The sequence below is a fragment of the Ruegeria halocynthiae genome (genome assembly GCF_000743705.1).
In the GTDB taxonomy this organism is placed as follows: Bacteria; Pseudomonadota; Alphaproteobacteria; order Rhodobacterales; family Rhodobacteraceae; genus Ruegeria; species Ruegeria halocynthiae_B.
This window is the reverse complement of the sequence record NZ_JQEZ01000008.1, coordinates 1-57,671: the sequence shown is the minus strand read 5'-3', so window position 1 is coordinate 57,671 and position 57,671 is coordinate 1. Positions and strand designations below refer to the sequence as shown.

Below are 57,671 nucleotides of genomic sequence, written 5' to 3'. Positions count from 1 at the left end.
TGCCCGATCAATCCGCTGCTCGAACCCGAACATATTGCATCGATCCTCAAATCGTCAGGGGCAGAAACGGTGGTCACGCTGGCGCCCTTCGTCAAAACCGACATGTTCGAACGCGTGTCTCAGGCGGTTGCCGATGCACCGAGTGTGAGGCGCATCCTGACCGTGGACATGATCCGCTACGTGCCAAAAGGCCCAAAACGCATGTTGGCAGACTTGATGCGCAAAAGACCCAAGCCGCCGCGAGCAGATGTCAAGGTCCTCGACTTCAACACTCTGATCGAGCGTCAAAGGTCCAGCGGGTTGGACTTCGAACGAACGATCACCCCGGACACGATTGCGAGCCTCTTTCACACGGGTGGGACGACTGGCCTGCCGAAACTGGCGCAACATACCCACCGCAACGAGGCTTTCGCTAGCTGGATGGTGCCCTATTTCGGGGCGATCAAGACGGGGCAGGTTATCCTTTGCGGTCTGCCACTCTTTCACGTGAACGGTGCTACGATTACGGGGCTCGCCTCCTTCAGTACCGGGTCCCATGTGATCCTTGCCACGCCCCAAGGCTACCGGAACAAGGCGCTGACGGCGGGCTTCTGGAAGATCATCGAAAAGTACAAGGTGAACGCCTTTTCCGGCGTGCCCACGCTCTATGCCGCACTTCTCGACAATCCGCCCACCACAGAAGACATCACTAGCCTGGACTACGGTTACTGCGGCGCAGCGCCTATGTCCGCTGGCCTGTTCAAACGGGTTGAAGAGGTGCTGGGACTGAAACTTTTGGAAGCTTACGGCATGACCGAAGCCTCCTGCGTGTCCACGATCAATCCGTTCTTCGGCGACCGCAAAGTCGGCTCGGTGGGCCTGCGGTTGCCGTACCAGGAGCTTAGAATTGCAGAAGTCTCCGAAGATGGCAAAATCGCACGGTTTTGCAATACGGGCGAAACCGGCAGCGTGATTGTCAAAGGGCCGAACACCTTCCCGGGCTATACAGATGTCAGCAAAAATCAGGGAGTTCTGATCGAGGATGGATGGCTGGCCACCGGCGATCTGGGGCGGTTGGATGAAGATGAATACCTTTGGCTTACCGGCCGTTCCAAGGACCTGATCATTCGAGGCGGGCATAATATCGACCCCGCGGTGATTGAGGACGCCCTGCTCGAACACCCTTCCGTCGCCCATGCCGCCGCCATCGGTCAGCCGGATGCCTATGCGGGGGAACTTCCCGCGGCCTATGTCGCCCTCAGACAGGGGGACACGACTACAGAAAAGGATCTAAAGGAACTGCTGGACAACAGAATTTCTGAACGAGCGGCACGGCCTGTTCATCTGGAAATTCTCGAGGACATGCCCGTCACGGCGGTCGGCAAAGTCTTCAAACCCGAATTGCGGAAATCAGCTATCTCTCGGGTGTTTTCGGCGGCCTTGTCCGAAGGCGGTCTTGGCTGCGCCGAAATCGACATCCGCCAAGACGCAAAAAACGGGTTGCTCACGACAGTGCGCGTGACCTCAGACGCCAAGGCCGTCCGTGCGCAAAGCATACTGGAAGCCATGCCCATCGAGTTTGATGTTGTTACGGGAGGCACAGATGCACGTTGAAACTGCAATGCAGCCCGCCAAGTCCAGCGATGCCAGATTGATCGTCTACGATGCGCCGGGCTCCCCTTGTGCTCGTCGCGTCAAGATTTCACTGATCGAAAAAGGTCTTCAGTTTCAGAGAATTGCGGTGAACCTGACCGCGATGGAGCAAAAACGCTCCGACTATTTGGCACTGAACCCAAATGGTGTTGTACCGACCCTATCCCACGGGTCGCGGATTCTGTTCGAGGCTAACGTTATCACTCGGTACCTGGATGAAGCCTTTCCCGAGACCAAGCGGCTTTACCCCACAAGTCTTGTGGAAACGGCAGAGGTCTTTCGCTGGCAAGAGGCCGAACTGGAGATGGCCAAAAAATTCCGCCCGCTGCTTTATCAGCGCGCCGTTGGCCCCGTCATCCGTATGACCAAGACCTTAGAGGAAGCATTGGCAACCGCCCGCGCCAACGGCGCACAGCACGAAAATCTCGCCTGGGAGACACGCGTTTGGTCCTTGGATGTCGTGACGCCCGAAGAAGAGGTAGACTTGGTTGACTGGCACAAGAATTGGCTAAGGGATCTTGAGGCAGCGCTTGCGCACCGCCGTTTCTTACTGGGGGATAGTCTTTCCATGGCCGATATCTCTGTTGCTCCGCGCGTCGCGCTCTATCCGACCATCGCAATCAGTCTGACGAAAGAATTCCCTAAGGTTGCGAATTGGTTGCGGGAACTGACAACGCGGCCCTCATTCGCGTCAACCGTCTCTGACGAGGAACAGAAACTTGCAGAGTTGGCTACCTCTCCGATCCTTCCGGCCGCCCGCAGACAGTTCGGCAAAGACCGCCTCTCAAAGGCCACGGATCGTCTTTTGGTAGGTATGGCTGCGCCGCTTCTCAAGAAACTGGTCAAAAAATCCGCAGCGGCCAACGCGCCGCTATCGATCCCAGATTACAGCGACAAGGCATTGCCATCGGTCGGCGCCTTCGAAAACGAAGGCTTCATGCTGACAGGGCGGATCAAACTCGCCATCGGTCCCAAAGATCCCGCGCATCAGGCTGTGGCCCTGGTTGCACGGACCAACTGTTCAAATATTGATGTACAGGCTGCGCAGGCATTTTTACTCAAATGCGATGACGTCGAAATCCGTGCACCGAATTTCGCTCTCGAAGTGTTATCGAGACAAGCGAATGCCGAATTTGCTTTCCCAGGCTCCGTCGAAGAAGCGGCACAGGTGCGATGCTGGCTCGCTTTTGCAGCGGGTGCGGAGCGTGAATTCAGGCCATTGGTTGCGCACCGCCAGACAAGCGGCAGCGTGCCCGGCTTCACGACCGACAAGAGCATGGCGAAGCTCGAAGTTGCGCGTCGATGCAAGGTCTTGGATGAACATCTTGCAACGAACACCTGGTTGGTTGGCCATTCCCCAACCGTGGCCGATGTCAGGTGGGGTTTCGAACTCGATGCGCTTGAAAGGGCCGATGTCGAGGTCTCTGGCGCTAACGTCGCCCGCTGGCGCAAGATTTTGACGCTTTGAATTCTTCTCGACTAGGGGCTTCGCCCAACGCGTCAGCAATCGCTAGTTTCGGGGCGTCAATCGCGTTGTTTTAGTTGTGTTGGCTCTGATGATGTAGACGCCCCCGCTGGCCTCGGTGTGCCATTGTGGGTTTGCAAACAACCTGAATGGAAGCATCTATGGAAGAGATTGGCTTGGATCTGGCGAAGAATGTGTTTCAGATTCATGGTTCGGATGAGATGGGCCACGCGATTTTGCGTCGGAGGCTCCGTCGAAATCAGGTTCTCGAGTTCTTTGACCAGCTGCCTCGCTGTGTGGTTGCAATGGAAGCTTGCTCCAGCGCGCATTACTGGGGGCGGGAAATTGGTCGCCTGGGTCACGAAATCAGACTTATTCCACCAGCGTATGTGGAACCGTTTGTGAAGCGACAGAAAAACGATGCCGCTGATGGGGTTTGTTCCGATAGAGGGCAGGATAGTACGTTAAGCTGATCGGTTATCGTTTTGGCAACCAGTATTCGCCCGTCAGCAGGGTATGCGCCCATCCGAGTGGTGAGATATGCGATAGAAGCTCTAGCGGACAATCTCGCTCGTCTTGCAATCTTGCCGAGACCGCGCGTCCGAGATGATCAGTGTTCCAATAGGTGATGACCGCGGCCAGTAGATTTAGACCTGCCATCCTATAATGCTGACCTTCAGCCGTTCGGTCCCGGATTTCACCTTGCCTGCCAATCCACAGAGCGTTCTTCAAAGCGTGATGCGCTTCACCTTTGTTCAAGCCAATCTGGGCACGGCGCTGCATGTCGGTGTCCAGCAACCATTCGACAATAAACAGGGTGCGCTCGATGCGGCCGACCTCCCGCAGAGCAACTGCCAGCTCATGCTGACGCGGGTACGATGCGAACTTCTTCAGCAGTTGGCTGGGCGGCATGATCCCTGCCGCCATTGTCGCAACAGTGTGCAGGATGTCCGGCCAATTCTGGGCAATCAGGTTTTCCCGAATCTTGCCGCCAGCCAAGCCGCGCAACTCCTTGGGGGCTGTTGAGGGCTCGAATACATACAAGCGTTTGGATGGCAGATCCCGGATACGCGGGATGAATCGATAGCCCAGCAGGGCCGAAACGGCAAAGACATGATCTGTGAATCCACCGGTGTCGGAATATTGCTCTTTGATCCGCTTGCCGGTTTCATTCATGAGCAGGCCATCGAGGATGTAGGGCGCTTCGCTCAGGCCGCTGCAGAGCTTGATCGCAGTGTGAATGAAAAAGGGATCTGTTGCAAAGATTTGAGCATTGACGCTCTCGCGGTTAACGAGTGAATGGCCGACATTGTTAACCCATTGAAAGTCTGCTCATGATTTCCTTCAAAGGCGCGCAGTATCCGAAGGATGTAATCCTCTTCGCTGTGTTCTTCTATGTTCGCTATGGCGTGTCATACCGGGATCTGGAAGAAATCATGGCTGAACGCGGTGTATCGGTTGATCATACGACACTGAACCGTTGGGTGACACGGTATTCTGGCGCAATCGCTGAAGCAGCGTGTCGTCGCAAGGGAGCGTGCGACCGTTCCTGGCGCATGGATGAAACGTATATCAAAGTGAAAGGCGAGTGGGTCTATCTCTATCGAGCCGTCGACAAACACGGCAAGACTCTTGATTTCATGTTGTCCGAGCGGCGAAACAAGTCGGCCGCCACAAAGTTCTTTGCCAGAATGCTGGAGGTCAATGGTCTTCCACGCAAGATAGTTATCGATAAAAGTGGTGCTAACACTGCGGGAATCAACGCCGTCAACAAGATGCTGAAAGGCTTTGGCTGCCCGATCCCAATCGAGATGGTGAGGAGGAAATACTTGAACAATATCGTCGAACAGGACCACCGTTTCATCAAGCGGCGAACTCGGCACATGTGCGGTTTCAAGTCGTTTGTTTCAGCGTCCGCAACCCTCGCTGGAATCGAAGTGGCGCATATGATCCGCAAAGGTCAACTCACGCCCGGACTCTGCCCATTTCGTCAATTCGCAGAACTGGCCGCTTAAAACGCAAACACGCTGTGATCTCTTCGTTCAGCAAAAAACTTCGCAACAGAACCTTTCTGAGACGCGCGTTACCAACAGGCAAGACAGAAAAAGACTGACCGGAGACAGTGAGTGATGGCAGTTTTGTCCCGCGTCTACCAGTTCAGGCAAGGTGCCGCGAAAGGCTAATTTTAAACACATCCCTTTTGGCAATTGGGAATCTAGCCTTACCCCTCATTGCGCGCAAAATCTGGATATTTTGCACGTTACCTTCACAGATTGGATTCTTTCGCATCGTACCCGATAAGTATCCCTTATCAAGGATGATTGATTTTTTCCAGAAATGAGCTCAGAATGGGCACATGAAGCCGCCTGCCCCATATCTCCCCGCCGCTGCCCCTGCCCTCTCGGACACGGATCAGGAGGCGCTCACCGACCTCTATGTGCGCGGCACACCGGAAAACACGTTGCGTGCCTATGAACGGGATTTGATCTATGTCACCGCCTGGAAATCCGCACGCTTTGGCACGGCGCTGGACTGGCCGGAATCCGAGGCCACCGCCCTCGCCTTCATTCTCGATCACGCGCGTGACCTGAATGACGCACTGGAAACGGATATGGCGCGCGAGGCTGCCGAAGCCCTGGTCGCACAAAGGTTGCGCAAGTCCCTCGCCTGCCCTGCCCCATCAACGCTGGATCGGCGCATCGCCTCCTGGCTGGCGTTTCATCGGATGAAGAACCTGAACAGCCCCTTCGGCGCGCCCCAGGTGAAACAGGCCCGCGCCAAGGCCCGCCGCGCCGCAGCCCGGGCCCCTGCCCCGAAATCGGCCCATCCGATCACCCGCGATGTGCTCGAGCAGTTGCTGGCCACCTGTCGGGGGTCCCGGCGGGATTGCCGCGACCGCGCCATCCTGATGCTGGGCTGGGCTTCCGGCGGGCGACGGCGCTCCGAGATCACCGGGCTGATGCGCGAGGACGTGTCGCTGAAGGAATTCGAAGAGAAAGGCCGGATCTGGATCTCGCTGCTGGAAACCAAGACCACGGCCAAGGGTGAAACCCCACGGCTGGTGCTGAAGGGCCGCGCGGCGCAGGCGCTGGTGCACTGGATCGAAGTGGGACAGATCACGGATGGTCCTCTGTTCAGGCCCATCTCCAAGGCCGACCGCGTACTGAAACGCCGCCTCTCCCCGGATGCGATCTATCAGATTGTCAAACATCGTCTGAAACTGGCCGGGTTGCCTGAAGGCTTCGCTTCACCGCACGGGCTGCGCTCCGGCTTCCTGACCCAGGCGGCGCTGGACGGCGCCCCGATCCAAGCCGCCATGCGCCTGTCGCTGCACCGCTCCATGGCACAGGCGCAGAAGTATTATGACGATGTGGACATTGCGGAAAACCCGGCCACAGATCTGCTGGGGTGAGCATTCACCCAATCAGCTCTACTAACCCCCCTACCCTTCCCTGATACCCTTCTTAAAATGCACTTCGCTCATTCATGACCTCAGCTATCGGCAGGACAGGCTCCACTCAAAGTGGAGCATACAGAGAGGCTTCACGCGAATGCCTACTTGATTTGCGGAAGATCCACCTCTGATTTGAGAGCCCACAACTCTCTTCTACTGGGTTTACAACTGTAAACCACCCTGCTCTGATACAAAGCGCATGTAGTCTACCGGTCCGCATAGCCCACAATATAAGCGAAAATTCTTGACTTAGGGTAGTGAATCACGGCTGTTTGTCTCAAGTGGCGCGAAAATGACCACATTCTTTAATTTGAGGCAACTACATGATTCCCGTGACACCACTTACGGCAGATCGACCATCGGCACTCGCCACGGAAATTTCCGAGAGATTGAACTCGGCTATCCGAGAGCATCTTCTTGCTGCCTTTGCACCTGACAACACAAAATCACTACGCACATTCGCAGCACCAGAAGCGGCCGAACTTTTGGGCGTCTCAGGTCAATTCATGCGCAAGGTCCACTCAGAAGGTACAATTCCTGAACCAAAAGACGTGCGAAGCGGTCGACGTTACTATACCGCCCAAGAGCTTTGGGAGGCACGCGAAACGCTTGAGAAGACCTCGCGTAAACAAGGACGCTACATCCCTCGCCGGACGGAAGGAGAGAAACTTCAAGTCTGGCAGTTGATGAACTTCAAAGGTGGCAGCAGCAAAAGCACTACAACAATTCATCTGGCTCATTTTTTCGCGCTTCGCGGATATCGTGTGCTGGCCGTTGACCTAGACCCCCAAGGCTCGCTTACATCCATGTGCGGCATCAGCCCTGAAATCGAGTTCGATGGGCTAACGATATACGATGCCATTCGCTATGAAGACCCGGTTAATATGGCAGATGTCGTGCTTCCGACATACTTCCCCGGATTGTCTGTGGCACCGTCACGGCTTGTTCTTTCTGAATTTGAGACGGAATCCGCCGTCCACTCCAACCCTGACCATCCGTTTTTTACGAGAATACGGAATGCTCTGGCCCAAGTGGAAGACGATTTTGACCTTGTTCTTATTGATAGCCCACCTCAACTCGGATTCCTGACCATCGCGGGGATGGCGGCCGCCAGTTCTTTGCTCGTACCATTAACACCTTCCATGTTGGACGTGTCTTCGACAGCTCAGTTTCTCGAACTTGCTGGTGCTTATATGGCTGTCATTGAAGACGCCGGCGCCACTCTCGAATACGACAGCTTCAAGTTCCTGATAACACGTGACGAACCAACAGACGTTCCATCTCAACAGCTGGCTTCGTTCATGCGAGCACTGTTTCAGGACCGCGTTATGTCGGCAACGGCTCTGAAGAGCACTGCAATCAGTGACGCCACAATGCTCAAGCAGTCGATCTACGAGGTTGTGCGTTCGGAAATGACACGCGCAACCTATGACCGGGCAAAGAACTCAATGGATGCGATCGGCTCTGAGGTAGAGCAAATGATCCACCAAGCATGGGGACGTAGCTAATGGCTAGAAAATCGCTTCAAGAAATGTCGGGTATTGCGAGCACAATTGCGCGTTCCGGATCCAAAACCGCGGACAAACCGGTAAAAGCCAACGCCCCTGCCCTCGGTGCGCTTCAAGGATCCCTTGCCGCAATTAGAGAAATTGACCCGGCTCTCATAGACGATTGGGGGCCGATTGATCGGCTTGGTGAGTTTACAGCTGTAAACCCTGATGAAGATGACGACAGCTTTGAGAGTTTGAAATCAAGCATCCAAGACGGTGGTCAACAGGTGCCCATCCTCGTTAGGAGGTCGAAATCTGACGGTCGTTACGAGGCGATTTATGGGAGGAGAAGGCTCAAAGCATGTCGTGAGCTCAATATCAAAGTTCGCGCCAATGTCCAAGATATCGACGATGCGTCGGCTCTTCTGGCCAAAGGCCTCGAAAACGCAGCCAGGCGCAACCTGTCCTTCTACGAAAAAGCTCGCTTTGCGGAAGCAATTCAGACCGCTGGGCATGAAACTGCCACGGTGAAACGAGTTCTGAACCTGTCAGCATCAGGATTATCCCACCTTACTAAGGTCACGCAAAACGTTCCTTCTGAGGTCGGAGAATTGATCGGCGCAGCTCCAAAGTCTGGCCGCCCGAAATGGACGGCACTTGCCGAGCACTTCTTGGCAGGCAAACTAGCAAGAGATGACGCAATTAGGCTGCTTCAAGCCGTTGAGCCATCGGTTTCATCGGATGACCGGCTGGAAACCCTGCTTAAAGCGGCAGCAAAACGTGGTGCCCGACACAAGGACGGCGTTGCGGAAATCAGCCCCGTTGAAGGTGTGACCATCAAATCTGGCAGCGGATCTCTTACATTGTCAGTTAAAAAGACAGGTTCGAACGCTGGTTTTGCAGATTGGTTGGATAAAAATCTGACCGAAATCATCAAGCGATCACACGCCGAGTTTACAGCTGTAAACAACAAGCAAAATAACTGAGGACGAGCAGAAAGGAGGAAGGCGAGCAAAGAATAACCCCCGAAACCGGAGCTTCGAGGGCTGCTGCGCTAAGCGCAATTCTTAGATTAGACACCTAGAATCTAGCAGTCCCCGAATCGCCATACAAGAAAAATCGCTCCTGAGCGAACGGGTATTTTTTGTCTGCTGACATAAACTCATGAAAACAGTCACAGCAATGGCTCCAACTGGAGCAACCTTGTCGGGAACGGCAGGGCAGGGGGCTTGTATGCCTAAGAAATGGATACTTCTTCGAGCCGTTGAAGAAGCTAGGGTACCGCTTGGCTTGAAGTCCACGTCCCTCAACGTCCTGAGAACACTGATTTCCTTTATGAAGGGAGATCAGATTTCCACCGATCAGGATGATCACCATATCTGCTATGCATCCAACGCAGCGATCGCCAAACGAACCCACGTCAGTGTTCAGACTGTTGAACGTCATATCTCGACGCTGGCTAAACTTGGACTTGTCCGGCGCAACTTGAGTGCAAATGGTAAACGTTGGGCACGCAGAGACCCACAGGGCAGGGTGGTCACAGCGACCGGTCTATCCCTGATGCCATTGTCTGAAAGGCATGCTGAGTTCATCCAGGAAGCTCAGAAGCATGCTGACCGGGTTCTGGAATTCACGGTACTCCGCGATAAGGTATCGGTCGCTCTGGCTCGCCTGAAGGAGCTTGTGGCAGATGATGGCTCTATCACAGATTTGATGGCCGCAGTGCGCAATGCTCTGCGCCGTAAACCAGACGCAACCGTACTACGGGAACTTTTGTCTGCTATCTCTGTGGAAATCTCAGAAATAGCACCAGCCAGAACTGACAATTTGAGGGGCAGTGACAGTGAAATTGAGGGGCACAAAGAGGACTCTTTGAATCCTATAGTTAAGAAAGAAAACCCTTCTCAGATTCAAGTTTCTCCAGATCAAATGGAACGCAGCTTTCCTCGTTTGTGCTCAGAATTACGCTTTGCGAAAGATCAGGCACATTGTGATCGGCTTATGGACTCCATTGCAGACCAACTTCGACTTGGAGAGACCTGGTATGCTATGAAAACTACACATGGCCCAGCTTTGCGGTTCATGGTCCTGGGGTACATTACGCAACGAGCCGAGACGATACGGTCCCATCGTGCATATCTGATTTCGCTGGTAGCCATGATCGATCGAGGAGATATGCAACCAACCGCTCTGTTGGTAGATAAATCAAAAAACCGCAGAAATCAGGGCAATACCTGTAAAATCTCACGATGCTCTTGAGTTTCGAACAGCAGGTGCAGTTCATGCCATTGTTCTATTGTGAACTGAATGCCAATGTATTACTTTGTACTACGATGCATAAATAGGTGACTGAGATGAGTACCAGCCCATATTCAATCCGTCTCGATGAAGATTTGAGAAAATCCCTGGAACGGGAAGCTGCGATGGAAGATCGACCGCCTGCACAACTCGCCGTACGGGCAATTCGAATGATGTTGGAATCCAAGGCCGCAAAACGTGCAGCCATTGATGCGGCTGTTGAAAAAGCAGACCAAGGCAAGTTCATCACGGCAGACGAAATGAATGCCTGGATAGACAGCTGGGATACCGAGAGTGAACTTCCGGCTCCGGTAGCAAAAGGGCAATCCGACAGCCAATGAAAATTATATTTCTCGAAGACACGGTTCGGGACATCCAATGGTTCCGTTACTACTACACATCGGTTTTTCCTGAAGGCAGCAAAAAGGCACAGGCTCAAATCAAAGCAACCCAGCTTACGCTCGCAGCCAACCCTTATGCAGGTCACTCCAGTGACACGCGCAGTGACGTACGAGAGCTTTCAGTGCCGCGAACCCCATTCACACTGATCTATCGCGTAATGCCTACCCAGATTGAAGTACTGCGTCTCTGGGACACCAGGCAGGGCGCGGATTACTGAAACCAGGAGTATAAGATTGGTGGCGCCCAACGGGCAGGGTAGGGGGCAAGCAACCGAACCCACTTTTTTGTTCGACCACTTGGTCCTCAAAATCGGCGGTTCGCTGCAAGAAACGGGCTTCCTGACTACTGAACTGGAAGCGGAAATTCAGTTCAATTCGAAACCTGTCCAATTATTGCGTGGGCTTTGGGCAAGTCACTGCCCATCAATTCAAACGTTGCTGTGCAACCGATTGTCAGAGTAAATGTTTCGGGGTTGGAATAACCTCCAGACATTCTGCCAATTTCGGATGTGTCGCAAACTCTTAGGCCCGGTTGACGACTAAATCTAGACATGACGGGCAGGGGGATAGATCACTCCAATAACCCAACAGCGTGAGCCATAGAATTGACTTCTATAGCTCATAATGTCTTTATATTCGAGTTATAGGGAAGGTTTCTATGCCTCATGCCTTGGAATTGGCAGATACCAGATTGGCCGGAATTCCGGTATGACGCGTCAAAGATCGCACCGCTAGAGGAGAAGTTTCTGCTCTCTTCCGGTGAAATTCTTGGTGCCGTGCTTCATGTCAGTCCCACCGAGCGGGAACAACTCCGTATCGACTTGCTCAGCGATGAGGCCATGAAAACCAGCGCCATTGAAGGTGAAATGCTGGACCGGCGCAGCGTCCAGTCCTCGCTTCGTCGCCAACTTGGATTGTCACCCGACAGCTATCCAGCAAAACCCCGGGAGCAAGGCGTAGCTGAGATGATGGTCGATGTGTACTCAAACTATGCTGAAGTGCTAACGCACGAGACCCTGTTCCGATGGCACAGAATGTTGCTGTCCCATGATCGGAATCTGGACTCAATTGGCGCTTACCGGCGGCACGAGGACGCGATGCAAATCGTTTCTGGCCGCTACGATCGCCCGACCATACATTTCGAAGCGCCCCCGTCTGCGCGCATTCCAGACGAGATGGACCACTTTGTGGATTGGTTCAACACGACATCTCCCGAAGCTGAACAGCCACTTCCGGCATTGACGCGCGCCGGCCTCAGCCACCTCTACTTTGAAAGCATCCACCCTTTTGAGGACGGCAATGGTCGCCTTGGCCGTGCCTTGGCCGAGAAATCACTGGCGCAAAACATCGGGCAGCCAAGCCTGATTGCACTTGCTTTCACTATCGAGCGGGAGAGGAAGCTCTACTACGACCAGCTGGAACGCCATCAGAAGACACTGGATGTCACAACCTGGCTTGAGTGGTTCGCTGAAACGGTTTTGTCAGCGCAGCACGTGACGCTGGAGCGTGTCGGTTTCTTTATCGCGAAGGCTCACTTCTATGACCGTCATCGTGGACAGTTTAATGAGCGGCAAGCCAAGGTTATCGAGCGGATATTTCGAGAAGGACCCGACGGTTTCAAAGGTGGTCTGAGCGCTGAAAACTACCTGGCGATCACCAGAACCTCGAGAGCGACCGCAACACGGGATCTGCAGGAGCTGGTAGAACGGGGCGCATTGTCTCGCACCGGGGTGCGTCGCTACACACGATATTGGTTGAATCTGGGGCAGTCATCCGGTGGTTGACGCTGACAGATTGGGCGGAAAGCTGGCTTTCGCTGCAACCAAGTAACTCATCTTGTGAAGGATGCAAAGCAGACATCTGCGAAGCGGCTTCAAGTGTAGAAACAGTCTCTTGGCGAGTTGCCTAGAGGATTTCTTCCTAGATCAGAAAGCTGTTCGCGTTCCACTGCGACGGAAGTAAAACACGCGGCCGCGCCTAGCTCTTCGCCTTAGATCGAATGCCAAGAAAAGCCCGATGCTTAGTCAAGGAGTGGTGGCATTGCCTAATACGCAGCACGTCAATGACCATCCAGATAAATCGTCGCCAGAGAAGTTGCCAGGGAGACGAAACGCGCGTTTCGGGCGTACGTTGGGGAGTAGAGATCAGTCGCGATCTGCTCGGCACAGGACCGCGCTCCCCGCGAGGTGGGGCGCCCAACGCTTATGTGAACACTGAAGCCTTACTCACTCCTTCGATATGGAGACGTTGTACGGCTTGCCGGACCGGGAGCAGTTGGAGGATACGGGTATGGGATGGACGCTGTATTAGCTTGAGACGGCCCGCTTGTGTGCGGCCCTAGAGCTTCTGGTCGCAGCGGATGTATCTCGCGAAGTGATTCAAGAAATCAATATCACAATTTGACAAATCGAGATTCGACTAAGTACGCTTTCCAAATTGAATAAGAGAATTTCAGGGGGAAATATTGTCTTCGGACGAGGAAGGTGACTCGGGTTCTGTTATCTCCCGAGTAGCATCAATTAATTTTACTCGGCGTGGATTTATTGGCGCCACCGCCGCGGTTCCTTTTGCGGCGCATGCTGAGTTTATTCTCGAAGATAGCTTGCTGGAACCCGAGCACGTCGATCTGAATTTTTCCATCACGGACGGGCTGCTGAAGGTCGCGATCGAGAAAGGACAATCGCGCGAGCGGCGGGCCTTCTGGTCGCGACTTGGTGTCAATAATCTGCGACGTACCATTCAGGAAGACGATGTCGTTGAGAACGAGGGTGCCGAGGTTGAGCAGCTGACCGGCCCTGTGTGGAGCATTGAGACGGCTCGGTTCGGGCCAGAAACAAAAGTTCGATTTCGCAACCAACGGACGCCAAAAGGGCGGCGGCGCTACACGGTAACGCTGCACGACGTGTCTTACGGACGCGTCTCCGGGCGGACAGTGCGGTTCTTCTTCGACGAGCGCCTTGAAGTCGATACCGAAGGTCGACAACTCTTCGAAGACATGAAGCGGAACCCGGATGCCGTGGGCCGGGTGATCAAGGCAAGGCTGGAGAAGCTGACAGTTGATGACGTGCCAATGCGGCGGGTCTACACAATCCGCGCGTCGACCGATGTCTGGTCTCTCAGGTCTGCGCCGACATCGAAGCGTTGGTTCGAAATGGAGCCCGCCGCGGCGTTTGATGCAGAGGCGCAGATTGATGGCGCATTGCGGCTTGACGCTTGGATTGCGCAGGCACCGAAGCGTGGAACCGACAAAGAGACACCCTTCCGGTTTTCGCTCCTGGTCGATGCTGGCCGGATCACGTCGACGTTGCAACTCGTCTTCAACGGCCAGGTTGGCTATGCCGACAGGGATGCAGGGCGCAATGTTCTGCTGTCATTCGATCAGTCCGGGACGTGGCGGGTTGCTCAGAGCGGTGTTTTCCTGAATGCATTGGCACCCGAGCTTGAGCTTGCGGACCTTATGATGCGGTGGCAACCGGTTGGCGGAGAGCCTTTGGAAGAGGCGCCGGAACCCGCGAATGCCGCTCCTCCAGAAGAAGATGACGACGCACTGAAGGCTGTTCCGGATGTCAAAGAGCGCTCTGGCCCGTCGGCGGCCACCGGGGCCTTTGAGTTGGTGGCCCAATCGCGTGTAGCGCCAGGCGATGCGCCATTGGTTTTCAAAGCCAGAGGGCTGGCACCGGGTTTGACCCTGTATATGGACCCGGATGCGAGAGAGAGCAGCCGGGTGCTCTTTCGCATTCTGGAGCCGACAGAGATCAGTCCGGGCAAGGTGGCGCCGGGACAATTGCGCTCAGAGGCGTCGCTTCTTACCGATTGGATCCGAATGGAAGTGACCGGCAATTCGAAGGCGGCCGCCGGACCGTTTGAGATCTTGCGCGGGCGGCTGTTGGAACGTGTCGATGCACCGGCGCAGATGAACGACTTCGACTATGCGCAATTCGCGGGCAGTATCAGTTTCGGTGGTAACTTCAAGGCGGCGGCCAGCCGTCACTGGCGCATTGACAGCCCGATCGGTCCGATGGGTTTTCGAGGACCCGCACCGGAAGATAAGACCGAAGACCGGACGGTGGAAGATCCGTTTCGGCAGCGCCATGGCGATCAGATTCAGGCGGTTTTCTTCTGGGGGCGACAGGAGAAAGGCGCGTATGTCCCGCGAAATCGTCCGAGGACGGACTGGATTGAGGTGAACGGCGTGCTGCGCGAGGCTGCCGTTGAGCTGGAGGAGGCGGACTTTAATCGTCTGACATTTGCGCCAACGTCGTTGACGTTGCTCTATACGCCAAACGACCTGCCACCGCCGCAGAAGAGCTACATCCGGCTTGCCGCTCCGAAGGGTTCTGAAGAGATTGGACAGTTGGATCTGTCCGACGCAGCCCTTGTGGCTTCGCGATCGGACAACCTGCTTGGGCTGACGTTCCGGTTTGCCGATATGGCCTTGTCGATCCAGCGGGACCGGGCAGAGCTTGTGCGGCGGAACGCGTCTTGCCGGATCACAACGGACCGGGAGCTGGATGGAAGCCACGACGTGCGCGATAGTCGCCCGGTGCTTGTGGTCGAATTTCCGGGACAGCACCTGTTCGAGGAGGCTTTCTTCCGGCCGGGTCTTCAGGAACTGCCCGATGTGATCTTTGAAGGACCGACGGTCGAAGCGAAGAATCCCGAAATGATCGTGACGACAAGTGGGGCCTCGGAGGGCGTGACCTTTGTCCCTGATCGAGTGTTCCTCACGCGGCTTCCGGAGGAAGAGGGTAAGGGGTGGCGGCTGGATCCGAACGATCGACAACAGGTTGTCGATCTTATCGGACTGTTACGCAGCGAAAATGCGAAGGCGGCATTCCGCACCGCCTTGAAGGACGCGAAGGAGATGTTCGAAGACGCGGAAGCAACGGCAATTGACGACAAGGCCAAAGCGGCAAAGGCGGCGGGTGCGCCCGACCCGGAGCCTGTCCCTCGCCCCTTTGCGGAGCTCGCCGAGCGCTTTGAAAAAGGCTTCACCAATTCAAACGGCGTGCCAAAGGATCAAAAGGTTTACATCGGACCCTACGCACTTGATCCCGACGTGATGCGCGTCGCGATGAAAATTTGGCGGCAGACCTTCGAGGCAAAGCTCACTCAGTCGGCCAATCGCCTTCTCGCCAAAGTCGCGCAGGCCGCAAGAGCCTTGCATGACGATGCCGGAAAGCTCGGCCCAGCGTCACTGACCGAGGAAATGCGGCGTATTGCACAGGCGGATGCATCCTTCGAAGGTGCGCTTGCGCTTGAACAACGGCTGGAAACGCAGTTCCCGTCCTACCAACTCTTCCGGTCTGTCTATCGCGACCTGGCTTTGGACATTGCGTTGGAGAGGATGGGCAAAGATCCGCAGGCAGCAGCTGAAGGGAACACTACACCCTTTGGCAAATTCGCCGGGATTGCTGACGTCGCGCCGGAGTTCATTGAAGCCACCCACGCCGATGCGTTTGAGAGGACACCTGCGTGGATGGCGCAGATTGGCCTCACTGACGCGATGATTCAGGCCGTTCGCGAACGCGCTAAGGCAGACTTCGTCGAAGCACTGAAGGGCAAAGAGCCTCTTGACATGCCTGCGCGTGGGCGGATCGCAAATCCGTCGCGGTTGGCGTTTCGCGTCCGGTGCCGGGACGGCATCTCGGTGGCCCGGAACAGGGTCGCGACACTCGACACTCCGTCGGATGCGCGTGCCGAGGAAGTGCGGGATCGGCTGCCTTTTTCGCTGTCGAGCCTGACCCGGTTCTCCGACTTCGACCTTTCGGTTGTCCGCCGGGCCCAGGCCATCTACCGCCCCAGTGAGACGGGGCGGATCGATGTCTCATCGCGCCGCCGCCTTGATCTTTCGCAGGGCGCTCGGCTCGATCTGCTTAACTTTACCTCCGGTCCGTTCGTGACGTCAGGCACGCGTCTTGGCGAGATCGCCAGATCACTGACCGATCCCCCGCATTTACAGGAGACGGCCATCGAGATACCGGCGCGCCTCACCCTGTCGCCGGATCAGAATGCTGTTGTTGTGGTCAACTCCCGTGCGATTCCGGACGGCATCTTTTGCGCACCGGGGGAGACCGGTGGAAACGACAAGAACAATGGGTGTCGCGGCGTACCGTTTCTTGAGAAGAAGCCCTATGTGCCGCTTTGGTCAGTTGAGTTTCTGGCAGGTGACGTTGATCCCAATCTGAGGGCCATTCACTCGCCTGATCTGCGCCCCGACGTATTCACGGCGCGCACCCAAAGGAAGCTCTTTCCGGCATTCGATGCATCGGTGGATAACCCGCCGTATCCGGCAGAGGCCGCTCGGAAACGGTTCCCCGGCGCAAGCGCGCCGCCGCGCGGGCCGATGGCGCCCTGGCACATTGGCGAACACGAAACCCAAACCCGCGCAATGGGCGTCCAGGACGTCAAGGACACGGCTCCCACGCAACCCGCCCTGTCGCGGCTCTTTGCCTATCTTGCGGGAGAAAAAGAGCGCCGCGCCGGAATTGATGCACGCGATATGAAGTTTCGGGCCGCGATCGATGCTTATGCGCGGCACGAACTGGTTCTGTTGAGCTCGGGTTGGGGGCTGCCTGTTTTGGGGCGACGCAAGCCTAACGGTCAGCTTGTCGCCGATTCCGGTCAGTCCGAGCCGGAGCAGCGTTATCGCCTGGCCGACGTTGAGGACGGCAGTGCACTTTACGAGCCACGCACGCTTCAGACCATCGAGTTGTCGCTGACTCCGATCGGCGGCACGCTTCGACACGCCAGTAGTTTCGAACCCTTTGCGGCTGCCTTTGACAGCCATGGTGATGCGCTCTTTGATGCCGTGTCGGTGGAGAGTTGGCAGCAATGGACGAACCTCGGGCGGGATGTGCATTGCGAAATTGTTTATAAGGGATTCCTCTGGCCGATTGGGCAGCGGGCGTCGCTGGTTCAGGTCACAGAGCGCGAATTTTTCGTTGATCCGTCGACGGGTGCTATCCACGCTGCGCTGCGACAGCGGTTATTCATTCGTGTCGGCAAAGCGGAGAAGCTGTTTCCGGCGCTGAAACAGCCCGCACAAGGGCGGCGGTTCCCGGTTGAGCGGCTGAGAAATCTCACAACACAGACACCTGACATTGTCGATCCGTCTGATGACGAACTCCGGCAGACGCAGGAGGCCCTGGCTCTTCCTGGCGGACGCATTCAATTGGGACAGGCCGCCAAAGGCTTAGTTTTCTGGCCTCGAACGGCGAAGTTGCCCGACGCCAACGTGCGCTTCGAGTTGGACCTTGATGGAACGGTTTCGGACATGCCGCTGCTGTTTGTCGACAATGTTGCAGCGAATGATCCGGGGACGCTGCGAGACCTTGCTGCGTACTACAACGATTTGCCTACGCCGGACCCTTTGACCTCCCAGGAAGGGCAAGAAGATTTTGATCCGGTTTCACATTTGCGAACCCTCGACATGGGCGGCGGCAAGCGGCGGTATGCAGCCGAGAAGGAAGCCGGGAGCGCGAGTGCGGAAACCCAGCTTTGGACGCTTTGTGCGACCGGTCTGTCGAGCACCAGATCGCGACCCGAGGATAACACGGAAAAGCTCACCTGGAAGCGCCAGGAGACCGTCTTCCGAAGTGACCCGGTTTTGCAGGGGGCGGATCAGCCGCCGTTCTATCCGGCCGTCGAGTGTTGTCGCATCCGAGTACGGCAAGCGGAGCGACTGATCGGTAGGCCGCTGTCTGGCGCGGCGGAGAAACAGGTGAAAGACGCGCGTTTCCTGCGTGCGATGCCGGATGCGCATTACGTCGAGTATGGCCTTCCGGCGACGTCGGGTGGAGATGGTCCTGTGGACTACGCCATCGAAGGAAACGTAGCCGAGACGTACCTTGCAATGGTCGATCAGCTTCAATTGACGATGGGTGACAAAGGCGACAACGCCGGTGGTGTTTATCGGCCTTCGGGTCGCGTTGTCGGATTGTCGCGCAGTCGTGGTGTTCTGACGTGGAACACCGAATTGGACGTCCAAAAACCATTGGCTTGTGACCTTCTGTTGTCGGTGGCCGGAAAGTTCGAGATTGGCAGGGCTCCAGAAACGCAGGCCAGCAGCGGCGCGGGCGCCGAGGTGGAAAACCTGCCGTCGCTCTGTTCGGAAGCGCCACCAGTCGTCATCGACCCGAACATTCAGCAAACAATAAAAGAAGCGCAGAAACTCTATAGCGATATTGTGGATGGCGACGCCAAGATCCTTGGCCTTGTCAGCATCAAGCAATTGTTCGAGTTCATTCAGAAGCTTGACCCGCCGTCGACCGGGATGCCCGAGTTGGCGGAACAGGCGAAGTATGGTGCGAAAGAAGTTCAGTCGGCCATTGGTCAGGTAGACGACGCGGTCGGTGACGCGTTGTCGGCGCTCGATGAGACCGTCGATCTCGTGCGCACGACGGTCATCGTGCCACTTGCGGAGGCTGTTCACGATATCCGCGAGAGCTGGGACGAACTGGACCGCGACATCGAGCGCTATGCGGACAAAGTCCCGGCAAACCTGCTTGGCAATATATCGTTTGCCAAAATTTTCCCGGACCTGCACTGCACACTGGTGGCCTTTGACGCGGCGCTGGCCCGCTCAATCGGCGCGGCAGACGCCATTGCGTTCACGCTTGTGGTCAGTGAGGTTTTTGCAGCGGGCCGCCGATTCCTCGACGCTCTGTTCCGCGCAGCTTCTGATCCGGGACGCAGGATTGAGGCGGGCTTGCGTGGCGGGATCGAGGGAATCCTGGAACTGATCCATGTGCTGGAGGAGCGGCGCGCGGAATTGGTTCTGGAGCTTGCGAGCCGGTACCTCGAAGAAGACGCGAAACTAATAAAGACCTTTGCCGACATCGCGCTCTATGTCTCTGGTCAGTCCGAAACGCTCCCGTTCGAAGTCGATGCGTTCGCCGACAAGATCGTAACAGCGCTCATCCCCGAGGACGGGGGGCCAGCGTTTCTGCCGGTATTCTCGGTTCCACCGGTGCCGGATCCGAGTTTTGGCGACACATGGAGTAAGCTTCAACCGACAGCCGCCGAGGCGCGCGACCTTCTGCGCTTGATGATCATTCTGCAGATCACAACGCGCGGTCGTCTGCCGCTTGAAGAGCTACTGGAGCAAACCCGTTCGGATTTCACAAGGCGACTAGAAGGTTTCGGGCAACGCTTAATTGACCGGGTTTCCAACTTGTGGACGGGCAGTATTACGCTCGCCGAGCAGATCAAGACTATCGCACTTGAGCGTCTTGCTAAGGTTGAGGACGAAGTTGACGCGCTTGCTGACTCGGACGCCAAGAAGTTCGCGCAAGCCGCTTTGGCAGAGTATCGGGCGCTGCTGGAAAGCTTCGAAAACGTATCCCAAGCGGATGCAGAGGCGGCGCTCAAGAGGTGGATCAAGACCGGCTTCAGCGACGAATGGAACCTCTTCCGGGACACAGAGCGCTATGTGCGCGAGGCGGTCGCAGGGATTCAGGTCGGAGATTTCGAACAGGCGTTCAACGCAATTGTTCGGTTGGCGGAGTTGCACTTCGGCCCGATGACCGGGTTCGAAACGCTCTGCAAGCAGACGCTCGAGCCGTTCCAGGAGGTCGCGAATGCGATCTATCCGGGGAGGAACGGTATCCACGCGCAGATCGCCGAGAAGCTTGGCGGGCATAACAGCGCAGTCAACGAGCTCAAAGCGCAGGTGGACGACGCTAGCAATGAGATCGATGGGGCCCTAAAGCAGCTTGATGCGGTAGCGCCTGAAGTCGATAAGCTGGGTGCGGATGCACAGCAAGCACTGCAACAGGCGAGACGTGTTATCGTTGCACAGTTGGGGCATGTCGGAGCCGCAAAAGGAGAACTCGACGCAGTCTCCGGCGCGCTAGAAGCCACTGTTGCGGATGTTAACGCTGATAGGGCACGGATGGTGCGGTTTGCCGGGAAGTTTGAGCTTCTTGCAAACTTCGAGTGCACTTTGGACAGTTTTGGCAATCTTGGCGAACTCGACGGTATTCACCGTGATTTCCGCGAGATGATTGTCGAGCGGCGCGCTTTGATGCAGCGGGTTGTTGAGCGAACGGCTGTGATTGCCACGTCTGTTGAGAAGCTGGTGAATAATGAGGCCGTTCAGGTGGGGGTGGCAGGAGGCGTTGCGTCAAGAGGCGTTGCGGGAGCGGCCGCGAGCGAACTCGAAGCGATTATGGGACGCGGCGACTTCACTGAGGAGCTCGAAACGTCAGCACAAAATTTGGTGGCCGACCTGGAGAACCGTCAGGTGGCATTGCAGGAACGTGCCAATGCCTATGTTGATCAGGCCGTTACGCTACTCCTGACCTACACTGAGGAGCTTCGAAAGCTTCTCGAAAGCGCCAAGATTATGCTGCGCCGCGGTGCGGGGGAGGCAAAGCCCGCCCTTGTGACCCAGCTGGAAACGCTCCTTGGCACAAGTCTTGAGCAGTTCACGTCTGAGATCCTCGTCTCACTCGACGAATACACCAATTGGCTTGCCAAGGTACGTTTCGAACTTGAGAAGGTTCAGTCAGCGGCGCCCAACGCTCGGGCGAAGGCCCTTGCCGATGCGAAAATTGCGCCACCCGAAAGACCCGAAATCAACCTGCTGGAGTTTCTGAAGAGTCCGCCGACACCAGGTATCGCCAAGCTTGATCTGGTCAACGAGATCGAAAGACGTCTGCTTGAGACGCTTGAGGGACTTGCCGATCAGGGCGCGGTTCTGTTCACGGAGGTCAGCAGTCAGGTCGTCGACTTTGCCAACAATGCGATTGCCCGTGTTTTGAATGCGAAACTTGGGATCCAGTTCCCGTCTCTTGATTTCGATTTCCCGCCCCCGTCCAACGGCGAAGACGTAAAACGCAAATTCTCGGGGAAAAATGGCCCCGAAAGCCTGTTGGAGGTCTACCAACAGTTCTGCGACTTCAGAAACGGGATTGCCGGTCTCGAAGCGGTTCAGGCTTTTGGCGTGAGCGACGTGCTCTTTGTCGAGCCTGATGGACGTCCTTCAGTGCCTGACACATACGTGCCCGCTGGCGGCGATAATCTGAGCGGCACCAATGACCGCCTTGCGGGCGATGTTGCTTGGCTGGAAGAACTGGCCTCTGAAGATGGGCTCAAACTTACCACAAACAAATCCGACGACGTCTATACCTTCCTTCAGGCGTTCCTTAACGAGTGGCGGGTTCTACGTCCAACACCGGTCGAGATCGGCAGCAATATCGAGGATATCGTCGCTGAGTTCCTCAAGGGGGATTTGTTTGCGGCAATTGATTTCACCGATCTGCGGGATCAGGTCGAGGATTACATTCTGAGTCTCGTACCGACGCAGATCGACATGAGTTATGGCTATGGCGTCGAACTGGGCGACAAGGTGCGGCAGGCGACCGGGGGCATTTTTGCGCCAGGGTCCGGGTCAAAGCTGACCATCGAAGCTGGAATCAAGATTGATCTCGGGTTCGACAAAGCGGCGGTTCATGCTAAGACGGTTGGGCGGCTGGATGCTTTTGACGTTAAGCTCGTCGGCGATGCTTTTGACGCGCTGACGCTGAAGTTCAACGGCGCGACCTTTACGGCCGAAACCGGCAAGAAAATGCAGTTCGAGATCTCGTATTCCGATTATGAGATCGGGCCGATGCTGGAGTTTGTCCAGCAGTTCCAGAGCTTCCTCACCCCGAAAGGCAACTCGGGTTTCTATCTTGAGCCGCAGTTCTCGCCGCTTGGCGTCGAGGCGGGCTACATTCTCAATCTCGGAGACTTCTCTGTTGGCGCAATGGCGATTTCGAATGTCGGCCTTGCGACATCAGCGATTCTGCCGTTCGAGGACAAGGATGCGCGGTTCAAAGCGTCGCTCTCAACGCGGTTGAGCCCGTTCACGATCACGTACACGCCTTACGGTGGGAGCGGATTTTTCGGAATCGAGGCAAACGCCAACGGTATTCTGGGCTTTGAGGCGAGCTTTGAGTTTGGTGGCTCCGCGGTCTTCGCTTTTGGGCCGCTGACGGGGCAGGGACGGTTGATGGCGGGGTTCTATATTCGCCAGTCGATTGCGGACAACGGTCAGAAGCTCACGGAACTCAGTGCCACGTTCTTTGTAGGGGGAACGGCCCAGATCTGGGTGTTCTCCTTTGCGGCGTCACTCTCGGTCCGACTTGGAATGGTCAACGGCGATATGAGCGGCGAGGCCATTTTCTCGTTCTCGTTCTCGATGGGGCTCGCGGATTTCGAGTACTCGGTCGTGATGTTCAAGAAGGAAGGGAAGGGCTTTGGCGGTCAACAGCAAGCCAGCCTTCGCGACATGCCGTTCGGACGGAGCGGCATTCGCTTTGCTGACCTTGGACTGAGCGCGGAAGGGCTGGAGCAGCTCGACGACACTGTGCCGCGCATTGATACTCGCACCGCCTGTCAAGCGCGGGAGTGGAGCAGCTATACTGATTATTTCACCGACGATGCCGCCGAGGACTTGTTCAAATGATTACCGATCTGAGCCCCGAGGAATACGAAAAGCTGAACATGCCACGGGTGCGCATACATGCGAGGATCGTTCCGAACGGCGCAGCAAAAAGGCCGTCGAGTGACGATAGCTGCCCGGTTGACGAATGCAACGATACCAAGCTCCGCGCTACGCTACTTCTGACACCCTATTTCGACGAGGCCAACAGTGCGGACGGGGTTGCGTTCGATCGGTGGCCGGAGGAAATCCACGCGCTTTTGACCGGTCCGATCAAGGGCCTGATCGCGACGGTGCCGAAAGGCATAGGCTCGGGCAGCGTTTGTGACGGGTTTCAGCAGGAAGTGACGTTTGCCGCGCCGGGGCTGGCAGGCCTTAGCGATGAAGACCTTGAAACGCTGTGCGACACCTGGGTCGGTTCGATCTGGAAATACGATCTGGCGGACAAAGACGGGATCATCAAAGGCGCAAAGATTGAGGCGAGTGATTGGGGGGATCTCGGAACGCGGATCAAGCGGTCGCTCGATGGGGGCGCGGTGTCGTCGTCAAGTATGGGTTCCGGCGATGGCAAGAGCACGCCTCCTGAGGCTTCGCTCTATGGACCCGACGGTCAGGTCGCTCCGACCGAGGAGGCCGGTCGGGCCAAGATGAATGTTGTCGCGGCGCTTGACATACGCCACGCGGACCTCGCGATCACGTTGGAGAACCAGCGGGCGTCGGCGCTTTCGGATTCGATCAAGGCTGCGTGCAAGGAAGAGGTTGCGCGGCTTCCAAAGCCCTTGAAGCGAAGGACATCAGAAGAAAGTGACAAAGTGCTCAAGAACGACAAGCTGCGACATGTGGCTGTTGATAGTCCGTTGCGCGATCTGGCCGAAGCGATCCTCAAAGAGCCGCTACGTGGAGCGGAGGAATCTTTCGACAGCTACGCACAGCGGTTGTCGATTTTGTTCCCGAAGGAGCCTCATGAAGACACAACAACTTACCCGCTTGGGAAACGGAAGTACGAAGTCAAAGAGGTCAAGGAAGCGCTACTGAGCGATGTTGATCTGATTGCGGAGCTTCGTCGGCGCCGCAGGATCGCGGAGCGAACTGCGTTGTTCGATGATCTGGTAGACGATCGAAAGACGTCGGTCGCGCATTACAAAAAGGCGAAAGGCGATTTGCAAGGCAAGGCTTTGGAAGAGTGCGTCAGACCTTCTGATCCCGAATGGCAGGACAGTGTCACGCCTGGCGATGCAGCCAATGGCGATGATCGGTTCGACGACCTGACTGCCGCTGCGCGGTATGCCAATTGGCAACAGTATCGGACCAAGGAGGACGAAGAGGAACAAAAGAACGTAACCCCAGAAACGTCCGACAGCCTTGATGCGGCGCAGCGGAGTTTCTTCACGCTACAATCGACGCCGACGCTCGCGCGGGCTGCCATGCTGGCGGTGGATCTCGAACTTGATCTGACGGTCAACGAGAATGCGGCGGCGCTTAATGAAGCGGGCGATTATGCGCATATTTGTGTTGATCTGAACGGGACTAGCGGAGGGCGCTCGATAGAAGCCGATTTACCGCGTCCCTGGACGCTTCTGCGTGTCACCGAGCATGAGCGCAACAAGTCGTGCTATCACTTCTGGCCCGTTTCCCGCGAGGAAGCCGACTGTCGCGGGGGCGCATCAAGCGCACCTGCGAAAGATCGGACGCGCCATTACGGCGGGTTGATGGTCATGGGGTTTGGTTCGGACTGCGATCTGACATGCAAGACGCCGCGCTTTGATTTAACGAGCCTCGATATCCGCACCGCGATGGAGCTGGAGATCCAGCGACGTAGCATCGAACAGTCGAACTCCGAGGCCAAAGAAGAGGTCGAGTCGCAGGAAGGGAAAAACGCGCGTGAGAAAACGCCGGGTGCGGCGGCCACGGATACCAAGGCGCTTCCGCCCGGTGTCAACCAACCAACCGACGGGACAGAACTCCAAGACGAAGGTGATCGGCAGGACGTCGGACTGACGCTTCTTGATAGAGGCCTTTGCGCTCAGGCCATTCGCAAGATGGCGGCCCGCGATGCGAAGCTGGCAGACAAGGGACGGATTGCCACCTGTTCTGTCGATGGGCGCGCCTCCATTGTGCTCGACGGTGAGGATTTGACCACCGGTTACCGTTTCTTCATCGGCACACCTGGAAACGCATGTACCAAGTGGCATCCGATGATGTCGCGGGCGATTGAGTTCGGCACGACCGGCCCGAGATGGCGAAAGACCGGCCGGATCGAGCGCGTGCTCACGCGGCTGATTGGCCGGACTGGCTCATCCGAGCGGGTTGCGCTAGAGAGCGCTGCGATGAACGTGCCGGGGCGGATGCTGCCCAAGGCTCCGGCACCAAATTCCGATGATGTGCTCGAAGCAGAGGCTGTTTTCGAGCAGGCGGTATCGGTTTGGGATGGGGGGCCTATGGGTGTCGAGTGCTCGACGCAGCCGGGTGCCGAGAAAACGACGGCTGACGTTCTGATATTCGGGCGTGAATTGAGTATACCCGATGGCGTCGACTACCAGATCCCGCGACTTCGCTATGGACAACCATACCGGTTCGCGCTCGCCGCGGTGTTTTCTGGCGGTCGGTCGTTAGACGGCACCGACTTCCCCGATGACACTGGAAAAACCGACACCCGCGCGGACCTCTATTTTCCATCGGCGCGTATGCAGGCGGCTTCGCAGGATCGTGTCGACGAGGATGGAGCCAGCGTCGGGACAAGCGTAAGACCGTATGTACGTGCGCTGCGGCAGGCCAAGATCGGGGCACCCCAGGTGCTATTGCCGGAGGGGCATGCCGTGCGGACCAATGGCCCGATGGGACCCGATCAGGCTGGTTTGATGCTTGTGCGGAGTATCGACAGGAATGAAAAGAACCCGAAGGACAAACGGTTCACATCACGTGGGCAGCCTGCCTCTGCGCGTCGCATCATCCTGATCCCGTCGATCCCCTTCGCGCGCGCTTCAACGCATATGGGTACCCCGGATGGGAAGGCGGGACCGTCTTTGCAACCCGAAGATCCGACTCGCGGTGTCTTTGACGATCTGGCAAGAACGCCGACCTCCACTGGCGGGTTGACTTTTGTGCGGCAACAAAAGGGCGGCTGCGGGTTCCCTTCGGTGAAGACGACATACCTAAAGGGCCTGAATGGCGGACAGCATTTTGCAAGGCGCAGTATTGAAGACGCGCCTTCGGATAAGTCGTTGTTGGAAGGTGAGGATCTCGATGGTTCGGTCTTTGCTGCCGGCTCATCGTCTGACAGCGCCTATTACCCTGACCCGGCCGCCGAGGCCCTCGTCGTGCGTGTGCGGATGCAGGGCGGAGAAGGTGAGTGGTTGACGATGGTGCAGGACGACAAACCTGAGCAAGGCGACATCGCGCCGATCGACCTCGTTGAGGGGCACACCTATCCCGACCGCCGCCGTGTGCTTCTGACGTTGAACCGCGACAAGATCCGTGAAGAAGTTCCGACCAAGCTGGGTCAGATCATGCAGTACAACCCGCGCCGGTACTTCGATCCGGCGCACCAGGGGAGCGCGGAGGCGTCGGGTAAGTTTCTGGCGCGGGAGTTGATCCTCAAACTTGCACCCCATGAGTGGGTCGATATCGAAATGTGGCTTCTGCCAAGCGCTAAGCGGCTCGCGCAGGATTTCGCGGTCATTCAGGCTCTGGGTGTGCAGCTTTCACAAGTTGGCGAGACCTCTGTTGCTTCGAGCCTTCGGGCGATCTGCAAGGGTGCCAACATGTGTCTGCCGCAGGCGGTTTTCGACAAGATCATTGCGGATTTGCAAAATAGTGATCAAGGCAAACAGGCCTTTTTTGCGCCTGGCGGTGTGAGCGCCCCTTCGATGCAGACGCTTCTTGCACTGGCAAAGGCTGTGCGGCAGTGCATGATCCGCCATCCGATGCCCGAGATTTCTGCAGTGTCGCAACTGCGAGCCATTCACGCTGCGAACCGCGCTACAATCGAACCGTTCATTGCCGGGGCGGAGACCAATGAGCACTTCGACGGTGTCGCTTTTTCGTCCAAGGCGCCCGGTGTAACCGAACCGCCGAAGCCTATACGCGCGTTCAGGCCGAGCGAGATTGCCGCTGGACCCAAAACCTTTGACGCTGTGGTCGCGGAGCGCGAAGTAGCCAACAGAGAGAACCCAAACCAGTCCTCCAAAGACAAAAAAAGTCTGAAAGTCTGCATTGACGACGAGACAACGATCACCGTCGCCGCAAAGGGGTCGACGAACCTGATCTTGGACGGCGAAGTGCAGCTTGACCTGAACCAGATCGACACGGTCGAGGTGCGCGCCCGGATGGCGTTCCCCGGATCGACGGCTTTTGATGATCGGCTCCGCGGTCGGTCGTTGGCGCTGCGCCGCGCAGGCTGGTGGCCGCTGGTGGATGATCCGTCGGGCGCCGAACCTGACAGCGAGGACAAAGTCTTCCGCGATGCCCAGAGCCTTTTTGGTTTCCACGTCTACCCGAGCGGGAAAACCGCCTTTGATCGTGCTGAGGTGACGCTTCTCAGGGCGGAGAACCTGCCCCGTCCAAGCGGTGCGGATTGTCAACGCAAGCTCAGCCTGCGGCGGCTGTTCGAGGAAGGCGATCTCGGAGATATCCGCATTACGGAAAGGCATCTGTTTCCCGATGGCAAGGCGCGGCGGATGTGGGTTTGGGTCAACGGATTACCGCGCACCGCACAGTTCATGCGCACCGCAGATCGGCGACTTCGAAGGAGAGACCCTTGGGTTGCGTCCGAAGGCTTGCACCATGAGGTTGGCGATCTCGTGGCCGGCGAAGACCTGCGAGCAGAGGCGCAATGCAGATTGAGCGGCGAAGTCGAAGTCGTTCTCCCGGCCACCAAGCGCCCGGCGAAACCGGATGCACGCGCGCCGCTTCCTGCCTTCCGGCATGATGCTCCAGATGAGGATAGCAAAAAGAGCAAGATGCTCACCCATCACCGCCGTTCGATCATCCGTATCCCGCTTGGGCGCGAATGGTTTTCTTCCGGCGAGGACGAGCGTCTCGGGATAGTCCTTTGGCCACCTTATGTTTCGCCTTCGGACAACTGGATGATCGGCAAGAACAAGGTGAAGTTGCGGAAGTCGGAAGATGATAAAGACGCACGCGAGATTGATCTGAACGATCTCAAAGAATTTCGTCTCACCAAGCGCAAGCTTGTAGACATCATCTGTGCGCCGCTGAGCGGGTCTGTGGCAGATGACCCGATGCCGTTTGAAGACGCTCATCTCGGGCCGGGCGGGCGATTTGTCTCGCGACGCGGAGCGGACCCAGTTCGTGAGGGAAACTACCACCGCCAGATCCTATTCTCGCCAGGTGATTTCCCGGATCTCGATCTAAAAGAGGGCGATCCGCAGAAAGCAGAACTTGTACCGATGGTGGAGATGCCGCTGTCGGACGAGGAGGCCTCCGAAGACGCGGACGCAGAAGATCGGGTGCCGCCGATGATGGTGTCGCTTCTGACTTATGTGCCGCGCTTCGATCCGGAAAAGGAGACTTGGTACGTCGATGTCACGCTGGAAGACAGTGAGGCCGCCGAGACCTTCGTCCGCTTTGGTCTGGTCCGCTTCCAGCCGCACACGCGCCCGGCGCTCAGGTGTTCGCGCCCTGTGAGACAGTTCGTCCAGCCGCTTCCCGAGCGCATCGTTGATGTCACGCGCATTCCCGAGAACGAGGGAGATGGCATTCGGATCAGGATGTGCGGACCTACATTCTACCGCCGCCGGATCAGCCATGCGCTTCAAGAACATTTGAGTTCGCTTTCGAAGGCGGCAGATGGCGCGGATGCCGCCATCCCTCCCGGAGCAGGCGCACCGATCGCGGATGGGGCGGAAGAGGAAATGAAAACGCCGACGGAGTTGGCGCTTGAGCGGGGTTGTCGGCTCGAAGACCTCGCGGACCTTGTTCAAGGTGCTGATGCGGCACCTCGGATGAAGGTAACGGTATTTCGGGAAGGTAAGGATGCACACGGACGGACCTATCGCGAGACAGTGCCACTGCCCGTGAGCGCCGCGGGTCGAGGCAGCCATCTGTTGTTGCCGCTAGATTTCGACACTGGCGTGATTGATCCCAAGGACTTCAGCTCGATCAGACGGAATGATCCGGAAAGCAGGCGCGCATTTCTCAGATTGAACGAGAGTCACCCGATTAAGGCCGGTAGCGTTGCGGTCAAGACGGCGCAGACAGCGAGGGGTGACGGAACGTGGCTACTGAAGATCCCAAAGGAAGTTCTGGGTGACCTGAACGATCTGCATGTGCAGGTTGAGGAAGTCGAAGCCTTCGAACCGGCCGATCCGCTGACGGTTGAAGAGCGGGCCCGGGTTCCGGAGCCGAGTATGGTCATGGAAAAGCCGGACAATCGAACTGTCGACGCCGCGGCGGGCAACGGTGAGGCAAACACGGTAACCGCCACGTCGGTAAGAGCGCCCGCCAGTGCCGGCGGGCCGAATGCGCGCGAGTTGGGATACCATCACAGCGGTGCCAGAATGCGGGCCGTCTTCGATTTGTCGAAACTGGATTAGACCCGTCGATTGAACTGAAAGAAACGGAGAAAGACGCAATGAGAACCAATTTGCTCTTCACGGTGGCGGCCCTGTGGCTCGCCGCTACACCCGGTCAATCTGAGGTCTGGTCGGATTGGGTCGACCTTGCGAATTTCAAGCCGGATGCCGCGCCTCTACAGCAGACGCGGGCCGACCGGGGGCACTCAGCCAAGGACTACAAGGTCCAGCGGATTGATGAAGGGACCGGCAGTGCGGTCAACGTCGACGAATATGTCGTGCGGATCGATACGCTTCCATCGGGGATGAACAAGACGCAGTTCTTCTGGCACGTTCGCAAGAACCTCAACAGCTTCTTCGACCAGTCCGTGGCCAGCTTCGATGGGTTCAATGGCGATGACACCGGTGATTGGGGCTCGCAGAGCATAGCGCTCCTGGGCACGATTATGGTGTTTCAAATCAGCACGCTCGGCGGCGTGGGCAACGACGAGGCCGCTGTCGTTGTGTCGAGAACCAGTGATTTCTCTTGGGTGTTTTCCCCTGTCACTGATGAGGCGCTGGTATTGGGTTTTGGAGATCACCCGGTAGCCGGAAACCGGGAGTTTGGGCTTCGTGAAGTTGGTGGTCACATGGAGTTCTACACGCGCGCCTTCGATCGCGTGTACCCGAGTCTTGTCAGTGCAGCGGAAGAAACGGCTTTCGAAGGGGCGGACAAGCTTTGGAAGAGCCTTCAGACCAATCTGGAAAACTTTGTGAACTCCAACGGTGGTTCGGCAACGAAGCAGACGCCAAATGTCCCGGGCGGAACCGTCCCGGCGAACAAACCGCAGTACGCAGTGGTATGTGTGGACGTGGCGGTGTCTCTCAGTTGTAGCTGACATTCAAGGCCGCTCTTGCCGGGTGGCGTCTGTTTTGCACTGGGCAAGTTCCCGCAATCGACGGCGAATTCAGACGACTTTGAATTTGTCTAGCAGCACACTCAATCGGACGGCACTCGTCAATTTGGACGCACCAAGAAAAAAGAAACTCAGTCTAGGTTATTGGATTGGCGCTTGGGACTTTAACCGTCAAGCTTGTTAGAAATGAGCTTAAGACCTATGATCCAAATCGATAGTTACTTAATTTTAGGAGGGGGCAACATGTGGCGCCCAATTTCTTTTATTTGTTCTATTCTAATTGCATCATCTGTTCCAGCTGAACCCAACATGGTGACCTTTGAGGACTCAGGAACTCTTTATGTCCAATGCGAGTGCCTTGTGGCTTTCCCGGCATGCCAGTCGGAAATTCTCTCCCAGATTGCTGGGAAGCCGAAACAGACCTGGACGCAAACAGGAACCGTGAAAAAAGATGTGACGCTTGATTTGACACATTGGTGTTTCCGGCGACGGGAATTAGATGGGCCCGGCGTAGGGATATGTTGCACTAACGGCGATGAATACGAAGATAATATGTCGTTATTCCAAGGGACATTCGACGAGATACGGTAAAACGAAAATGGTCTTCATTAAGCGGCGCACCAATTTGGCATACCAACAACGCAGGGACGTTTAGCCGCTGCTGCTCTTGGACCGTGTTTATAACGCTGGAATGTTCGCGAAGTTCTCTTCTTCTCAATGGCACCTTTCAAAAATAGGTGGAATCTATGAAATTTCTGTTTGTAATGGCTCTACTTGCTTTTGTTTTTGCGGCACCTCCAAGTGACGCTTCGGAAACAGCCACCGAAGGCGAGCAAGGAATCATGTATGTCGATTGATTTGGATGAAACTGACGAACGGCGGATTTGCGAAGATTGTGTGGGTGATCCGTATCTCGCCAAGAAAATAGAGGACTCAGGCGAGGAAAAATACTGTTCCTACTGTGATGAAATTCTTCAAACTTGGTCCTTTTCCGAGCTTTCTGAGTCCATCGAAACAGCGTTTGATAGCCACTTTATTCGCACATCTGATCAACCCGATGGATTTCAATCGATGATGTTGGCTGACAAGGAATCCAGTTACGAGTGGGAGCGTGATGGCGAACCGACAGTCTATGCAATCATGAACGCACTAAATTGCTCCGAAGAGCTTGCCAGCGATCTACAAAGCCACTTGGAGGAAGTGCATGGGGATTGGGAGGCCTGGCAGTTGGGGGAAGAGTGTCCCTTTGCATCAGATGCTCATTATGAAGAGATTATTCCAAGTGACGGAGCGCATCACGAAGGCTGGTATCGTTTCGAACAAAATTTGAAGAAAGAGACCAGGTTCTTCAACCAAGACGCTCATAAGTACCTTCTGTCCATCTTTTCTGGGATTGAAGAAATGCAGACTTCCAACGGTAACTCTGTCATCGTTGATGCTGGACCAAGCCAAGAAATTTCTGGTTTCTATAGGGCGCGGGTTTTCTACTCTGACAGAGACCTCAAGAAGGGATTGTCACGACCGGATCTCGAACTTGGCCCACCACCTTTTGAGTATGCGCGCGCTGGTCGTATGAACGCTCATGGAATTTCAGTGTTTTACGGTGCCGACACGGTTGAGGGAGCCATTGCGGAGGTGCGTCCTGCCGTCGGAAGCCAAACCCTTGTCGGGAGGTTTGATCTGACGCGTCCCGTAAAGTTGTTGGATTTCCGCATTCTGGAGTCATTGAGTGAACGTGGCAGCATATTTGATCCCGAATATGCGACACGCCTGACGCGGATGATGTTCTTGAGATCCCTAAAGAACCGGATCTCCCGACCGGTAATGCCAACCGACGAAGAGATTGAGTACTTAACAACCCAAGCTGTCGTTGATTTTTTAGCTAATGGTTTGTCTGTAAAGCTGGATGGGGTGATCTTTCCATCTGCTCAGACGAACGAGGCGACTACAAATGTTGTCCTCTTCCACCGGGCTAGCAAAGTCGAGAAGATGGACTTACCCGATGGAGCGGAGCTTAGCGCCCATACCACTATGTCGACTGAAGACGGCCCAGAGCCGGACTATTGGGTATGGGAAGAGGTTCCCGCAAAAGAAGAAAACGAAACCACTGAGCCCTCTTCGAGCTTTCCGTTTCAGGAGTTAAACTGGCAATATGAGTGCGAGCTCGTCGAAGAGCCCACACTTACCCTTGATTTAAAGTCTTTGACCGTTCAAATCGTTACCTCTGCGACCTATGGGACGGATAGTTACACAGTTCGTCGGCATCGTATGCAAAAGCAATCGGAGGAGATATTCTAGCATCCCTTTGTGATGGATCGCTGCATCTGATCGACATAACCAACATCGCAAATTCCTGTGTCATCAGCCAATGAGTATCCACGAGCCAGCTTTGCCTGAAGTGTTTTCAACATTTCTTTCACGGCCGACGCTTGATCTCCAAAAGTTGCCAGTCGATATTGGCCCCAAGTCCCACGCCTTCCCCAATGGCGCTCAACAATCTGTTCACCCCAAAGGTTGGTGGAAAGATCTAAGCGGTAGAAACGGGCTTTGTTTAGTGCGGCATCATCATGGTACAGCGTAACGCTGCAGCTACCCTGAGCGAGATTTATTAAGTATTCCATGGTGCATTACCGCCTTTCGTTAGCGCCTTGGGCGCAGCCTTGCTGCAGCTTTGATATCCTGAGCATTTGCGCGGCTTGCCTGTAATGATTGGCGCATCTCAGCAAATATTGGCTTTACGCCATCAGGGTCCCGTATTGTCAGCAGTACGGCAAACGGTACCCCTGCAACTGGGAACTCGGCTTCCGCTCGCACCAGACTGGTCACCTCCAAACGCCAGTCAGAGGTTTCCCCGCGCTCATTCAAGTTCCGGCTATATTGTTTTGATGGCCACCACTTAAGGCCGTGCGCTATAAGAGCTTTTTCTGGAATACCTAGGCCCGCCGAATTGGGCAAATATCGTGCGTCAACTTGGTTCGTATACCCATATTGACCGTCTTTGTTTTTTCGATTCTGACGCTGCCGCAGCGACGCCTCTAGGTTCACCCTGACGAACTCAGCACCAAAAGCGGGATCGAGGGGTGGCGAGTAGACCAGTGTCATTCTGACTTGCCCGGAGCAAGCACCTTGGTGATCTACTAGGCTTTGGGGCCAAGAAAAGGGAAAGCGAAGAATCGCCGGACGACGGGCTCCGATCGTCAATCGACTTTGGAAAACCATCGTCACCTCATGATCGTCGGTCTCCAGCATCTCAGCAACGCTGGATGGCTGTCCGTATCCGGAAAACTGACGCGCAATGTCTTTCATACCGCGCTTTGTGAGCGGATCGGGTGTGTGGGAGTGGTGCAACAACATTGCCCTCAGAGCCTCAGAACCTAATCCGCCCTGCGTGTCCCGATCCAATCCGGCAAGAGTTCGCGAAACCAAAGGAGCTGCGAAACTTGTCCCCGCCACATCCTGGGACAACCCTGCCGTGGTGATGGATTTCAAGCCCGTTGGATTTCCTGGCCCGACTCCCCCTGCTCCACCATAGGCGGCGACGTCGGGTTTGACACCTACCTGCAGACCCGGACCTCGTGTTGAATAAACTGTTGGCGCATCCATTATCTGTGTCGTGTTTGGCGGGTTAAGTGCGCCGACAGATATGGAGCGTACGCTTTCAGATGGCTGAAAGATGGTGTCTGGCTGCGTTCTTGAGGCAAAATATGAAACAACATCACTTGGCTTTTTTTGCCAGGGAGCGCGGGCTTGGCCAATCGGAAGGTTGCCCGCCGAGTTTACAAAGATCACTCCATAAGTGTCGGCAATCTGATCCAGTCGCGCGGCGTAAAGACCGTAGCGATGACGATTCACATCGGAAGTCACATTGATCGACAAGTTAAAAATCTTAACACCGTGATTTTCGCTGGCCTCAGCTACAGCCTGTTCGAGTTCCTCAAGGAAATCCGAAAATCCGTTTGGGTATTGATCGAGGAATGGTCCTTTTGGGAACAGCGGAACATCGTATAGAATGCACCCGCTACTTTCCTGTGCAACAGCTGGGCCGTTTAGGGTTTGACCAAGAGCAACCACACCGGCAACGCCAGTACCATGATTTCCATCGAACTCATCTTCATCAAGGTAGTCAAATCGACCGGCAAGCCAAGCAGACAAAATGTCGGAGACGCCGGAATCAACAACGCCAACTATTGGATAAGGAGCCCCAGTAACGGGCTCAGGTATAGCTACCTGCCTACCGCTGCCCGCACTGGTTTCTTGAGGTGCAGGAACCTCCCCATTTCCCAGTTGAAGCTGGATAGGTGGATTAATTGCGCGGACCAAGGGGTGGCTTGCGAGCGTCGCAAGCGCATCCTCATGGCGATCTGGTGACAAATCAATAGGGCCGCCGCGCGTCACTGCCGTCACGTCACGCCCTGACAGACCAAGACGGTTGTCAATAAGTGCCGATTCGTCACTGTGCGTAAGTTGGAATTCAAGAACAGGTGTTCGCCCAAGCTTCGTTGCTAGAAGTGTGCGCGAGCCAGGCCCAAAGCTAAGTAAAATTTCTTGTAAGCTGTTTAAGAGAGCACTCTGCCCTAGTGGGTCGTCGGCGATCACATTGCGAGACGGTGTTTCAAAGAGCTCGACATGATAGCCGGACACTGTGCGCGGGTCCGAAAGCAATTGCATGGCTGCTGCCGTCGAGAAATTGCGCTTGGTCGCCACAGGCGCAATTTCAATGCTCTCGATTGCACCGACTTCCGAGCGTGCCGCAGACGGTGCTGGATAAGGCAACCCGGTGTTCTTGGATATGTTGATGACAACAGTTTGTTCAGCCTGTTCGACCCGGCGGCGCAGCGCAGGAAGATATATAAGTGGAGCGCGAAAATAGAGTGTTCCAACTCCGTCTGCGCCTACACACGGGAATTGGTCCTTCTGGAAAAGCCAGGTGACCGGGCGATATGATTTCGCTAAAGCAGCCTCCCGCATTTGAACCCGTAAATATGTTGCGGGCCCAAACGAGCTGGCTTGCACGGATTCAGTAATTGTGTCGATGGACTGCAATATGCTGGATTTATGAGCGCCAAACTCGGCGTCTGCGTTCTCGAAAAAATCCTTGTTTCCACCGCCCTGACCGGGATCCGGAGCCCTTAGAAATGCTTCATCGTTGAGAATGATCTGTACGGGATTATTTGGCATTTGAAGCCTCCACTAAAGGGAGATGGCGTTGTGATTTCTTAAGTTCGCTAATTTTTGACTTACTCATTCCGGTCGCAGCCGCGATATCCTGCTGACTAATTGCGATTTGGCTGTCGTTTGTGATCATGCTGACGAAAGCGTCAGGGTCATGGGCAAGCAGCTTTGCTGGAGCATGATCGTGTTCGGGCAACCGAGCTAAAACAGTGCTTAGAGCTTGAAAAATGCCTGGCCCATTATGCTCTGAACCACTTAAGGCAAGCGTGCGCTTTATCGACGTGCAAACGCGTTGCAGATCCGCTCCGGAACGCCCTCTTAGACAGTAAGCAATAATGCTGACCGTGCCATTGTCTGGCGCTATTGGTAGCAAGAACCGTTTCACAAGGCTCGTAACAGCTTCCATATTAGGCTCACCGATGTGAACATGAGTTTCAAATCGGCGCCAAATTGCAGGGTCAAGCAAACGATCATGATTTGTGATTGCAATTGTGACGCCGTGATCGCGCCTGAGGTCTAAATTTTGCAGAAGTGTGTTCACAACACGCTTGATTTCCCCAATCTCCTGCGGGTCATCGCGTTGCTTCGCCAGCGCATCGAATTCATCCAGAAGCAGAACACAAGCATAGCGATTTGCGAACTCAAAGAGATTTGCGATATTGCGAGCGGTCGTACCTAAGAACGATGAAATCAAACCATCTATACGCGCCATGATCAGTGGCAGTCCCAGGTTTTGGGCGATATGGTAGGCGGTCATGGTTTTTCCCGAACCGGGGGGGCCAAAAATGAGCAGCGATCGGGTCGGCTCTACATCAACACAGCGTAGCGCTTCAGGATGCCGCCATTCATCGAGAAGCCCGTCAATTGTATCTTTGACATCCTTCTCATAGATTGGGGCGGTTTGCATCGCCCCAGGGAATTCAACGGTACAGAGCTGTGCGCCAGTTTCACGATCAATGGGTGGTATTGTGTCCGATGTTAGCGTTTCGCCAACTACCATCGAGCGAGACACTTCGACCTTGCTGGGTGTAAGTTCTTTGGTTTCGGATGCCGAAGACAAAAGCCTGCGGATTGTCGCTGCCTCTTTGTCCTCACCTTCTTTTTCTAGGCGCGTAAGTAGCCGCTGAACCTGCTTGTCGAAGGCCTTTTGATCGCCGGCAAGCCCTGATCGGATAATGCTCTGAACAACCGAAAAGTGATCCATGTTTGCCTCCCAGCGGTGAATTCCCGCGATTTTTCGCAGTTTTCCTAGTTATCGTGGAAAAATCCTAAATTAGCAAGCATAATTCCTTAATATTCGTTATTTTTCCGGAATGAGGCGCGCAAATTCCGGTTCTTTGCTGTTTTTTCCAGAACGGAACGTACCGCGCTCGCATAGCAACTTCACTATGATGAGTTGCGACGCCGGTTGAAGCAGGAGCCATCCCCCTATCCACCATCGATGGTCGACACTTAGACTACCCAACACGAGGACCTTAGGTCGGACTCAACGTCCGCTTCGAGGAAGCTGCGGTGCAGCACCAAACGGCATACTTAATGTCCGCTAGGGGCCGGTCCGCCATATTGAGTCTAGCTGCTGAACCAAAGCGGCGCGTCGCCTTCCGTCCATGGTGAGTGCTTGTTCATTATGTGCATGAAGGCTCCGCTTGCCAGGAAACGATCCAGCCATGCAATCAAATTCGGCCATTCCTGTGCGTCAAACCACGCCCTGTCTATATAAGCGAACTGGCGAACAAAGGGCAGAAGTGCCAGATCGGCAAGGGTTGGGCGATTTCCAAACAGCCAGGACTGCCCGGCCAGCCGTTCGTTGAGGCTGACCAAATAGCTCGCCGCTTTCCTGCGTTCTACTGTTTCGTTAACATCCGGATAGCGCGTGGCATACTTTGTGTGATCCAATGCAACCTTGAATGGACCATCATTATCCGCGATCAGGTCCCACCCTTCCTGGGGCATGTCCAAAAGCCGCTGTGGATCACTTTGTTCCAGCACCCAGATCATGATATCCAAGCTTTCGTCAAGAACCTGATCTGGCAGGCGAAGCGCTGGCACCGTTCCGGAGGTGGATGTTTGCAAAAAGGCTTGTGGCTTGTCCTTTAGCCGAACCTCACGCAATTCGACTTTGACACCCGAACTTGCCAACGCGAGGCGGGCCCTCATTGCATACGGGCAGCGGCGGAACGTCCATAAGATGGGGTGATGAGCCATATGAGGATTTATCTGCACTCCACCAGTACGGTCAAACCCTTCCTTGCCTGTCATGTTCGAGCTTCTGTTTTAACGACGCCAGGAATGGCCAGGCGGGTCACTGCTTTACAAATATCGGTCACCGTAGCAGTCGGTTCAGGGGTGAACCGGGTCTCGTGGCCGTCACGGAACTTTCCGGTACGCACCAGATACGCTTCTGCCAGGCCCGCAGCAAAGGCGTTGGCAATGTTTCTTTCAGCATCATCACCGATCATAGCTGACTGTGCAGGAGAGGCACCGGTGCTGACCATGACCCGCGCGTCGACCCGTAGGCGTTATGCCTATGAGCGACTTCCGTGAACATGCCAGATATCATTTGCGAACAGCAGCCGGCACCTACAAATGGGTCGCTTCTTTCCAACGTGGATTTTTCTTTCCATCCTTTTCTGACCGCAGACCGCGCTGCGATCTGCGGTACGGATTTTCCCGGCGGTCCGGCGGGCGATGAGGACGCGTAGCTGAACCCGGCGGGTCGAGCGGCGTGATCCGAGATCCACCTGCGCGGATCACTTTCTCTTTCATGAACGCCTCAATCAGAAAAACGGCTTTCACCCGGCGGTCCGGGCAAAGCTTCCGTTTTTCAGTTTGATCGACCCGGCGGGTTCATCTTCGGACCTCTTTTTGTCGCCCGCCCTCCCTTCCGGGGAAAAACGCGGAGGGGGTGCAAAGGGCAGGCGGCAGGGCCACCGGGTCGTTTCCTTGACCCGATGGAACAGACCGCAACCGCAAGCGGGGAGGCCGGTGGATATCGGCTCCCGCTGCACCACGAGAAAGAGAGGTCCAAAATGGCTAACAGTATTGAAATGACTGACGAGGCTGGACTGCCCCCATGCGAGACACTTGCTCTGCAAAATGACGCGTTCCGCAACCGCCAGCCCGCAGGCGGGCAGGGGCAATGGGTTTGTACTACGGCCGTAGATAACGAGGGTCCCGCCTTTGTGGCGGCCTGTATCGCCGCAGTCCAAACCTATGACGATTTCAAGGAAGAGAATGATCCGCACGGGACCCGTGACATGGGGTTCATGACGGTGATGGGGCGAGAGGTCTGGTTCAAGATCGATCTCTACAACCCGAGCTATGACGCGGGATCATCTGAGCCAGAAAATCTGGATGTAACCCGCCGCGTCCTGACTGTCCTGTTTCCCAGCGACTACTGAGACCGGCCCACGACATGTGGGCTGGGTGGATTGTCACGTTCAACGCACCTCTAACAGAAGGAATCCTCAAATGACCAAACATGAAACACTCCCTGCAACCGAAGCCCGTTTTCCGCTGGCATTGCTGTCTCTGTCCTCGATGAACCCGCGCCAGAACGTGCCCGAGGCTGAGATCGCCGAACTGGCCGACAGTATCCGGGCAGCGGGTCTGATCCAGAACATGGCCGGTCTGGCAGACGGGCAGGGCGGTGCGGAGATTGTCGCCGGTGGCCGCCGCCTGCGCGCGCTGCGCTATCTGGCAGAGCAACACCCTGATCTGGCCGCCACCCATCCCGAGCTTGCAAATCCGATGGTGACGCTGGCCCGGGATGTCGAAACCGCCGAAGCCTGGGCCAATATGGAAAACCTCGCCCGCAAGGACCTCAGCCCGGCAGAGGAAATCCGCGCCTATGGCAAGATGGAAGCCAAAGGGGCACCGGCCCCGGTGATTGCCCGCGCATTTGCCGTTACCGAAAAACATGTTTATCGCCGCCTCGCGCTGGCGCATCTGCCTAAGCCTGTGATCGATGCGCTGGCGGCTGGAGAAATCAGCCTGAGCATGGCGGCGTGTTTCACGATCTCGGATGATGAAAGCCATAGCCTTGAGGTGCTGGAACGCGTCCGTGGTGACAGCTGGTCGGATTACCAGATTAAAAACATGCTCAAACCCGACAGCGTGAAAGGCTCCGATCGGCGCGCGCTTTTTGTCGGTGAGGAGGCTTACAAGGCCGCAGGTGGCAAGATTGGTGGTGATCTCTTTGCCGAAGAAGTCCTGTTCGACAGCCCGGATATTCTGGAGCGCTGCTTTGAAACGGCTCTTGCGGAGGCGGCCAAGGAACTGGTCGAGACGGAAGGCTGGAAATGGGTTGAGCCGATCACAGAGAGTTATGTGTGCAGCTACAGCATGGGGCTGACCAGGTTCGGGCGGGTGTATCCGGTCGAAGGCGAGCTGAGCGAAGATCAGGTTGCGCGCTACGAAGATCTCGTTGAACTGGCAGAAGCAGAAGTACTGGATGAGGCTGGGCAGGCTGAACTGGCCACGCTGCAGGGCATCCTTGACGGTGACTATACCCAAGACCAGAAAGCCCATGCCGGTGCTTATGTCTGTGTGAACAACCGGGGTCAGCTTGATGTCACTGCGGGCATGGTGAAGCCGGAAGACAAGAAAGTCGCAATCTCGGCAGGTGTCCTCAGTGCTCCCGCAGATGGGACGAGCAGCATCGGGGCGAAATCCCCAATCTCCGCCAAACTGGCGGATGATCTGGCGCGGGTGGCGCAGGGCGCGCGGCAACATGCGCTGCTGCGGGATCCCGATCTGGTGATCGATCTGCTGGCTTATCAGATGAGCCATGAGATGCGCAGCGACAAGCCCTTTGGGGTTTCTCTGGGTGAGGTTCCGAACTGGCCAACAACGGAAGGGGAGGGCTATGTGCTGGATGCGCGGCTGACGACAAGCCCTCCGCGTGACATGTGGGATACCAAAGACCTTGGCGCATCCTTCCGGGCGTTTCGCAAGAAAGGCGCGGATCACATCCGAGCGGAGCTGACCCGGTTTTTGGTGGCGCAATATCAGGGCGGCGATGAAAAGCTGGAAGCTCTGGTGGACAAGGAGACCAAGGTCAATATCCGCGAGGTCTGGGTGCCAACGGCAAAGAACTTCTTTGCCCGTGTTGGTGGACCTTATCTTAATGCTCTGTGGCGCAATCTGCTGGAGTTGTCTGAGGATCATCCCACTGCAACGACTTTTGCCAAGCTGAAAAAGAGCGAGAAGGTCGCCAAGCTGGACCAGCTGTTCTCGGATGTGGAGTTCCGCACGGCGCACAACGTCACCGAGGCGCAGGCCGAGCAGATCACCAATTGGCTGCCCGAAGGTATGGGCTGATCCACAGGGCAGGGCGGTGCACACCGCCCTGCCTGCGCAACATGCGTTTTCTCCCGCCATCGCTGACGGACAAAACTGGAGCACGTCATGACAGCCAAAAAGTCCCAGTCCCCTCATTCGCAGACATTTCGCCATGTCTGGGCCACGGCGCGGATGTATATCGCGTTTCACCTAGATCAAAGCGGGGGGCGGCGTGATGCGCCCCGGTTCTGGTCCCCGAAGAATGGCTGCGCATCGCTTCACAGAGATCCCAAAGCACAGGAAGTGGTGTTGGTCTTGAAAGCCGCTGAACCGGGACGCGAGCAAGGCGTCGAGGTCAAACTGCACCCGAACCGCATCATTGTACGCCGGGACGCCGAGATGTGGTGGCAGGGGGTGGCCATAGAGGAGGACACGGTCCGGGTTCAAATGGCGGATGGTACGCGGATCAGCGTTGGATATGATGGACGGATCAAGCGGGAGGCCGATGAAGGTCATACCCATGTCGAGGCGGATGGCAGCGTCTTCAAACGCACCCGGCAGGCGGTGGTTCATGTGACCGGCGACGGCGTTGAGATGAAGCAGCGCACTGAGGATCGTATCGTGGCGATTACAGCGGATGGCGTTGTCGATCGGGCGCGTAAGCGCTAGCATGAGGCAAATACCTCCAGATTTCCCTTCAGTACAACTTTTGGCCCGCTCCGGCGGGCCATTTTTGATGCGATGAACATTGATTTTTCGCCCGCATCCTGTGCCGGGCCGGTCAAGGGGCAAGCGCCGCGCCAGCGCGTCGTTGTCCCGTCAAATTCCCGGCTCCTCCCCCGCGCGGCGCGCGCGGGCCCCTCCCGGATTTTGCCGTTCCAACCCCCATGACAGCCCCGTCCCAGGCCGCAGTCGGGCTGCGCCCTTCCTGCTCTGCCAGCCGAAAGACACCGGGGGTCTTTCGTCCTGCAGATCAGAAAGGTCCCGCCCATTCGGCGGAGGTGTTGGGGATACCGGCAGCCGCTTTGACCAAAAAGGAGCACATCATGAGCTACAATCGTTATATGCGCGCCATGTCCAATGGCGGTCTGGTGACGGGTCAAGCCCTGAGCGACGAACAGTTGCGTGAGGCCGTGCCGTCGATCTTTGCAAACCAGGCCCATGAAAGCCGGTCGGATCGATTTGTCGTGGTGCCCACCATCGACATTTTGACCGGGTTGCGGCGGGAAGGGTTTGATCCGTTCTTTGCGCAACAGGCCAATACGCGGGTAGCGGGCAAGGCGGCGTTTACCAAACACATGTTACGGCTGCGGCACCGCTCGATTACCAACGCAGAGGGAGAGGCGTTCGAGATCATTCTGGTCAATGCCAATGACGGCACCAGCAGCTACCAGATGGTGCCGGGGTTCTTTCGGTTTGTCTGCGCCAACGGGCTGATGGTGGGTGATAGCTTCAACGCGGTGAAGGTGCGTCATTCCGGCAATGCGATCTACGAGGTGATCGAAGGGGCCTATACCGTTTTGGAAGATGCGCCCAAGGTGGCGGCACAGGTGCAGGTGTTCAAATCGGTCCAGCTGGATGAGGGTGAGCGCAGGGTCTTTGCCGAGGTGGTGCATGCACTCCGTTTTCCCGAGGCGCAGGCGGACGATACCAAGCCCGCACCGATTGAGCCAGCTGCCTTGCTGAGTACGCGTAGACACGCGGACCGGGCGTCCGATTTGTGGACCGTTGGCAATGTGCTGCAGGAGAATGTCATCAAGGGCGGGCTGAGGGGCCGGATCAAATCCGCCGACGGGCGCATCCGTCAACAGCGCACCCGCGCGGTCAAAGGGATCGACCAGAGCAAAGCCCTGAACCGGGCAATCTGGTCGCTGACGGAAAAGATGGCCGAGCTGAAAGGGGTGACCCTCGCAGCGTGATGGGGATCGTTGCGCGGTCCAGCCCGGGGCCGCGCTGACACCGGGCGATACCAACGCCTTGCGGCCCCGTGAGTGGTCTTATGGTAGGGTGCGGCGCGAGTCGGCGGGCTCTTGCATAAACTAACCGTGCGCAAAAAGACAAATTGCGCAAAAACACTCTGTGGTGTACCTTGAGAGATGAAATCGATGCGACGTTGGCAGGATATGCCAAATGTCTGCGACTTTTGTCCGAGGGGTCCATTGGCCATGTCCGGCAAGATTTTGACACGCACGGGACGTCCCAAGCGCCTGAAACTGGAAGCGCGGATCGAACTGGCCCGGCGCTACCAGGCAGGTGAGACAGCAAAACATCTGTCTGAGGTTTATGGTGTCTCGCGGCGACATGTGACGCGGATCTCCAGGGAGCAAAAGGGAGAGGGGCGGGAGGTCCGGGATCCGTCGATGGCGGTGAGTTTCCGAGCGGCACAATCCGAAGTTGCGGCTTTTGATGCGGAATGGCGGGCGCGTGGCTTTGCCAATCGCAGCCAGGCGCTGCAGGCTGTGGTGCGGGCGCGCTGCGGGTTGCTGGACCTGATGCAGGAGGATCTGCGGGGCTTCTCAGAAATGCTTCGACAGGCGCGGGAGGTCTCGGATGGCGCGCGCGTTCTGGCCAAGGCGGTGCAGCGCGGGCAGCTCACCCTTGCCCCGAAGGACCGCGCTACTCTCGCGGATCTTCTTGAGCTGGCGCAGAACACGCATCGGGAATTGGCGGCGTTAAAAACGGCCGCACATCAGCGTCGTGGCCGAGGCTGGCAGGTTGAGACGGTGGGTCCCGGTGATGCCGAACAGGAGGGAGAAGATGCACGCTCCGGCTTGAATTTGAACCGCCAATTGCTGCCTGTCGACACGTCTCGAACAGGATCGAAGAGGCATGAAGTTGCGGAAGCAAGTCGGAGCTCCCGCAATGTCTGAGCCGCTCGCCCTCTACCATGCCGTCATGGGCAAGCTCTGGGAGAGCGAGCATATTCGCGGTCAGCGCCACGCGCGGATCGAGGCGCGAATTGCAGGTCGCAGGCAGGGGCGGAATTACCAGCGAACGGGGCGGGTGTCGGCGCGCAACCTGCTCAAATCGGTTATGCCTGACAGTCGGGCTGCGGTGTTCAAGCGGATCCGGGCCGGGGGGTGCAAGACGCGGGCGAGCCTCGGCAGCCAGCTGTCTTACGTGAATGACAAGGCGGTCTATTCCTATTCGACCATGACCAACCCGCTAAAGGATGGTGCGGTGCTGACGGAAGATCAGAAGGCGGAGATTGTCGAGGCGTGGTCCGAGACCTGGCGCGGCACCACAAAGCTCGGCTTTACCTCGCATATGCTTTTGTCCTTTCCAAAAGATGTCACCGCCCAACAGGTGCGCGAGATATCACTCGACTGGACGGAGCATTTCTTCGAGACCGGGGATTATGGCGATCAATGGGATTATGTTCTTTCCGTCCATGATGACCGGGCTCATAAACATGCGCATATCCTCCTCAACAACCGCGGGCTGAACAATGGCACCTGGTTTTCCTGCTGGGCCGAGGGGGTGATGTCACCCCAGCTGATGCGCGAAAAACAAACCGAGATTGCCGAGCGCTACGGCGTGATGCTGGAGGCCACCACCCGTCTGGAACGGGGTATCTTTGAAAAGGCCCCGGGCATTGAAGAGATTTACCGGGCCAAAGAAGAGGCGCGCCTGCCGCGCGAACTCACCTTGACCCCGCAAGAGCGCGCAGTTGCCAAAGCGCAGATCACAGCCTTCGCCAAAGACTATCGCGATCTGGCAGATGTGCTCGATCACATGGACCAGAAACACCTGGCTTATGTGATGCGCCGGATGGCGGTGTGCCTGGGCTCGGACACGCCTCGCCCCGTCACGTCTGGAGAGATAGATATGGAGACTTTTCGCACGGTGGGGGATGCCATCGATTATGCCGAAAGAACCATCGAAGCGCTGAGACTGAAGGCCGAAGAACTTGATCCAACCGCCCGGCCCGGCTTTGAGGTCAAGGCAGCTTCGATCATTCGCGACCTGTCGCAGATGGTGCCGGACCCGGATCTGCGGGCCAGGTTTGGCCGGGAATTGAATGAGCCTTATCCACCCGGCGCCGGGGATCAGCGGTTGAGTGCCGCCATGGCATCCGGGCAGGACAGCGATCTTGAAGCCTTGAAGGTGGATGTCATGCGCGCCGGTCTTGATCCGCAGGAAATGGTGGCGCGGGTCGCGGCGGGTGGCACCCGAAATTACGGGCTGGCGCAGGGCTGGGTGGCGCGCGATATGGCTGCGGTACTGGCAAGGGACGGGATCGATATCCGGCAGGCCAGCGACGCGCAGCGGGACCACGCCCTCCATACAGTCGATGACCTCATGGACCGATTGCTGGACCGGGCCAAAGAGCTGGGTGTGGCCACGGATCTGGTGCATGGATCACAGGCGTTGCAGCTGATCGAAGACCCCAATCCCCACCTGCAGGATCTTGCGGACATGTTGCGCAAGGGCACCTTGTCGGGCACAGAGGAAGAGCTGGTCGAACGGTCGCTGATGTCCGGGTTGGTCCGCGAGCTGGGCGCGGCTGGCATCGCCGAACTCAGGCGCGGCAATTACGAGGTCCTGGGCGAGGCATTGCCCAACCGGGTTGACCAGATCACGGTCACGCAGGAATTCCTCGAACTGACCCATGAAGAAACCGGTGATCAAATCTTCACCGATCGTGCCTCTGCCTTGCAGCAGGACAAGGCCAATGCGGTGGCCAAAGACACCCATCTGGAGATGCAGCGAAGCCGGGGTCTGGAACCCCGTCAGGCCCTGGACCGCGGCCTCGAGGATGAGGCGGGTCTCTGATGGGCTCCCGGCTGACCCTCTGGGCCGCAGTGCCCTTTGGAACGCTGTGCGGGGCGGCCCTGGGCACAATTGTGGCCAGCTTCTACCTGACACTGGCGCTCAGAACGGGTTTGAGCGAGTTCGACATGCTGATGATCTGGAAGGCCAGTGCCACTTTGCGCGTGGCACATCCGGAAGCCTTCAAAGTGGCATTCGGGGCGGTCGGGTTTGGCGCCATCAGCTTGGCGGTGCTGGCATTCAGCTGGACTTGGGGCAATATGCGTGACGAATACGGGTCCGCTCATTGGCAGAGCAGGCGCGAGCTCAAAGCCAATGGCATGTTGCAACCACCGGGGCAGGGGTTTGTCTGCGGCAAGCTGGGCAAGCCATCTGCAAAGGCCCCCTTCATCTCGGCCAGCAGCATTCCCCATGTGATGATGGTGGCGCCCACCAGGGCCGGGAAGGGGGTTGGCTTTGTCATCCCAAACCTGCTGTCATTTGCAGGATCCGTTGTTGTTCTTGATGTCAAAGGTGAGAATTTCGAGAAAACAGCAAGGCTGCGGGCGTTGAACGGCGATGAGGTCTTCCGGTTCAGCCCATTTGACTGGGCCAACAGCTCCCATCGCTACAACCCGCTGGCCCGGATTGCAGATGCACCGAGCTTCGCGCAGCAGTTCACCGAAGTGTCGATCCTGGCCGATCTCTTCCTCGACAAAGACAACAAGACGCTTGATACATTCTCCGAGGCGGGGAAATCTATTTTTGTTGCCGCCTGTCTGCTGGCGATCCAGCGCGGCCGACCAACACTGGGTGAGGTCAACAGGATCGTCACCGGTGGCGATTACAAGAACGCGCAATACAGCGCCTATGCCGAAGAAGCCGCGGAGCCTACGGTGCGCGAGCTTTGGGTCAACGCGGCCAGCGCGTCATCCCGGCTGCTGACCTCGAACATCCAGGCGCTGATGACGGCCGGTCTCAAGCAATGGGACAATCCGGCGGTGCGCACCGCAACAGAGGTCAGCGATTTTGAGTTTGCGCAGTTCCGCAAAAAACCACATGCGCTCTACATCGTTGTCTCGGAAGATCACATCTCCACGCTGGCACCCCTGCTGCGGCTCATGTTTGCCGATCTCATTGCCAGCCTGCGGCAAAACGAACCCGGCCCGGATGAACCCTGGCCGGTGATGATGATGATCGATGAATTTCAGCAGATGGGCGCAATGCCGTATATCGAGCGGGCCATTCATTCGCTCGCAGCTTACGGAGGGCGGGTTGCGATGATCGCGCAGTCGCTGGCCTCGCTGGACCGTATCTACGGGTCCGAGGGCCGTGAAAGCCTTGAAAACGGGGCCGGGCTCAAGCTCTACATCACGCCGCGGGATCAGCGCACCGTGCGGGAGGTGTCCGCCGCTGTCGGGAGCACCACCCGCGAGGCGGTCACCCATATGTATGGTCGCAACAAGGGTATTCTGGGGGCCACCTCAACCACATCGCGGCTTGAGGAACGCCCGCTGCTCTCCGAGACCGAGGCCCGCACCATGGATCCGGATGAGGTCATTATCCTGGCGTCCCCCCAGCATCCAATCCGGGCGCAGCGGATCAAGTATTTTGAGGATCCGGTTTTTGCCGAGCTGGCCGAGTGCCAGATGGGGCATGATTTGCCGTACCCGCCAAGGGTTGAGGGGGTTGGGCCATGGGCGGAAGAGGATGCACCAGCATCGGAGCAAGATGCTGAGAGCAGGGATGCCACACCGCTCCATGAACGCTCGCGACGGCGGCGGTCGCGGTCCATGCAGGCAGGGCTGACAGCCTCGGACGCAAATGACATGCGTCCTGAACGCCTCAGCCGCGACGACCCGGTACCGGCGCAATGGGAGGAGGTGTTTCAGGAGCAGGGGGACTTCATCGACGAGCTGCTGGGCGATCGGTGAACAGGGGTGAGAAACAGTATTGCTTGTTTTTGTCTTGCATTCACTGGATCAAAAGGCGGTGGCAAAGAAATGCTTCGCCACCGGTTCACCTGGCAGGCGCGTAATACTGCCGGATCGAAGCGTCAGCCCCTCATTCAGGTCAGATCTTCGACACGGGCGTCTGGTGCGTTCCGTTTGACGGAGTCAATTCCGTTGTCCCGGGCCGATGCAGTTGTGTAGCTCTCGCTGGTGCCGATGACCTGCCCATTGCTGGCTTTCAGGTTGAACATGTGCCCGCCGGATTTGGTTTCCTTGCGCTCGTACCTGTCGTCATTCGGCGCATTTGACTTCACGGACGCAATGCCGTTCTCGGCACCGGCTTTTTGAGCATAGCCTTCGCTGGCCAGGATGATTTCGCCGTTTCCGGCTTTCAGCCGAAACCGAAACTCGCCGGCCTTGTCATTGAATATTTCGAATTTTCCAGCCATGTGATCTACCTCATTAATGCTGAACGAAAAATCATCACGACGTTGCTACGTTTGCCAAATGGCCACAAGGCAAAAGTGCTGGTGATATATTTTCCTTTTGGGATTACTGATGCATTGAATCTGAATGCCACATTGGTGTCACTATGACACCATTTTCTTGACGAATGACTCGCGCAAATGGATGAAGCTGCGCCACCGATTAACCTGTCTGGCGTGGCAAAATCCAGCCACTCTTTGTGGGCTGACAACCTTTTTTGTCGGAGATCCAATTGAACAATTTATCTTTTCTTTTTGCACTTTGCCTAGCGATCCCTTTTGGCCCGAGCCTGCCGGCTAAGGACGCCAGTTCTGACTTTGTTATCACCGATGTGGTGGTTGAGCACAGCGGCGGATGTCGGAAAAGTTCACCGCCGGGTCAATGCTGTCACGCTGGAAAACAACCTTACCATTGCCACTAACTCGCCAAGTTTTCCCGGAGACAATTAGACACCCATGCTGTTCCTACACAAAACCAGAATGTTCGCCATCTTTGCCAGTCTTGCCGCCCTGTCGGCCTGCGGCACAACCTACCAGGTCACTGAGCTATCGGATTCCCATCAAGCCAAAGCAAAAGCGATGTTTGCTCAGGAACGAAATCCCCAGACGGCTACGAGCGGCAAACGATTGTCTTCCAAACAGGCAATCAGCCAATTCAACAGAGTGGTGCGCAGAGTTGAACCTGTTGCGGAAAACTTCTGCCGCCAGAATTCTCAAGATCGCAAAGCGTTCGATTGCGACGTCTTGATCAGGGTAGACAAAAAGGCGGAAGAGCGAAACGCCTTTCAGACTTATGACAAGGACGGTAAGCCGCTGATCGTTTTTACTGTGCCGATGATAGCTGATGCGCGAAACGAGGATGAACTGGCATTTGTCATGGGGCATGAAGTTGGCCATCATCTTGCTCAGCACATTCAAAAACAAGAGCAGCAGGCCGTAGCCGGTGCTCTAATTCTTGGTGCCATCGCCGCTGCAGGATCGAGTCCCTATGTGGACCCAAGTGTGAACCAGGCGAACATCGAAAACGCTGTGAACCTGGGGATGAAGGTGGGTAATAAAGCCTTCAGCCAGACCTATGAGCTCGAGTCCGATGTCATCGGAACATATATCGCAAAGACTGCAGGTTATGATCCTATAAAAGGTGCAAAGTACTTTGCCCGGCCTGAAAGTCCTAAGATGGCTGAGGGGCAGCTTAGTTTTTGGGGAACCCATCCGCCCGATGAAAAGCGCATCGCTGTTGTGCTGGCGACAGTCGACAAAATGGAGAGTTCGGGCTCCAAAACACTGGAACGGGTTGAACGTAAGAACTCCACTTTGCCGGATTGATTGCCTGGTGTCTGGTGTGGGCGTTCTCCCACCCCTTAGATTAGATGGGGTGGTGAGTTACGAACCGGGCTGCAGCGCATGGCTCCATTTCGGTCCTTCGCCGCACCTCGGATAAACTGGTTGGAAATGGCCACCAAGCAGACCTTCGCTGCTAGTGCAAGACTGGGTCTCGGCGACGGCGGCAATGCACAGGAAGAGGACTTCAAATCAAAGATGCAGTGATTGGGAGCCGTGGATAGCGGCTATGCGGACAAAGTGGCCATTCACATCGTAAAAGCGAATGGCTGCTTTTTGAGGTGGTTCGGGCGCTCAATGCCTTAAAACAGTCACTCGGGAAAATTAGCTTTCACACATGGATCGTCCGGACTTTCAATTTCGACAGGCGCAAGCTGCATTCGACCTGATTTGGTTGCTGCAAGCCCAAGACGATGTTCTGCTTGCTCAGATTGGTGGTCAGGAGTTTCCAAGGATCGTTCGGGAAAGGTCGTGTCGTTTTGAAGACGAGGTAGACGCAAAGTGCTATGAACGGCTTGCGGTCATAGCTTTGGACTCCTCAGAAGGGGCAGACATCGCAGTTGCAATGATCGTGGCCAACGATCTTCAAAGGGGATTGTGGAGCGGCGACACAAAAGACTTCGCCGAGATGGCGGAAGAGAAAATACGCGCCTCACGTCGGCATCTTCGCACCGCAATACTTCGCGGCTTGGACATTCTCGAAGACATCTCCTACAGCTATGAACCGGCAGAGTACTTTCTGCCTAATGAAACTAGGCTGACACGCCCAGCCGAGCAAATACTTCCCAAACTGTGTGAGGTCGCCAAGACAATGGACGAGCCAACGCGCGAAAGCGTTGCTGCCGCCGATTACGGAAGTGATATCGACCAGCATCTGGAAGCTCTGAACGACGCGCTATCGTCGGAGACGTGCCTGTTCCCAAAAGATGTTTGGTATCCAAGCGAAGTCGTCGAACTTGTATCTCACGTGCGATCAACACCTGGTTTCGTGCCTTGTACTGCGCTCCTTTTGGCAAATGCACTACAGGGCAGAGACAACGTTGGCTGGTTTAAGTTTCGTTGGACCAACTTAGCGGCTGACTACAACAACCTTCCCAAGAGCGCTCGTGCTCCAATTTTGGCCGGCCTTCGAATTTTGTATGAGTCTGGCGAAGATTTCATGCCTTACTCCGGAGCCAAACACTGCGATCCGGTCACTAAGCCGGAAGGCATGATTGATTTTGTCAAATTGCCAGATGGCTCGTTTTAGGTTGTCTGAAAGCGGTCATTCGTTGGCGATGCAGCATCGGACACTCTGGGCTCGCTGCCGACTTTCTCTGCAACGTGCCCGAGCTGGTGCGTAGAGCCCTTTGCCGCCGTCGCTCCGTAACTTGGCTGCTGCGGGTGCATTAGGCCGCTTACAACACATTGCCGACCTTGGACCCCAAGTGCCCGTCAATTGTCTGAGTGAAATGATCGGTCGTCTGCAGTGAGCCCATCGAGGCACATGCTGTACACGGCGCAGGTGTCTGCTAAGAGTTTCTAATACGTGGAAAACTGAAACGACGAGGCATTTGACCAATGACGAGTGCAAGGGCCTGTTGGCTGTGCTTCATGGTGCTTTCACTTTTTCAAGCTGGAGAGGCCAACGCATTAAGCTGCGAAGAACCTGAAGTATCTATTTTCGAACACTTGCTACCTCAAGATAAGGTCTTGCGCTTGCGTTCGCTGTCGCTGGCCGAAATCCTCAAAAATAAACGCGACGGGGAAGTGATGGTGCTCGGTCGGTTCTATAACAAGGTCAAGCTCCCATTCCTCCATGAGGAACAGATTGAGGCCATTCGCGCACAATACTGGCCTCCATCTGAAAATGTTCAAATGCCAGATCATATTGAGTACACATACTCGGGTGCCTATCGCTTTGAGGGCCATCAATTCATCGATGGGGAGTTTATACCCTTAGTAGCGGAGGAGGTTGATGCCCGCTTTTCGATTTCCATTCTTTATTACGGAATAGTTGATCTACTGCCACCGACAGAGATTGACGTAGTTGGAGCTCTGCGATTAACGAAGGGCGTAAATATATACGAAGTAACGACTTCGGTTTGCCCTACCTACGAACAAGTTGAACCAGCCCAGATGGCTGATTTGCTTCAGTGTTTTGCTGATGGTGAATGCCTGTAGGCCTGCTCTATGATTCACGTTATGGCAGAGAACAGTCTCCGGAATATCGGCTTACGAGGGCAAATACATAGAAAGCTGACATAAGGATTCGTTGTTCTAAGGTCGGATTCGTCCGCTTCGAACCCTTGTTACGATGCAACTTTAGTTGCATTTATGAGACCGGCGTATGGAAGACTTAAGATTGGTACGAACTAGTATGATGGGACTTCGAGCCCTTACCGGACCTTCACTGCCATTTGAGATTTCGCTTGTGCAGCTAGTTACAAACCGCGCAGAGCCGACATCGGGCGCTCCTTATTGTTAATACTCAAAATTGGCGAGGTGCAAAAACTGATCTTTGAAAACCAGCAATATGACCACACACAGCGCTCCCAGACCGAGAGAACGGAAAAGCTTGGCTATCTCTCGCATTTCAGCGGGCTTTGAGCAGTCATACCCGGTCAAGAGTAGGAGGAAGCTCCTCAATTTCTTCTCCTTTATGTGGACAAATTCAACAATACCGGCACCGCGAAGATAAAGGCTATTAACCCCACGGTTTGGGCCCTATCACCTTTCCGCCACATCTGTATTAGCGTTGGACTAAGGATGGCGGCCAGCGCGACGAACATCAAAAGCATCAATGCACTTTCCATCGCCATTGCTCCTTAAAATATACTATCCTCTGATTGAAATTTCTCATTCAACCTACTTAGAGCAATGCGTCGTCTTACACGCCCTTCAGCGAACCCAAAAAAGGCAAAAGCTATGATGAAAGAAAAGACTACAATCTCACTGTGAGAACGTCGCGGCGCAGGGATAGCGCTCATTTCTGGAAGGCCCCATTCTGCTCCGAACGAGATAAGGAAGTACCTAGCTGACATTAGGAAACAACACACCATCCCAGCACGTATGAAGCGTAGCAGAACTGTATCTTTTGCCATTGGTATTCCTAACCTGAATTCGTGTTCGCTTCTGTCCAATTGTGTTCGACCTTAGCCCACCTCCTTACTCCATATTTTTGACTTTCGAATGCCTGCTGTGAGCCCCTACCGGACCTTCCCAAACTACTTGATCTCTGCGGGTGCATGCGTCCGGTAAGCGGAGAGGGTGTGTGGAAACTCGGTTGATCGCGATGTTCACAGTCGTTTTCGATGTTTTTGTCCGTTTTGGCGTGAGATCGTTATTTTGGCGGGCACGATGGATTGCAGGGTCGGTGTTGGCCACCTGAGACGGATCAGGCATATTTGGCGTAAATTCCAGGGCAAATGAGGTCTCCTACGCCTGCATCGCTGCGATCATCGCTGGAATGCCCATGATCTTCATGACGCGGGTCATATTGTAGGCCAGAACGTGCAGCGCCATCTCTGTCGCCACTTTTTTCAGCGTTCGCATTTTGAAGTGTGTGGCCCCCATCCAGGATTTGATCGTGCCATAAGGATGCTCGACGGTCATGCTTCGGACAGCCAGTTGTGCTGGGTCTGCGTCCAACCTTTCTTGGACCCGCTCAAGAACATCTTCGTGTTCCCATCGACGAACACGTCGTTCTTTGCTGGTCGTGCATTTTGCTTTGAGAACGCAACCGGCGCAGGCTCCCGACCAATACGACCTGATCGCTTTGCCGTCTTGCTGGCCGGTAAATCGGTAAGTCAGCTTCTCGCCTGCTGGGCAAACGTAAATGTCTTGGTCAGCAGCATACGCAAAGTCAGCCTTATCGAACTGACCGCGCGCCGCAGCATTTGATGTCATCGGTTTGGGGACGACAACCGAGATACCCGCGTCTTCGCTGGCAACAATTTCCTCGCTCTTATAGTAACCTTTATCGGCGATTGCTGTGAGCTGATCTGTCGTCATTTCATCGCGCGCCGCCACGGCCATCATCGACAAAGCATCGCGGTCAAATCCAAGCATCGTGACTTCATGCGTAACGATTAGATGATTATCAGCCTCGACAGCGGTTTGAACATTATAGCCAACGGTCCGTGGCATGCGTGCCGTCGTTGCCATGGATCGGGCATCAGGATCCGTCAACGAGACTTGGGTTTCGCCGGTCTCATCCATGCGCTGTTCAATTGATCTGTAGCGCGCGGCCTCCTTTTGCAGATGCTCCAGCTTTCTCAAGGTGCGTTCCATGCGGGCCTCTGGCAGCACCGTGGCAGTCTGCTCAAACACGGCGTCAGCGCGATCCAACTCACCAAGATAACGCTCGATTGCTTTGTCGATCTCACCCAACTTCTGGCGCAGCTTACCGCGCGTGTAATTCCTGGCTTTGGCATTCAGAGCTTTGAACCGGCTGCCATCGATGGCGACCACGTCTCCATCCAGCAGATCCATGTTGCGACATAGGGCGACAAATTGTTGGCACACTTTGCGGATCGCAGGCCCGTTATCCTTCCTAAAATCAGCAATCGTCTTGAAGTCCGGCTTCAACCGACCCGTCAGCCAGATGAGCTCAAGGTTGCGCCCGCACTCCCGTTCCAGTCGTCGCGAAGACTGGATCTGGTTCAAATAGCCGTACAGATAAATCCGCAGCATCAACCCCGGATGATAACCCGGTCGGCCAGTGGCAGCGGGCTGCGTAGTAAAGCCAAGCGCCGCGAGATCAAGCATGTCGGCAAAGGCATCGATGGCTCGTACTGGGCTGTTCTCGTCAACATAATCATCAAGATGTTCAGGCAGCAACATCGTTTGCTGGCGGTCCAAACCTTCGATAAATTGCGTCATGAACAACCTCCGCATCGAATACGGAAATCATACCATCATCCAGGCGAAAACGACGGAGTTTTCACACACCCTCCGGACTTTGCTGCCATTTGATGTAGAGTGTGCATGACTATTTGGTGGACCGGAGACTGAAATTTTGAAAAATTTGTTTCTTAACTTCGGAGGAGAGCTTGAGCGAAACTCGGCACGGGCATTAGTTTTCCTGTTGGTGTCGCATTTCGCGTTCTTTTTGTTGTTAGTCTTTGCAACCTCGGCATTCCCAAATCGTGATGTCATCGTTGCAAAAATAGTGATCTGGATTTGGCTATTTTGGATGATCTATCTTGGTGTGCCGACGGTTGGATACTTGAACAGAAGATTTGGGAGCATGAAGTAGCTCTGGGCTCGCTGCCGACATTCCCTGCGACGCGTTGGAGCTGGCACGTTGAACCCACTACTGCCGTTCATCACGCTTCGGTCCTTTGCTCGCGCAGCGGGTTGCGACGCGCAGAAAGCTGACTCCCGTAATGGGGTCTTCTCTGTTAAGCATCTTTTCCTCAAGAAGAGGCAACCTCCTACGATAGTGGCGTGGAGGTGCAGCGGATCAATGGCTTGTTTTTTACTGGGGCCCGCCCCGCGCGCCAGTCCATTGAGAGGCTGGATCGGAATGCGGGGTGAACTTCGGCTTCAACGGGCTTGAACTTGTTTCCTGCCTGGGAAAAAAGCGGCGTCGGAACAGACGCCGTCTCTTACAGTGTCAGTATAAAGGGGTCATCTCCAAGCTTCCCGGTTCGGGAGTAACGACAATCAAATTAGGTAAGATTTGAACTCCTTTGCTCTCAATCAGTGAAGCTCTTAGTTCATGCTCACCTTGTGAAGCTGGGACTCTCACACGACGCCGGTCACCTATTTTCCCGGTGGCATAATAGGAAGTGTGGCGTTTGAAAGTGGTGTCTGCCGACCAGCTCCAAGAGCCTTCCCAATGAAAGGCTTTTATTTTTCGTACGTTGCGGGGAATCTTCTTTGTTTCATCGACGGTACATTTCAAATTCAGTGTTTGCTTTTCATCGGTGAACTTGAAGTTGATATTTGCCGGTACTCTGAACGTCCCCTTCTGAGCACCCATCGCATAGCTGCAAGTTGGTGAGAATCCATCCGCGAAACCTATGAACCTCACAGGGAACTCCACTGGGTTTCCTTGAAATGGTACGGTAGGAGGCTCAGTGCTGTTAGTTGTACAAGCGGTAAGCGCGCCAAACATAATCAATGCCAGTCTTTTCACAGATTTAGTCTCTCTATAGTAGATGCATGACACCGTCGCTCTACCGTTTGAATTGGGGCAATAATGTGGCTTTGGCATACACTTCTTTGGAAATAGGCCCTGAAAAACCTTATGCTTAAACTTAATGTGCATTTCGCCGTTTCCGCGCTGCCATCTTGCGGCAACTATCCTTGCAATACTTGGCGCCCACCCGCTTCCACTCAGGCATGAGTTCACCGCAGTATTCGCAATGCCAGCCCATTGAATAGATCTGCGCCAGCTTGTTAGCCCGCCGTGCAATCTGGAGTACGTTTTTTCAAAGGTTGTGGATAAAGCTGAGCCACACATTGTTCCTCTATTGTTGGTAATGCAACCGGAGTATCTAAAGCTTAGGAAGTTGGATGGTCGGGATCGCTCTCGAGCAACCTCCTTGACTCGCGACACAGAACTTTCTGGGCAATTCTGAGAATGTCCGGTAAGCGCGACAGACGCCCGCTGCATGAACAAAGCCATTGTTGCGATGGGGGTCTGGTAAGGGCTCATTGCAGACAACCGATCATTTCACTCAGACAATTGACGGGCACTTGGGGTCCAAGGTCCGCAATGTGCTGTAAGCGGCCTAATGCACCCGCAGCAGCCAAGTTACGGAGCGACGGCGGCTTGGGGCTCGGACCGCCAGTAGGTGTTAGCCGCAGAGAACGTCGGGAGAGAGCCCACTTTGACCGATGCCGCACTCAGAACGACTGACGGCGGTCCGAATAATCCGAATAGGTAAAGACACTGACCAATCAGAAAAAGGTTTGGAAAGGTAACTCCTTTGCAGCACTACTACATTGGTGTATCGGCCACACCGAATAGTGGTGGGTTATTGCAGGAAACAGATGGAGAACTGAATTGAAAGTTAGTAGTTTTCCGCCAAGGATCACTCGCAATGTGACCCTTCTGGCGATAACGATGGCTTTTGTAACCGCTTGTGTAAGTGAAAGCGTGCAGGCCGCAGAAGGCGTTTCGACAGGTGTAGCGGTCAGTGTTTTCGAACGAACCTGCCTTGCGGGCCTTCCGAATTTTTCTAACTTCGCGACGTTGGCTGGTGGAGTAGGGCTGCAGAAAGTAAGAGGATCGTCCGTACCGGACCAGGTCTTTCAGTTACCCGATCAACTTATCATCGCAAGCTTGGCGGAAACCCCTTCAGGGGTAGTCTGCGTCGTAACTTTTGAAAGTGAAGACAATGCACAGCAGTCGGGTCAAGCATTTCTGTCAGCAGGAACAAGATTTACAAGCAGCGCGATAAAGAAGAGGTACCCTTCATCATTTCTTGAATATGCAGTTCAACTATCAAACGGTAGTCTGATCATTCATGAATTGCGTGAAAAGAACGGCGCATACAGGAACACTATGATTATCTCCGGTCCAGTAACCGATCAGGAAATCAGAACACTGATCTACAACTGAATAGCTTTTCTTTAGAGAGCGGGATCTAGAGATTGGAAGGTCATATCGAGAATGGGATAGTCCAAAGCAGACGTATTATCCGATACTGCGTATGACTGCTTGGTCCGCTCCTTACCAATTCGGGCTTGGCGCGGCGAAGGGTCTGTTTCAAACCGATCAGTTCAGAAACTTTCCTACCGTCCTAGTTTGCACTCAGCCTGAATCGACCCTGTTCCCGTGATCAACAGTGTTCAGCCAAGGTTAGCCCACCTCATTCGCCTGAAACACCTCTTTGGCCGCTGTGATCGCGTTCATACAGGCGGGGACGCCCGCATAAACTGACACCTGAAACACAATTTCAACGATTTCGTCCCGCGTCACGCCGGTGTTTATCGCTGCGCGCATGTGGAATTCCAGCTGCCCCGGTGCCTTCCCCATGGCGGACAACATTGGCACGGTTCGCATTTCGCCGGTTCCCAAATCGATCCCGGCACGATCCACAACATCCGTGCAGGAATGACCTAGGATCAGTTCTTCTGCATCAGGCCAGAAA

General features: G+C 55.7%; 34 protein-coding genes and 2 pseudogenes (1 of these 36 running past the window's edge). 26 read left to right on the top strand and 10 right to left on the bottom strand.

Annotated features, from left to right (window positions below):
- The 3 genes and pseudogenes from JT51_RS20260 to JT51_RS20250 all read left to right on the top strand — a co-directional run.
- Positions 1 to 1,593: the 3' portion of an acyl-CoA synthetase gene (locus JT51_RS20260; RefSeq protein WP_081894764.1), read on the top strand. Its footprint begins 1,305 nt before the window's first position; only the last 1,593 of its 2,898 coding nucleotides appear in the window; its start codon lies beyond the left edge, outside the window; the stop codon is at positions 1,591 to 1,593.
- Positions 1,583 to 3,100, top strand: a complete 1,518-nt coding sequence (locus JT51_RS21335) for a glutathione S-transferase family protein (RefSeq protein ID WP_051927668.1) — start codon at positions 1,583 to 1,585, stop codon at positions 3,098 to 3,100. The genes JT51_RS20260 and JT51_RS21335 overlap by 11 nt, the downstream gene beginning before the upstream one ends.
- Before the next feature lie 158 nt (positions 3,101 to 3,258).
- Positions 3,259 to 3,528 (top strand): annotated as a pseudogene (locus tag JT51_RS20250) (IS110 family transposase); the annotation flags it as partial.
- A 46-nt stretch (positions 3,529 to 3,574) separates the two neighbouring features.
- On the opposite strand, the pseudogene JT51_RS20245 reads toward JT51_RS20250, so the two are convergent.
- Positions 3,575 to 4,306: pseudogene (locus tag JT51_RS20245) on the bottom strand (Tn3 family transposase); the annotation flags it as partial.
- A 125-nt stretch (positions 4,307 to 4,431) separates the two neighbouring features.
- Here JT51_RS20245 and JT51_RS20240 point away from each other — a divergent pair.
- The 12 genes from JT51_RS20240 to JT51_RS20185 all read left to right on the top strand — a co-directional run bounded on the left by JT51_RS20240 (position 4,432) and on the right by JT51_RS20185 (position 32,897).
- The gene (locus tag JT51_RS20240) at positions 4,432 to 5,112 is read left to right on the top strand and encodes an IS6 family transposase (RefSeq protein WP_037317398.1); all 681 of its coding nucleotides are present in this window, start codon (positions 4,432 to 4,434) and stop codon (positions 5,110 to 5,112) included.
- A gap of 341 nt (positions 5,113 to 5,453) precedes the next feature.
- Entirely contained in the window at positions 5,454 to 6,509 is a 1,056-nt protein-coding gene (locus JT51_RS20235) for a tyrosine-type recombinase/integrase (RefSeq protein WP_037317395.1), read from the top strand.
- Positions 6,510 to 6,874: 365 nt separating this feature from the next.
- On the top strand, positions 6,875 to 8,059 hold the full coding sequence (repA, locus tag JT51_RS20230; RefSeq protein ID WP_037317392.1) for a plasmid partitioning protein RepA: 1,185 nt from the start codon (positions 6,875 to 6,877) through the stop codon (positions 8,057 to 8,059).
- Complete coding sequence (gene repB / locus JT51_RS20225) at positions 8,059 to 9,027, top strand: plasmid partitioning protein RepB (protein ID WP_037317389.1); 969 nt, start codon at positions 8,059 to 8,061, stop codon at positions 9,025 to 9,027. Before repA ends, repB begins: the two co-directional genes overlap by 1 nt.
- Before the next feature lie 247 nt (positions 9,028 to 9,274).
- Positions 9,275 to 10,300, top strand: coding sequence for a helix-turn-helix domain-containing protein (locus JT51_RS20220; RefSeq protein WP_235216216.1), 1,026 nt, complete (start codon positions 9,275 to 9,277; stop codon positions 10,298 to 10,300).
- A 95-nt stretch (positions 10,301 to 10,395) separates the two neighbouring features.
- Positions 10,396 to 10,680 (top strand): CopG family ribbon-helix-helix protein, encoded by a 285-nt coding sequence (locus tag JT51_RS21870; protein ID WP_152563407.1) that lies wholly within the window; start codon positions 10,396 to 10,398, stop codon positions 10,678 to 10,680.
- Positions 10,677 to 10,958 carry a type II toxin-antitoxin system RelE/ParE family toxin gene (locus tag JT51_RS20215; protein WP_037317386.1) on the top strand — a complete coding sequence of 94 codons (282 nt, stop codon included), beginning with the start codon at positions 10,677 to 10,679 and terminating at the stop codon, positions 10,956 to 10,958. The genes JT51_RS21870 and JT51_RS20215 overlap by 4 nt, the downstream gene beginning before the upstream one ends.
- A 447-nt stretch (positions 10,959 to 11,405) precedes the next feature.
- A complete protein-coding gene (locus JT51_RS20210) occupies positions 11,406 to 12,524 on the top strand; it encodes a Fic family protein (RefSeq protein WP_037317383.1) in 1,119 nt (372 codons plus the stop codon).
- 680 nt (positions 12,525 to 13,204) lie between these two features.
- The gene (locus JT51_RS20205; protein WP_152563406.1) at positions 13,205 to 23,194 is read left to right on the top strand and encodes a hypothetical protein; all 9,990 of its coding nucleotides are present in this window, start codon (positions 13,205 to 13,207) and stop codon (positions 23,192 to 23,194) included.
- Complete coding sequence (locus tag JT51_RS20200) at positions 23,191 to 29,724, top strand: hypothetical protein (protein WP_037317377.1); 6,534 nt, start codon at positions 23,191 to 23,193, stop codon at positions 29,722 to 29,724. Before JT51_RS20205 ends, JT51_RS20200 begins: the two co-directional genes overlap by 4 nt.
- Positions 29,725 to 29,762: 38 nt before the next feature.
- Positions 29,763 to 30,581, top strand: a complete 819-nt coding sequence (locus JT51_RS20195; RefSeq protein WP_037317374.1) for a hypothetical protein — start codon at positions 29,763 to 29,765, stop codon at positions 30,579 to 30,581.
- 864 nt (positions 30,582 to 31,445) lie between these two features.
- Complete coding sequence (locus tag JT51_RS20185) at positions 31,446 to 32,897, top strand: RES family NAD+ phosphorylase (RefSeq protein WP_037317368.1); 1,452 nt, start codon at positions 31,446 to 31,448, stop codon at positions 32,895 to 32,897.
- Here JT51_RS20185 and JT51_RS21330 read toward each other — a convergent pair.
- The 5 genes from JT51_RS21330 to JT51_RS20160 all read right to left on the bottom strand — a co-directional run bounded on the left by JT51_RS21330 (position 32,894) and on the right by JT51_RS20160 (position 38,266).
- Positions 32,894 to 33,220, bottom strand: coding sequence for a WGR domain-containing protein (locus tag JT51_RS21330; RefSeq protein WP_051927666.1), 327 nt, complete (start codon positions 33,218 to 33,220; stop codon positions 32,894 to 32,896). The two genes, JT51_RS20185 and JT51_RS21330, sit on opposite strands and share 4 nt — an antisense overlap.
- A 19-nt stretch (positions 33,221 to 33,239) precedes the next feature.
- On the bottom strand, positions 33,240 to 35,777 hold the full coding sequence (locus JT51_RS20175) for a S8 family peptidase (RefSeq protein ID WP_037317365.1): 2,538 nt from the start codon (positions 35,775 to 35,777) through the stop codon (positions 33,240 to 33,242).
- Positions 35,767 to 36,975, bottom strand: a complete 1,209-nt coding sequence (locus JT51_RS20170; protein ID WP_037317363.1) for an AAA family ATPase — start codon at positions 36,973 to 36,975, stop codon at positions 35,767 to 35,769. The genes JT51_RS20175 and JT51_RS20170 overlap by 11 nt, the downstream gene beginning before the upstream one ends.
- A gap of 365 nt (positions 36,976 to 37,340) precedes the next feature.
- A complete protein-coding gene (locus JT51_RS20165; protein WP_037317360.1) occupies positions 37,341 to 37,976 on the bottom strand; it encodes a glutathione S-transferase in 636 nt (211 codons plus the stop codon).
- A gap of 50 nt (positions 37,977 to 38,026) precedes the next feature.
- On the bottom strand, positions 38,027 to 38,266 hold the full coding sequence (locus tag JT51_RS20160; protein WP_081894762.1) for an HAD hydrolase-like protein: 240 nt from the start codon (positions 38,264 to 38,266) through the stop codon (positions 38,027 to 38,029).
- Positions 38,267 to 38,800: 534 nt separating this feature from the next.
- On the opposite strand from JT51_RS20160, the gene JT51_RS20155 reads away from it, so the two are divergent.
- From JT51_RS20155 to JT51_RS20125, 7 genes are all read left to right on the top strand, one after another.
- Complete coding sequence (locus JT51_RS20155; protein ID WP_160175202.1) at positions 38,801 to 39,172, top strand: DUF3768 domain-containing protein; 372 nt, start codon at positions 38,801 to 38,803, stop codon at positions 39,170 to 39,172.
- 70 nt (positions 39,173 to 39,242) lie between these two features.
- Positions 39,243 to 41,093 carry a ParB/RepB/Spo0J family partition protein gene (locus JT51_RS20150; RefSeq protein WP_037317354.1) on the top strand — a complete coding sequence of 617 codons (1,851 nt, stop codon included), beginning with the start codon at positions 39,243 to 39,245 and terminating at the stop codon, positions 41,091 to 41,093.
- Between the two features lie 87 nt (positions 41,094 to 41,180).
- The gene (locus JT51_RS20145) at positions 41,181 to 41,723 is read left to right on the top strand and encodes a hypothetical protein (RefSeq protein ID WP_152563405.1); all 543 of its coding nucleotides are present in this window, start codon (positions 41,181 to 41,183) and stop codon (positions 41,721 to 41,723) included.
- 377 nt (positions 41,724 to 42,100) lie between these two features.
- Complete coding sequence (locus tag JT51_RS20140; protein WP_051927675.1) at positions 42,101 to 42,973, top strand: DUF932 domain-containing protein; 873 nt, start codon at positions 42,101 to 42,103, stop codon at positions 42,971 to 42,973.
- A 246-nt stretch (positions 42,974 to 43,219) separates the two neighbouring features.
- Complete coding sequence (locus JT51_RS20135) at positions 43,220 to 43,924, top strand: hypothetical protein (RefSeq protein WP_051927664.1); 705 nt, start codon at positions 43,220 to 43,222, stop codon at positions 43,922 to 43,924.
- Positions 43,917 to 45,830, top strand: a complete 1,914-nt coding sequence (locus tag JT51_RS20130; protein ID WP_037317349.1) for a relaxase/mobilization nuclease domain-containing protein — start codon at positions 43,917 to 43,919, stop codon at positions 45,828 to 45,830. The genes JT51_RS20135 and JT51_RS20130 overlap by 8 nt, the downstream gene beginning before the upstream one ends.
- Positions 45,830 to 47,740, top strand: coding sequence for a type IV secretory system conjugative DNA transfer family protein (locus tag JT51_RS20125; RefSeq protein WP_037317346.1), 1,911 nt, complete (start codon positions 45,830 to 45,832; stop codon positions 47,738 to 47,740). Before JT51_RS20130 ends, JT51_RS20125 begins: the two co-directional genes overlap by 1 nt.
- 134 nt (positions 47,741 to 47,874) lie before the next feature.
- Here the strand turns inward: JT51_RS20125 and JT51_RS20120 are convergent, their stop codons facing one another.
- Positions 47,875 to 48,207 (bottom strand): YegP family protein, encoded by a 333-nt coding sequence (locus JT51_RS20120; protein ID WP_037317343.1) that lies wholly within the window; start codon positions 48,205 to 48,207, stop codon positions 47,875 to 47,877.
- A 492-nt stretch (positions 48,208 to 48,699) separates the two neighbouring features.
- On the opposite strand from JT51_RS20120, the gene JT51_RS20115 reads away from it, so the two are divergent.
- The 3 genes from JT51_RS20115 to JT51_RS20105 all read left to right on the top strand — a co-directional run bounded on the left by JT51_RS20115 (position 48,700) and on the right by JT51_RS20105 (position 51,747).
- The gene (locus JT51_RS20115) at positions 48,700 to 49,569 is read left to right on the top strand and encodes a M48 family metallopeptidase (RefSeq protein ID WP_051927663.1); all 870 of its coding nucleotides are present in this window, start codon (positions 48,700 to 48,702) and stop codon (positions 49,567 to 49,569) included.
- 352 nt (positions 49,570 to 49,921) lie between these two features.
- Entirely contained in the window at positions 49,922 to 50,833 is a 912-nt protein-coding gene (locus tag JT51_RS20110) for a hypothetical protein (RefSeq protein WP_037317340.1), read from the top strand.
- Positions 50,834 to 51,177: 344 nt separating this feature from the next.
- Positions 51,178 to 51,747 carry a hypothetical protein gene (locus JT51_RS20105; RefSeq protein WP_037317337.1) on the top strand — a complete coding sequence of 190 codons (570 nt, stop codon included), beginning with the start codon at positions 51,178 to 51,180 and terminating at the stop codon, positions 51,745 to 51,747.
- A gap of 1,254 nt (positions 51,748 to 53,001) precedes the next feature.
- On the opposite strand, the gene JT51_RS20100 is transcribed toward JT51_RS20105, so the two are convergent.
- Positions 53,002 to 54,447, bottom strand: coding sequence for an IS1182 family transposase (locus JT51_RS20100; RefSeq protein ID WP_037317334.1), 1,446 nt, complete (start codon positions 54,445 to 54,447; stop codon positions 53,002 to 53,004).
- Between the two features lie 736 nt (positions 54,448 to 55,183).
- Positions 55,184 to 55,708: a hypothetical protein gene (locus JT51_RS20095; RefSeq protein ID WP_152563404.1), complete on the bottom strand. Its 525-nt coding sequence runs from the start codon at positions 55,706 to 55,708 to the stop codon at positions 55,184 to 55,186.
- Between the two features lie 933 nt (positions 55,709 to 56,641).
- Here JT51_RS20095 and JT51_RS21865 point away from each other — a divergent pair.
- Positions 56,642 to 57,139, top strand: coding sequence for a hypothetical protein (locus JT51_RS21865; RefSeq protein WP_152563403.1), 498 nt, complete (start codon positions 56,642 to 56,644; stop codon positions 57,137 to 57,139).
- Positions 57,140 to 57,379: 240 nt separating this feature from the next.
- Here JT51_RS21865 and JT51_RS20090 read toward each other — a convergent pair.
- The coding region (locus tag JT51_RS20090; RefSeq protein WP_037317328.1) for a carboxymuconolactone decarboxylase family protein at positions 57,380 to 57,671 on the bottom strand (292 nt) is incomplete at its 5' end.

What these genes read in the sequence shown, in the direction of transcription:
- JT51_RS21335 (WP_051927668.1), top strand. Translation starts at nt 1,583, where the DNA reads ATGCACGTTGAAACTGCAATGCAGCCCGCCAAGTCCAGCGATGCCAGA.
- JT51_RS20240 (WP_037317398.1), top strand. Translation starts at nt 4,432, where the DNA reads ATGATTTCCTTCAAAGGCGCGCAGTATCCGAAGGATGTAATCCTCTTC.
- JT51_RS20235 (WP_037317395.1), top strand. Translation starts at nt 5,454, where the DNA reads ATGAAGCCGCCTGCCCCATATCTCCCCGCCGCTGCCCCTGCCCTCTCG.
- repA (WP_037317392.1), top strand. Translation starts at nt 6,875, where the DNA reads ATGATTCCCGTGACACCACTTACGGCAGATCGACCATCGGCACTCGCC.
- repB (WP_037317389.1), top strand. Translation starts at nt 8,059, where the DNA reads ATGGCTAGAAAATCGCTTCAAGAAATGTCGGGTATTGCGAGCACAATT.
- JT51_RS20220 (WP_235216216.1), top strand. Translation starts at nt 9,275, where the DNA reads ATGCCTAAGAAATGGATACTTCTTCGAGCCGTTGAAGAAGCTAGGGTA.
- JT51_RS21870 (WP_152563407.1), top strand. Translation starts at nt 10,396, where the DNA reads ATGAGTACCAGCCCATATTCAATCCGTCTCGATGAAGATTTGAGAAAA.
- JT51_RS20215 (WP_037317386.1), top strand. Translation starts at nt 10,677, where the DNA reads ATGAAAATTATATTTCTCGAAGACACGGTTCGGGACATCCAATGGTTC.
- JT51_RS20210 (WP_037317383.1), top strand. Translation starts at nt 11,406, where the DNA reads ATGCCTTGGAATTGGCAGATACCAGATTGGCCGGAATTCCGGTATGAC.
- JT51_RS20200 (WP_037317377.1), top strand. Translation starts at nt 23,191, where the DNA reads ATGATTACCGATCTGAGCCCCGAGGAATACGAAAAGCTGAACATGCCA.
- JT51_RS20195 (WP_037317374.1), top strand. Translation starts at nt 29,763, where the DNA reads ATGAGAACCAATTTGCTCTTCACGGTGGCGGCCCTGTGGCTCGCCGCT.
- JT51_RS20185 (WP_037317368.1), top strand. Translation starts at nt 31,446, where the DNA reads ATGTCGATTGATTTGGATGAAACTGACGAACGGCGGATTTGCGAAGAT.
- JT51_RS21330 (WP_051927666.1), bottom strand. Translation starts at nt 33,220, where the DNA reads ATGGAATACTTAATAAATCTCGCTCAGGGTAGCTGCAGCGTTACGCTG.
- JT51_RS20175 (WP_037317365.1), bottom strand. Translation starts at nt 35,777, where the DNA reads ATGCCAAATAATCCCGTACAGATCATTCTCAACGATGAAGCATTTCTA.
- JT51_RS20170 (WP_037317363.1), bottom strand. Translation starts at nt 36,975, where the DNA reads ATGGATCACTTTTCGGTTGTTCAGAGCATTATCCGATCAGGGCTTGCC.
- JT51_RS20165 (WP_037317360.1), bottom strand. Translation starts at nt 37,976, where the DNA reads ATGGCTCATCACCCCATCTTATGGACGTTCCGCCGCTGCCCGTATGCA.
- JT51_RS20160 (WP_081894762.1), bottom strand. Translation starts at nt 38,266, where the DNA reads ATGGTCAGCACCGGTGCCTCTCCTGCACAGTCAGCTATGATCGGTGAT.
- JT51_RS20155 (WP_160175202.1), top strand. Translation starts at nt 38,801, where the DNA reads ATGGCTAACAGTATTGAAATGACTGACGAGGCTGGACTGCCCCCATGC.
- JT51_RS20150 (WP_037317354.1), top strand. Translation starts at nt 39,243, where the DNA reads ATGACCAAACATGAAACACTCCCTGCAACCGAAGCCCGTTTTCCGCTG.
- JT51_RS20145 (WP_152563405.1), top strand. Translation starts at nt 41,181, where the DNA reads ATGACAGCCAAAAAGTCCCAGTCCCCTCATTCGCAGACATTTCGCCAT.
- JT51_RS20140 (WP_051927675.1), top strand. Translation starts at nt 42,101, where the DNA reads ATGAGCTACAATCGTTATATGCGCGCCATGTCCAATGGCGGTCTGGTG.
- JT51_RS20135 (WP_051927664.1), top strand. Translation starts at nt 43,220, where the DNA reads ATGTCCGGCAAGATTTTGACACGCACGGGACGTCCCAAGCGCCTGAAA.
- JT51_RS20130 (WP_037317349.1), top strand. Translation starts at nt 43,917, where the DNA reads ATGTCTGAGCCGCTCGCCCTCTACCATGCCGTCATGGGCAAGCTCTGG.
- JT51_RS20125 (WP_037317346.1), top strand. Translation starts at nt 45,830, where the DNA reads ATGGGCTCCCGGCTGACCCTCTGGGCCGCAGTGCCCTTTGGAACGCTG.
- JT51_RS20120 (WP_037317343.1), bottom strand. Translation starts at nt 48,207, where the DNA reads ATGGCTGGAAAATTCGAAATATTCAATGACAAGGCCGGCGAGTTTCGG.
- JT51_RS20115 (WP_051927663.1), top strand. Translation starts at nt 48,700, where the DNA reads ATGCTGTTCCTACACAAAACCAGAATGTTCGCCATCTTTGCCAGTCTT.
- JT51_RS20110 (WP_037317340.1), top strand. Translation starts at nt 49,922, where the DNA reads ATGGATCGTCCGGACTTTCAATTTCGACAGGCGCAAGCTGCATTCGAC.
- JT51_RS20105 (WP_037317337.1), top strand. Translation starts at nt 51,178, where the DNA reads ATGGTGCTTTCACTTTTTCAAGCTGGAGAGGCCAACGCATTAAGCTGC.
- JT51_RS20100 (WP_037317334.1), bottom strand. Translation starts at nt 54,447, where the DNA reads ATGACGCAATTTATCGAAGGTTTGGACCGCCAGCAAACGATGTTGCTG.
- JT51_RS21865 (WP_152563403.1), top strand. Translation starts at nt 56,642, where the DNA reads ATGGCTTTTGTAACCGCTTGTGTAAGTGAAAGCGTGCAGGCCGCAGAA.